We start from the raw sequence: 53959 nt of genomic DNA, 5'->3' as shown, positions 1-53959 counted from the left end.
CGGTTACTTCGACTGCAAAGACTGCTGCTGCAGCACGATGAGTTCGCCGATGCCCTTTTCGGCGAGGCCGAGCAGGATGTTCATCTCATCGCGCGAGAACGCCGCGCCTTCGGCGGTGCCCTGCACTTCGACGAAGTGGCCGGCGCCGGTCATGACGACGTTCATGTCGGTGTCGCAGGCGGAGTCTTCGGTGTATTCCAGGTCGAGCAGCGGGGTGCCGGCCACGATGCCGACAGAGATGGCAGCCACGTGGCCACGGATGGGCGATGCCGGGATGGTGCCGGCGGCCAGCAGCTTGTTGACGGCGTCTTGCGCGGCAACGAAGGCGCCGGTAATGGCGGCGGTGCGGGTGCCGCCATCGGCCTGCAGCACGTCGCAGTCGAGGTGAATGGTGCGTTCGCCCAGCGCGGCCAGGTCGAACACGGCGCGCATCGAGCGGCCGATAAGGCGCTGGATTTCCTGCGTGCGGCCGGTCTGCTTGCCCTTGGCCGCCTCACGGCTGCTGCGGGTGTGGGTGGCGCGCGGCAGCATGCCGTATTCGGCCGTGACCCAGCCTTCGCCGCTGCCCTTCTTGTGGGGCGGCACCCGCTCTTCGACGGAGGCGGTGCACAGCACGCGCGTCTGGCCGAACTCGATGAGTACCGAGCCCTCTGCGTGAATGGTGAAGCCGCGGGTCATACGAACCGGGCGCAGCTGGTCGGCGGCACGGCCGCCGCTTCGTGTGAAAGCAGTCATTTTTGTAGAGGTATGTGGAACAAAAGCGGAGGCAGCCCCGCAGGCCGAAGCAGCCGGATATCAGACTTTTTTGGCAGCAGAGCGGCGAATGGCTTCGTTGATTTCGGCAATCGAGCGCTCGATGGCGTCTTCGTCCATGTCGTCGATTTCGCCGTCCGAAGGCATGCCGGCCTGGATGGTGGAGGCAAACACGCCGTCGTCGATGGTCTCGGTGGAAACGCCGCGGTCGTCGCGCGTTGAATCGGCCATTTCCCATTCGAGCGCGATGAGCGTCACGTTGTCGCTGTGGGCGCCGCCCTTGCGAAGCGCCATTTCGGCGAGGTCGGGCGCGGCGTCGGACACGGGCTTGTCGGAAGACAGGGTGTGCACGATGACGGCGTCGTCGAGCACGCCCCACACGCCGTCGGAGCACAGCATGATGCGGTCGCCGCGCTGCAGCTGCAGCGGGGCAGAAATATCGAACAGCGGCGTGCTCGGCGAACCCAGGCAGGTGAGCAGCAGGTTGCGGTTGACCGGCATGTCGGCGCCGTGCGGGCGCGGGCGCTCGGCATGCGAATGGTCGCGCGTGCGGGTGAGCAGGCGGCCGTCGCGCACCACGTAAAGGCGCGAGTCGCCGCAATGCATCCAGGTGGCCGTGGTGCCCTGGAGCAGGGCCGCGACGACGGTGGTGCGCGGCGTGTCGAGCATGGCCTTGTTGCTGGCGTACCGCATGATCTGCTGGTGCGCCGCCATGGCCGATTCGGCCAGGAAGGCCTTGGCGTCCTTGACGGTTGGGCGGGCCTCGCGCTGGTACAGGGCCGCAATGGTCTGCAAGGCCAGCTGGGCCGCCACCTCGCCTTCGGGGTGGCCGCCCATGCCGTCGGCCAGCACGAAAAGGCCGGACTCCCGCGTGTAGCAATAGCCCATGCGGTCTTCGTTTTTGAGACGGCCGCCTTTGCGGCTGACCTGGAATACCGAGAATTTCATGCCGGACGGGTGGTAGGTGCCGCCGCCCTGGGCAGGGCCTTCTTGTCGAAGGAGCGGATGTTGTCGAAGGAAAGCCGCACCTTTTCGCCGACGGTGAGCTTGGTGTAGCGCCGCTCGCCTTCGCGGCTGAGTTCTTTTTGCAGCGCGAAGACCGACTGGGGACGGGAAAGGGGGTCGAGCGACATGCACCATTCGACCACTTCGATGAGGTTGTCGGAGTACACGCCGCGCAGGCGCGACAGCGACAGGCTGAGCCGGTCTTTCTCGATGCGGCGCGGGGCGTCGTTGGGCGGATAGCCCTGCATGCAGGCGTAAATGCAGGCGCCAATGGCGTAGATGTCGGTCCAGGGGCCCATCGACGAGTCGCGCCGGTACATCTCGGGGGCGGCAAAGCCGGGGGTGTACATCGGGCGGATGAAGATGCCTTCCTTGCTGAGCACTTCGCGCGCGGCGCCGAAGTCGATCAGCACCGCACGGTCTTCGTCGGTCACGAAGATGTTGGCGGGCTTGATGTCCAGGTGCAGCATCTTGTACTGGTGCACGATGCGCAGGCCGCGCAGAATTTCATCGAAAAGCGAGCGGATGGTCGATTCCCGGAACACCTTGGGCCGTTTCAGGTCGCGCGCGGTCACCACGAAGTCCTGCAAGGTGGCGCCTTCCAGGTAGTTCATGACCATGTAGACGGTTTCGTTCTCCCTGAAGAAGTTGAGAACGCTGACCACCGAGGCGTGCGAAATCTGGGCCAGCGAGCGCCCTTCCTCGAAGAAGCTCTTCAAGCCGAGCCGATAGAGGGAGAGCTTTTCGGGCGCCACCTCGGGCGTGAGCTCGCCCGGGCCGCGGGTCGCCAGGGAAGAAGGCAGGTATTCCTTGACGGCAACCTGCTGCCCGCTGGGGTCTATGGCGAGGTAGACAACGCCAAAACCGCCTGCGGAAAGCCGGCGAACGATGCGGTATCCGCCGATGACCGTATCGGGCAACAGGGGCGAAGGCTTGACCTTTGACATAATCCGGGAGTTTCGCCCGAAGGCGATGGTGCGGCAAGCGAACGCCATGCCGACGCCTCGGTGCTTACAGCAAAAACCACAGTGAGGCGCAATGCCAGTTTACAGCATGACCGGCTATGCCAGTGGCCAGAACGGCCCCGTTGGCAGCCAATCCGAAGCCGAGGCACGGCCTGCCGCCGCAGGACGACTCGGGGTCGAAATACGCTCGGTCAACAGCCGCTTCCTCGACCTCACCTTCAAACTGCCCGAGGAACTGCGCCAGCATGAAACCGCGCTGCGCGAACTGCTCACGGGCAAGCTCAAGCGCGGCAAGGTCGAAGTGCGGGCCGCCATCGAAAACACCGCCCAGGGCGGCATCGTCGAGCCCTCGGTCAAGCTGCTGCAGCGCCTGAACGGCGTACAAGACGGCATCAAGGCCTGGCTGCCGAGCGCCCGCGACCTGAGCGTGGCCGACGTGCTGCGGCTGGCCGGCGGCGATGGCGCCACCCGCGGCGACTGGGGCAGCGACTTGCTCAATGTGGCCGGCAAGGCCCTGGACGCGCTGATGTCCGCGCGGCAGCGCGAAGGCGCACGGCTCGCCAAGATGCTGGAGGCCCATCTGGGCCAGCTGCGCACCTTGGTCGAACAGGCCGGCCCGCTGATTCCGCAACTTGTCGAACAGCAGCGCGCGCGTTTCCTGGAGCGCTGGCAAGAGGCCATGGGCCTGACCGGCGGCACCCTGCCCGAGGCGGCGCAAGACCGGGCGCTGACCGAAGCGACCGCTTTCGCGATCCGTATCGACGTGGCGGAAGAGCTCACGCGCCTCAATTCGCACCTCGACGAAATCGAGCGGCTGCTCAAGAAGGGCGGCGAAATCGGCAAGCGGCTGGATTTCCTGATTCAGGAGCTGCACCGCGAGGCCAATACACTGGGCTCCAAGTCGGCAGCCCTGGAGCTCACCCGCATCGGCGTGGACATGAAAGTCCTGATCGAGCAGATGCGCGAACAGGTTCAGAACATCGAATGAGCGAGCGAATGGACTATCCGGGCAACATCTTTGTCGTGGCGGCACCGAGCGGTGCCGGCAAATCGAGCCTGGTCAAGGCGCTCATGGAGCTGGATTCGGCCGTCCAGCCCTCGGTTTCCCACACCACCCGGTCACCGCGCGGACAGGAAAAGCACGGCCGGGAGTACTTTTTTGCCTCGCCGTCCGAGTTCGACGCCATGATTGCCGCGGACGGCTTCGTGGAGTGGGCCCATGTGCACGGGCACAAGTACGGCACCTCCAAAAAGGCGATCGAGGAGCGGATTGCCCAGGGGGCGGACGTCATTCTGGAAATCGACTTCCAGGGCGCGATCCAGATCCGCAAGACCTTCGCGAACGCGGTCATGATCTTTATCCTGCCGCCCAGCTGGGAAGAACTGCGCTCCCGGCTCGAACGGCGTGGCGAGGACAGCGCGGCCGTCATCGAGCTGCGCCTGAAGAATGCCGCCGAAGAGATGGCTCGAGCGGGAGAATTCGACTTCGTTATAATCAACGAGTTATTTGAGCGCGCGCTTTTCGATCTCAAGGCGATCGTCCACGCTCAGCGGCTTCGGTACTCTGCACAGCGCCGCGCACGTGCCGACACATTCGCCGCACTGAACATCCCCTGATTTCCTGCTCACTGACCGAAAGATTCTCATCATGGCCCGCATCACCGTCGAAGATTGTCTGCTTCAGATCCCCAACCGCTTCCAGCTGGTTCTGGCCGCCACCTACCGTGCGCGCATGCTGAGCCAAGGCCACGCGCCCAAGATCGAAAGCAAGAACAAGCCGGCGGTCACCGCCCTGCGCGAGATCGCCGAAGGCAAAATCGGCATTGAAATGCTCAAAAAAGTGCCGGGCTGATCTGACGCAGCCCTGCAACGAAAAGGCACCGCAAAACGGTGCTTTTTTTACGTCTGGACGCGTGCATACAGCGGTCACGCTAAAGTGGTAGCCATGAGCGCGGTTGCCAAACATCAGTCCCATGCCCCTTCGGGCACGCCGAAGCAAAGCCCGGCGGCGCTGAACGCGGCTGCCGCAAGCTTCGCCGCGCTGACGGCCAGGCTCGATTACCTGAGCCCCGAAGACACGGAACTGGTGCGCCGCGCCTACCGCTTCGCCGACGAGGCCCACCTGGGCCAACTGCGCAACAGCGGCGAGCCGTACATCACCCACCCGATTGCCGTGGCGGCCCAATGCGCCGAATGGAAGCTCGACGCCCAGGCGCTGATGGCCGCCCTGCTCCACGACGCCATCGAAGACTGCGGCGTGACCAAGCCGGAACTGATCGAGCGCTTCGGCGCGCCAGTGGCCGAGCTGGTCGACGGGCTCACCAAGCTCGACAAGCTGCAGTTCAATACCCGCGAAGAAAACCAGGCCGAATCGTTCCGCAAGATGCTGCTGGCCATGGCGCGCGATGTGCGCGTCATTCTGGTGAAGCTGGCCGACCGCACCCACAACATGCGCACGCTCGACGATGCGCCGCGTGAAAAATGGGCGCGGATTTCGCGCGAAACGCTCGAAATCTATGCGCCCATCGCGCACCGGCTCGGGCTGAACCAAACCTACCGCGAATTGCAGGAGCTGTCGTTCCGCCACTTGAAGCCTTGGCGCTATGCCACCCTGTCCAAGGCCGTGTCCAGGGCGCGAGGACGCCGCCGCGACCTGATCCAGAAGGTGCAGCGCGAGGTCGAGACCGCTTTTGCAAGCGCGAACATGACGCTGCGCATCGCGGGACGCGAAAAAACGCTCTATTCGATCTACCGCAAGATGGAAGAGAAGCACCTGAGCTTTGCCCAGGTGACCGACATCTACGGTTTTCGGCTGATCGTGCCGAACGTGATTGCCTGCTACACCGGCCTGGGCATCCTGCACCAGATGTACAAGCCGCTGCCGGGCAAGTTCAAGGACCACATCGCGATTGCCAAGCTCAACGGCTACCAGTCGCTGCACACCACCTTGGTGGGCCCGGCGGGCGTGAACGTGGAGTTCCAGCTGCGCACCGAGGCCATGCACGTGGTGGCCGAATCCGGCGTGGCGGCGCACTGGCTCTACAAGGCCGCCGAACCGAATGCGGCCAGCAACGACCGGCTCGGCACCAAGTGGCTGCAGTCGCTGCTCGACATCCAGGACGAAACCCGCGACGCCGCCGAGTTCTGGGACCACGTCAAGGTCGACCTGTTTCCCGATGCGGTGTACGTGTTCACGCCGAAGAGCCAGATCCTCGCGCTGCCGCGCGGGGCCACGGTGGTCGACTTTGCCTATGCGATTCACAGCAACATCGGCGATCACACGTCTGCCGCGCGCATCAACGGCGACCAGGTGCCGTTGCGTACCGAACTCAAGAACGGCGACGTGGTCGAGGTGATTACCGCGCCCGTGTCGACGCCCAACCCGGCTTGGCTCGGCTTTGTGCGAACCGGACGGGCCCGCTCCAAGATTCGCCACTACCTGAAGACGCTGGCCCACGCCGAGTCCGAAGGTCTGGGCGAAAAGCTGCTCGCGCAGGCGCTGCGTGCCGAAGGCCTGAGCAAGCTGCCGGCCGACGATGCCGAGCACCAGGCACTGTGGGAAAAGCTGCTGCGCTTCACAGGCAACCGCACCCGCGCCGAATTGCTGACCGACATCGGCCTGGGCAAGCGAATTGCCAGCATCGTCGCCAAACGGCTCGTGGCCATGCTGTCCGAACTTGGCGAGCGGCCGGATGCGCTGCTGCTGAGCCGCGAGCGCTTCATCTCGCACGAAACCATTTCGCAGGGCGCCGTCACGCTGGACGGCAGCGAGAACTCGTCAGTCCGCTTTGCACTGTGCTGCCGGCCTATTCCGGGCGACGAAATCGTCGGGTACCTCGGGCACGGCGAAGGCCTGGTGGTGCACACCGAAAGCTGCGGCGTCGGCCAGCGCCTGCGGCACAAGGACAGCGAACGCTTCTTTGCCGTCGAATGGGCGGACGAGCCGACCCGCGCTTTCGAAACCGGCGTGGTGATTACAGTGCGCAACGACAAAGGCGTGCTGGCCCGGGTGGCCGCCACGCTGGCGGACGCCGAAGCCGACATCACGCATGTCGAAATGGCCGATGAAACGCCGCAGGATTCGACCGACCTGCGCTTCGTGATTGCCGTGCGCGACCGGAGCCACCTCGACGCGGTGCTGCGTGCGGCGCGACGGACCGCCTCGGTGCTGACGGCGGCGCGGACGGTTCCCGCGCCCTGAAGCGCCGCCCGTCTGGCAGCAGCGGCTACGCCGCGGCGTCCGGCCGAGGAGTGGGGTAGTTCACGGACAGCAGCTCGATCTCATGCGCGCCGCCTGGCGTCACGAGCTTCACCACATCGCCTTCGCGTGACTTGAGCAGCGCCCGCGCGATCGGGGAAATCCAGCTGACCTGCGACTGGGCGCTGTCCGCCTCATCGATTCCGAGGATCGTGACGCTGCGTTCGTCGCCCGTCTCGTCGACATAGCGCACCGTGGCACCAAAGAAGACCTGGTCTTTGCCGTGATGCACCGAGGGGTCGGTCACCTCGGCGATCTCGAGCCGCTTGGTCAAAAACCGGATGCGCCGATCGATCTCGCGCAGGCGCTTCTTGCCGTAGAGATAGTCGCCGTTCTCCGAGCGGTCGCCATTCTTGGCCGCCCAGTGCACGGCCTCGACCACCTTCGGGCGCTCTTCGTCCATCAACTGCAGCAATTCGTCGCGCAGCCGGGCGTAGCCGGCGGGAGTGATGTAGTTCTTGCTGCCGCTCGGCAACGCAGGGGCGGTGCTGTCGCCGCCGCCGTCGTCGTCGCCTTCGGCGTCGGTTTCCTTGGTGAATGCTTTGCTCAAGGCAAAACCTCCGAATCTAAAAAAGTCCGCAACTCTCGTTGCATGTGCTCTGGTGAATGGCACGATCTACCGGCCCTCGGGCCCGGTTTTCTCAGCCCATGTCCGAACGCTTGCAGTCGAAGGCCGCGCTTTGTTCGACGGTCTGCAGCACAGGCACCTTGTTCACGAAGATCACGTTGGCACTCATCAGCCGCCATTCCGCCGCCTTGAACAATTTGAAGAGGCTGGTGGCTTCGACGCCGGCTTTCGGAATGGAGTTGAAGATGTAGACGGGCTCTCCGGACTGGTTTTCTTCCATGCCCACCAGGTCCGCCCTCAGCTTGCCCATCGTTTCGGTGTCCTTCGTTCTGGAGCGAACGATGTCCATGTTGACGGTGCGAGAGTGCTCATCGATGGAAATCCGGCGAACCCAGTTGAAAGGCGACGCGGCGCCAGTGCCCGCGCCCGGAACGCATGTGATCTTTCCCGCCGATGCCGAAGAACATGCCGCCAGAGACAGCAAGAGGAGTGGGAATGCAAGCCGCTTTGCCCGTGTGCTCATGGTCGCCTATGTCTTTTGCACTAATTGTTACTGGAACAATAAACATTAACATTCTTCACTTCGCGTGAAAAAAGTCACGTTTTTACTTCCCCCACGTGGTTACTGATGAGTCAGGCGAGAGGGAAGCTCTGAGCCTTACTGACTCTGGCAGGGAAGCAATGGTCAATCAGATCATCCATAACGCAACCATCACGTTGCAGTTGCCTTTCGATATCAGCGCCAGCGCGGAAGTTGCAGCCCTTCGAGCCGCAGGCATTCCGGTTGATGCGCTGGGCAACGCAACCTCAGGTTACCTGTTCGTGCGGACCACGGGCCGCAACGGCAATCGGACAAACACTTTTCGATGGTTTGCCACGAGCATCGGCAGGGCACCGCTCGATGTCACTACCTTGCAGGAGCTCAGAGCCCACGAGCAGCCGTCGCTTTTCTGAAGCGTTTGCGGCACGCAAAAAGAAAAAGGGTCAGGACACATGATGTCCTGACCCTTTAAGAGAGTGGTGCGGCTGGCAGGAATTGAACCCACGACCCCTTGGTTCGTAGCCAAGTACTCTATCCAACTGAGCTACAGCCGCACAGCTATCGATTATAGCATCCATTTTTGGCCCTGGCCGGACCAAGTGGAGAAATGAATGCAAGTGGTAGGCCGTGATGGGCTTGAACCATCGACCAACGGATTATGAGTCCGCTGCTCTAACCAACTGAGCTAACGGCCCACGAGAGGGCTCGATTCTATTCGCGGCACAGCCCACTTACTTGCGGTGGCTCAGCGCATTGCTGACCAAGCGCGAGGTGATGTCGACGATCTGGATCATGCGCTCGTAGGGCATGCGAGTGGGGCCGATGACGCCCAGGGTACCCACGACCTGCCCATCGACTTCGTAGTTGGCGCTGACGATGGACAGCTCTTCGAACGGCACCACCTGGCTTTCACCGCCGATGAAGATGCGCACGCCCTCGGCCTTGCTCGACACATCGAGCAGCCGCATGAGCTGCGCCTTTTGCTCGAACAGCTCGAACGCACGGCGCAGCTGCCCCATGTCGCTCGAAAAATCGGTTACGGAGAGCAGGTTGCGCTCGCCGGAAATCACGACATCGTCTTCCTGTGCTTCGGTCAGCACCTCGGAGCTCACGTTGACCGCTGCCTGCATCAACGCGGCGATTTCACCGCGCAATTTTTCGACTTCGGACTGGAGACGGTCGCGCACCTGCTCGATGGTCAAGCCCGCATAGTGGGCATTGATGTAGTTCGATGCTTCCACCAGTTGCGACTGCGAGTAGTCGGCCTCCGGAAAGATCACGCGGTTTTGCACGTCGCCGTCGGGCGAGACGATGATCACCAGCAGCCGGCGGTCCGAAAGCTTCAGGAACTCGATCTGCTTGAACACCGACGCACGCCGCGGCGCCATGACCACGCCGACGAACTGCGACAGGTTCGACAACAGGCTGGCCGCGTTGGCAATGACCTTCTGCGGCTGGTCGGGCGCAAGGCTCGGCGGATTCATCTGCTCGCGCTGCGCGGTGAGCATGGTATCGACGAAAAGCCGGTAGCCGCGGGCGGTAGGAATACGGCCGGCGGAGGTATGCGGGCTGGCAATCAGGCCCAGCGTCTCGAGGTCCGACATGACGTTGCGGATGGTCGCGGGAGACAGATCGAGCCCGGGCGCGCGTGACAAAGTCCGCGACCCGACCGGTTGGCCTTCGGCGATGTAACGCTCCACCAATGTCTTGAGGAGCAACTTGGCACGGTCGTCCAGCATTGCAAGATTTTAGTGTTGTAATTTGTACATGACTTCCCGCTTCCGCAACGTCGCCCTGATCGGCAAATACCAGGCTTCAGGCGCCCGGGCGCAAGCGGACGCGCGCGATGGCGTGATGGAAGATATCGGCGCCTTCCTCGAATCGCAAGGGTGCACGGTGTTCGTCGAGAAATCCGCCGCGGCGCAAGCCGACGCGGACGCCAGCGTCGGCGGCCGCTACGAGCCGCTGAGCGTCGAGGAAATCGGCCAGCGCTGCGACCTCGGGCTCGTGGTGGGGGGCGACGGCACCATGCTGGGCATCGGCCGGCAGCTGGCCTGCTACGGCATTCCGCTGATCGGCATCAACCGTGGCCGGCTCGGCTTCATCACCGATATTCCGCTCGACAACTACCAGGCCACGCTGATCCCGATGCTGGCCGGCGAGTACGAGGAAGACCATCGCAGCCTCATGCACGCGCAGGTCATGCGCGACGGCGCATCGGTTTTCGACGCGTTGGCCATGAACGATGTGGTGGTCAACCGCGGCGCCACGTCGGGCATGGTCGAGTTGCGCGTGTCTGTCGGCCGGCATTTCGTGGCCAACCAGCGCGCCGACGGGTTGATCATCGCTTCGCCGACGGGTTCGACGGCCTATGCGCTGTCGGCCGGCGGGCCGTTGCTGCACCCCGCGGTGCCGGGCTGGGTGCTGGTGCCCATTGCACCGCACACGCTGTCGAACCGGCCCGTGCTCTTGCCGGACGCCGACGAAATCGTGATCGAACTGGTATCGGGCCGCGACGCCAGCGCCAATTTCGACATGCAGTCGCTGGCATCGCTCGCCATCGGCGACCAAGTGGTGGTGCGCCGCTCGGAATTCCGGGTGCGCTTTCTGCACCCGCGCGGATGGAGCTACTTCGACACACTGCGCAAGAAACTTCATTGGAACGAAGGGGGCTCCTGAGATGGCGCTGCGACGCATCGCACTGCGCGACTTCGTGATCGTGCGATCACTCGAACTCGATCTTTCGGCAGGCTTCACGGTCTTGACCGGCGAAACCGGTGCGGGCAAATCGATCTTGATCGATGCACTTCAGCTTGCGCTCGGCAACCGTGCCGACGCGGGCGCGGTGCGCGAAGGCGCCGAGCGGCTCGACGTCAGCGCCGAATTCGACGCCGACCCGGCCTTCGCAGCCTGGCTCGACGAAGGCGGGTTCGAATCCGGCGACGCGCTGTTGCTGCGCCGCACGGTCGACCTGCAAGGCCGCAGCCGCGGCTGGATCAACGGCAGCCCGGCCACGGCCACCCAGTTGCGGGAGCTCGGTGATCGGCTGCTCGACATCCACGGCCAGCATGCGTGGCAAAGCCTCACGCGTCCCGAGGCCGTGCGCGGCCTGCTCGACGCCTACGCCGGCGTTCGCACCGACGCGCTGGACACGGCCTGGCAAGGCTGGCGGCAATCGCTCTCCGCGCTCGACCATGCGCGCTCGGCGCAAGATTCGCTGCAACGCGAACGCGAACGGCTGCAATGGCAGATCGCCGAGGTGGCGAAGCTGGCTCCCGCCGAAGGCGAGTGGGAGGAACTTTCGACCCACCACACGCGCATCTCCAATGCCCAGGCGCTGATCGATGCAGCGCAAGGCGCAAGCCAGGCGCTGGAAGACGACGACAGCGGCGCGCTCGCGGCGCTCTCGCGCGCCGTGGCCCTGCTGCAGAACTGCGAACACATCGAGCCCGAATTCCGCGCGCTCGGCGAAGTGCTGGCCTCCAGCGTGGCGCAGGCTTCCGACGCCGCCCATTCGCTGCACGGCTACCTGCGTGACGCCGAAGCCGATCCGCAGCGGCTTGCAGAACTCGACGAGCGCATGGGCCTGTGGATGTCGCTCGCCCGCCGCTACAAGCGCACGCCGAACGATCTGCCCGCGCTGCTGGCCGGCTGGCAGGCCGAACTGAAGGCGCTCGATGCGCAAAGCGATCTCGAAGGCCTGGAGCGCGCCGAGCAAGGTGCGCAACAGGCCTACATGAAGGAAGCCAAGGCGCTCGCCAAAGCACGCAAACAGGCCGCGCCGCGCCTGGGCGAGGCGGTCACGCAGGCGATGCAAGGGCTCGGCATGCAAGGCGGCCGTTTCGAAGTCGAGCTGCAGCCGCTGGCACAGCCGGGCCGCGCGGGCCTCGAAGACGTCGCCTTTCTCGTGAGCGGCCATCCCGGCAGCACGCCGCGCGCCATTGGCAAGGTGGCCTCCGGCGGCGAGCTTTCCCGCATCGCCCTGGCCATCGCGGTCACGACCAGCCAGCTCGGTGCGGCGCAAACGCTGATCTTCGACGAGGTCGATGCCGGCGTGGGCGGGGCCGTGGCCGAGACCGTGGGACGCCTCATGAAGCAGCTCGGGCGCGACCGCCAAGTGCTGGCGGTGACCCATCTGCCGCAAGTGGCCGCCTGCGCCGATCACCACCTGGTGGTGGCCAAGCGCCAGACCACCGCGGCCGGCCAGGACGGCCCGCGCACCGAGAGCGGCGTTTCGCGGCTCGATGACGACAACCGCGCCCGCGAAATCGCGCGCATGCTGGGCGGCGAGAAGGTTTCGCAGACTTCGCTCGCGCATGCCCGCGAAATGCTGGGCCACAAGACTTCGGCGGCGATGTGATGAACCTCGATCTGGTGCTCATCACCGGCATGTCGGGTTCGGGCAAATCGGTGGCGCTGCATGCGTTGGAAGATGCCGGCTACTACTGCGTCGACAACCTGCCTCCCGAGTTGCTGTCGGCTTTCATCGCGCTGCAGCACGAGCAGCAGGCCACGCGCGTCGCCATTGCCATGGACGTGCGCAGCGGCGTGTCGCTGCCGATTGTTCCGCAGCAGCTCGAGGCGCTGCGGAACGACGGTGTTTCGCTGCGGTCGTTGTTCCTCGACGCCACCACCGATGCCTTGCTGCGGCGCTATTCGGAAACCCGCCGGCGCCACCCGCTGTCGCGCCAGGAGGGCCGCACCGATGCGCCGGAGCAGGAGCGCGCGCTGGTGCAGGCCATCGAATTGGAACGCGAGCTGCTGGCCGACCTGCGCGACGGCGCCGACGTGATCGACACCAGCCTGATACGCCCAGCCCAGCTGCAGAGCTACATCAAGGCCCTGATCTCGGCACCGCAGAGCGCGTTGACGCTGGTGTTCGAGTCGTTCGCCTTCAAGCGCGGCGTGCCGCTGGACGCCGACTTTGTCTTCGATGTGCGCATGCTGCCCAATCCGCACTACGTTCCCACGCTGCGCCCGCTCACGGGCCGTGACGCCCCGGTGATCGAATGGCTGCGCGGGCACGACGACGTCGCACGCATGTACGACGACATCGAGCAGTTTCTTTCCCGCTGGCTCGATGCGCTGGCGCGCGACCATCGCAGCTACGTGACGGTGGCCATCGGCTGCACGGGCGGCCAGCACCGCTCGGTGTTCCTGGTCGAACAGTTGGCGCGCGCATTCGGAACCCGCTGGGGATCCCTCAAGCGGCACCGCGAACTCGACGCGGGGTGAGAAGCCGGCCGGCTACCCTGCGCTGCTTTCGAGGAGCTTGCGCATCGGCGCCGGCAATCCCAGCCGGCCCCATTCTTCGGTATCCATCCAGCGAGCGGCATCGCCTTGCGGCTGGCCGCCCTGAAGCATCACGGGGTGAAGGTGCAGGTCCTTGTGGGTCAGCACATGCACGAACGGCGGCAGGTCTTGCGTGTTGCGCTGCGCGGCCGGCGGCAGCGCAGCCAGCAGGTCTTCGCGGCTGTCGAACACGGGCAGGCAATAGAGTCCGGCCCAGATGCCCTTGGGGGGCCGCTTCTCGAGCCAGACCCGGCCTTGCGCATCGCGCGCCAGCAGCGCCCAAAGCGATTGCGCGCTGCGCTTCAGCTTGCGGGTCTTGACGGGATAGCGCTCCGGCAGCCCTTCTCGCAGCCCGATGCAGGTTGCGCTCACCGGACAGATCATGCAGCTCGGCTTGCGCGGCAGGCAGACGGTTGCGCCCAGGTCCATCACCCCCTGCGTGTAGCTCGCGATCGCCTCTTTCTGCCCGTCCGGCGGAAGCAGTTGCGTGGCCTGGTCCCACAACGCGCGCTCCTGCGCCGACGAAGACATGTCGCCGCCGAAGCCGAGCACGCGCGTCAGCACCCGCTTCACGTTGCCATCGAGAATGGCCACGCGCTCTCCGAAGCAGAAGGCCGCGATCGCCGCGGAAGTGGAACGCCCGATGCCGGGCAAGGTCGCCAGCTCGGCGGCCGTTCGCGGAAACTCGCCGCCGAAGCGCTCGACAACTTCCTGCGAGCAACGGTGCATGTTGCGTGCGCGGCTGTAGTAGCCCAGCCCGCTCCAAAGTCCGAACACCTCGTCCTCGGTGCCGGCGGCCAGCGCCCGCACGGTCGGAAAACGTTCCAGAAAGCGCGCGAAGTACCCGAGCACCGTCGAGACCTGCGTCTGCTGGAGCATGACCTCCGACAGCCACACGCGGTAGGGATCCCGCGTGTTCTGCCACGGCAGCTCGCTGCGCCCGTGGCTGCGCTGCCAGGCCACGATGCGCTGTGCGAATTCGGGCGGTGCCTGCAATGGCGTCGCGCCGCCGGCCACCGAAGAATCAGGCCGCACGCAGTTCGCCGATGGCGGCCGCCGCGGGCGCCGGCCTTCCCTGTTGCGTGATCATCGAAGTGAATTCGTGCAGCCGAAGATGCAGTTCGGCCAGGCTGCTCTCTTGCGTGGCGAGTTCGAGCAGGCGCTCGTCGAGGCTGCCGGCCGCATTCTGGATGCGCTCCACCGCCTCGATGCGCTTGCTGAACGTGCGGCGGCGCTCCTTCAGTTGCGCGTCGATCTGTGCGCTTGCACCCTTGCTCCAGCGCTCGACCTCGGTCATTGCCGCTTCGTTGACCAGCCGCAGCCGGCTCGCGAGTGCACGTACCAGCTTGTCGCAGAAATCCGCTTGCGCCAGCCTCAGCAGATTGCCGACGCTCAGGTAATGGACATGGCTGTGTTCGATCTGGCTCAGCTCCTGCTCGAAGCTCGTCAGGTCGGGCTCGGCGGGCGCCTGCAAGGTGAAGCCCTGCTCCGCATTGAGCTGGCGGAAGGTGGCGTGCAGCATCGACTGGATTTCAGCCGTGGTCGCCTGCACTTCGCGCAGGTTGTTGCGCAGCGAGTCGAAGGTTTCGCCGTACACCTTGCGCACGTTGAGCTTGATGCCGGGGCGCTTGAGTGCGGCCGAGAGCCGAACCATGTCTTCCTTGAGCGCGGTGCGGCCGAGCACGGCGTACACCTCGCGCAGCAGTTTGCCCTGCACCGAGCGCAAGGCGAGGATGCGCGTGTTGCTGCCCTCGAACTCGGCCTGCTCCTGGTCGATGCGCCCGCGCATGTGGCGGATCACGGAAACATTCTTGCCGCGCAGCCCCTGCAGTTCGAGCGCCTGCTCCGACAGATCGCGCTGGCGAACTTTCAGGATGCGCTCGGCCTCGGCGCGCAGTGCCACCATGCCGGCATCGACAGCCAGCCGCAACATGGTTTCGCGCTTGCCGAGCACGCCTTCGGCGAGCAGGGTTTCGAGCGCCGGCAGACGGCTGGCGTCGAGCAGCCGCGCATCGCGCTGGATTTTTGCCTGCAAGCCCTTTTGCGCCGAGACCGGCAGCACCTGCACGAGCGGAACCTCGAGAAACTTGGCGGCCACTTCACGCTGGCGCTCGATCTGCAGTTCGATCTGCGCGGGCGTGCTGAGCGTGTCCCACATGGTGTCGATCTTGTTGAGCACCACGAAGCGCGTGTCGCTGCCTTCGCTTTCGGTGACCAGGTGCTCGCGCCAGATGGACAGGTCGGAACGCGTCACGCCGGTTTCGGCACCGAGGATGAAGACGACCGCATGCGCCTGCGGAATCAGGCTCACCGTGAGTTCGGGCTCGGCGCCAATCGCGTTCAGGCCCGGGGTGTCCAGAATCACCAGCCCCTGCTCCAGCAGGGGATGCGGCATGTTCAGGATCGCATGGCGCCAGCGCGGAATTTCGACACGGCCTTCGGCGTCCTGCACCGGGTTGTCGTCGGGCGTTTCGTCGTTCCAGAAGCCCAGCGCATTCGCCTCGTCCTTACTGACCCAGCGCACTTCGGCGACCTTGCCCATGGCTTGGGCCAGCTGCTCGGCGTTCTCCACGTCGATCGCGATTTCGGTCCAGCGCGTCGGCTTCTCGCGCCAATGCGTGAGCGAATGGGGTTCCAGGCGGGTTTCGATCGGCAGCAGCCGAAGCTTGGGCAATTCCGCGGCGTCGTAACCCAGCTCGGTCGGGCACATCGTCGTGCGCCCGGCGCTCGCCGGCATGATGCGCCGCCCATAGCCGGAGAAGAAGATCGCGTTGATCAGCTCGGACTTGCCGCGCGAGAACTCGGCCACGAACGCGACCATGACCTTGCTGTTGCGGATCTGCAGCTCCAGGCCGCGCAGGCGCTCGGCCACGGCCTGGTCGAGCAGCTCGTTCTCGGTCAGCCAGCGGGACAGCCACTGCAGGCGGTGAGCAAAGTTGCTTCGCCAGGCGCCATGCTGATCGAGTTGTTGGTTGAAAGAGCGGCTCAAGGGGAATATGTAAGAAACAACTTACAAATATAGCATCGCAAGTTGGGGCGCAACCGATTGCAGGATATTTTCAACGCAGGGCTGAAACACTATTTTTGACAATTTGGACAATAGTAAGTGGAACGCTGGCCTTGGCGAAGCTGCCGTATCGGCGTTGCGCAGACCCGACAAGGCTCGCCGGCCCGGCCGTAGACCGTGGCCTCAAGCTGGAAATAACCGTTCTGGCCGTCCACATTGGAGAAATCGCGCAGCGTGCTGCCGCCCTTCTCGACCGCCCGGGCCAGGATCTCCCGCACCGCCGCGTGGAGCTTCAACGCCCGTGGCCGGCTGATGCGCGCGGCCGACAGGGTGGGACGGATGCCGGCCTGGAACAGCGCCTCCGACGCATAGATGTTGCCGACGCCCACCACCACGTCGCCCGCGAGCAGCACCTGCTTCACCGCGGTCCGGCGCTTTCGAAGGCCGGCGTGGAAGGCGTCGAAGTCGAAGGCGTCGCCGAGCGGCTCCATGCCCAGCCCGCCGAGCAGCTTGATGGCCCACGGCGCCGCTTCGTCTTCCACATAAACCACGGCGCCGAAGCGGCGCGGGTCGTTGAGCCGCAGCGTGCCGCGGCCGGTCACGAGATCGAAGTGATCGTGAACACCGGGCGGAGGCAGTGCCGCGTCGAAGCGCAGGCTGCCTGACATGCCCAGGTGCAGCAGCAGCAAACCGCGGTCGAGATCGATCAGCAGGTATTTGCCGCGCCGGCGCACTTGCAGCACCCGGCGCCCGGCCAGTGCCTCGGGCGCGACCATCAGGGCCCAGCGCAAGGGCTTGCCGATGCGCACCGCATCGATGCGTGCACCGGCAATGCGTTCGGCAAAACCGCGCCGCGTCACTTCGACTTCGGGAAGCTCAGGCATGAAAATAAAACTCCGGGCTGCAATGAACCCCACGCGGTGCTCGCTCAAAAGCTTGGATTATTATGGTTCGATGATTCCATCGCCCCGCCGACACCGCCTTGCGGCGGCCGCGTCTCTCGTGCTGCTTGCTTGCGCGGTTCACGCGCAAACCTCCGACCCCGCCGCGCCCAACAGCCCCGCGCCCATCATCGAGCGGCCGGCACCGTCCCGTCCGGGAACAAGGCCTGCCCCGGCATCCGCGGCCGCCAAGCCGGCGAGCGAAGACCCGGTGGCGCAGTCCTCGGCGTTGACGGCCGAACTGTTCTACGAAATCCTGATGGGCGAGATGACCACGCGCTCCGGCGATCCCGGCTCGGGCTACGCGCTGGTGCTCGACGCGGCCCGGCGGCTGCGCGACGGCAAGCTGTTCCAGCGCGCAGTCGAGATTGCGCTGCAATCGCGCTCGGGCGACGCCGCGCTGGCGGCCGCCCGCGCCTGGCAAGAAACGCTGCCCAACTCGCGCGATGCACGCCGCATCGAACTCCAGATCCTGATTGCGCTCAACCGCATCGGCGAAACGGCAGAACTGCTGCGCGCCGAAGTCGCGGCCACTTCGCAAGTCGAACGGCCCTTGCTGATGGCGGTGATCGTGCGCAACTACTCGCGCGCTACCGACAAGAAGCTGGCCGCCTCGGTGGTCGAGCAGGCCTTGGTCGACGAACTCAAGAAACCAGCCACCGGCGGACTGGCCTGGGCCACGGTGGGCCGCATGCGCCTGAATGCCGGCGATACCTCCGGCGCCCTGGACGCCGCTTTCAAGGGCCAGCAGATCGACCCCGCGTCCGATGCGCCGGCTGCACTGGCGCTCGAAATGATCGATCCGGGCCAGCCGCTGGCCGAACCGATCGTGACGCGCTACCTCGCCAGCAACCCCAAGGCCTCGCCCGACCTGCGCATCGCCTACGCGCGCGCGCTGGTCGAGAACCGCCGCTACACGGATTCCGCGGCGCAGCTGCAGGCACTGACCGCGGCACGCCCCGAGCTGGCCGAGCCCTGGCTGCTGCTCGGCAGCCTGCAGGCGCAGGCCCGCCAGGACGGGGCGGCCGAAACATCGCTCAAGCGCTATGTCGAGCTTGCCGCGGCGCAAAAGGACCCGAAAGACGCGGACGATCGCCAGCGCGGCACCACGCAGGCCTACCTGGTTCTCTCGCAACTGGCAGAGCGCCGCAAGGACTTCACGGGCGCGGAACGCTGGCTCGCGCGCGTCGACAGCACCGACGATCTCGTCGTCGCGCAGACACGGCGCGCAGGCCTGCTCGCGCGCCAAGGCAAACTGCCCCAGGCACGCGAAGTGCTGCGCGGACTGCCCGAGCGCACGCCCGAGGACAAGAAGCAGAAATTCCTCGCCGAAGTGCAGTTGCTGCGCGACGCCAAGCAATACCAGGCCGCCTACGACATGCTGGCCCAGGCCTCCGTGGCCGCGCCGAACGACAGCGACCTGGTCTACGACCAGGCCATGGTGGCCGAGAAGCTCAACCGTCTCGACGAAATGGAGCGGCTGCTGCGCAGGCTGATCGAGTTGAAGCCCGAAAACCAGAACGCCTACAACGCGCTCGGCTACTCCTTCGCCGATCGCAAGATCCGGCTCGACGAGGCCCGCACGCTGATCCAGAAAGCAGTGCAGCTGGCCCCCGAAGACCCGTTCATTGCGGACAGCATGGGCTGGGTCGAATTCAGGCTGGGCAACACGACCGAGGCCATCCGCATCCTCGAGGCGGCCTACAAGACCCGCCCCGATCCGGAAATCGGTGCGCACTTCGGTGAAGTGCTCTGGTCGGTGGGCCAGAAGGACCGTGCCGTCACGATCTGGAAGGAAGCCCTGCTGAGTGACGCCGAAAACGAGACCCTGCAGGAGACGCTCAAGCGCCTGCGGGTCAAGCCTTGAGCATGGTGCTCGCGCCCAGGCTTGGCGGCGGCCATGGCAGCCGCCGCGCCCTTCTGGTTGCCGGCGGGGTTGCCCTGCTCTCGCTGGCAGGCTGTGCCCAATTGACGGGTGGCTCCTCCGCGCCGGGACGCCCCGACAGCTGGAGCGGCCGCATGTCGCTTCGCATCGACAGCCAGCCCGTGCAAACCTTCTCCGCACTGTTCGAATTGCGCGGCTCCCCCGAAGCGGGCGAGCTGTCGCTCACGAGCCCGATCGGCAGCACCCTGGCTCAACTGCACTGGTCGCCCGGTGAAGCCCTGCTCAAGAATGGCAGCGAAACCCGCCGGTTCGATTCGGTCGATGCGCTGATCGAGGCCGCCACCGGCGCAGCGATCCCCGTGGTGGCGCTGTTCGCCTGGCTTGCGGGCCGCGACGAACGCGTTCCCGGCTGGCGCCCCGATCTGGCGCAGATCGCCAATGGCCGGCTCCAGGCCACGCGCGAAAACCCCGGCCCCACGGCAGACCTGCGCATCGTGTTCGAGCGGTCATGAAGGCGATCTACGACCTTCCCGCACCGGCCAAGCTCAACCTCTTCCTGCACATCACCGGCCGGCGCGACGACGGCTATCACCTGCTGCAGTCGGTCTTCATGCTGATCGACTGGTGCGACACGCTCCATGTCGAGCTGCGGCGCGACGGCCAACTGAGCCGGGAAGACCTGACGACCGCGCTGCCGCCCGACGACCTGGTTCTGCGCGCAGCACGGGCGCTGCAGACGTACGCCAGCCCCAGCCAGGGCGCCCATATCGGCATCGCCAAGCAGGTGCCGGCACAGGCCGGCATGGGCGGGGGGTCTTCCGATGCCGCCACCTGCCTGCTGGCGCTGAACCGCCTGTGGAAACTGAACCTGCCCCTGTCGCGCCTGGTTGAAATCGGATTGAAACTGGGCGCCGATGTGCCGTTTTTCCTCGGCGGCCGCAACGCCTGGGTCGAGGGAATCGGTGAGAAAATGCGGCCTGTGACAGTGCCGGCGGCAAGGTTCGCCGTGGTCAAGCCGCCCGAAGGATTGGAAACACATCTAATTTTTTCAGCGCCCGATCTTCAACGCGCCACTCCTGTTGCTATAATCTCGGGCTTTGCTGCAGATAGCGAACAGCTTGAAGCCCAAGACCTCGAAAGCAGTGCTTTTCAGGTTTTCGACTTCGGCCACAACGACCTGCAGCCGGTTGCCCAACGGCTTTGCCCCGCGGTCTCCGACGCCATCGAATGGCTCGGCGACCAAGGACTGAAAGCCCGGATGACCGGCTCCGGAAGTTCGGTATTCGCGAAAATGCCGCAAGGGCCGCAAGAAGCGGAACTGGCCGAAGCCCCCTCGGGCTGGCAGGTTCGTCAATGCAGCAATTTGGCCGTTCATCCACTTTGGGGATGGGCGACCTGAAGATAATCGGATCGTGATGGGTCCGATGCGACATATATCGGTTTGTGGTGAAAACCATCGACCCGTGTAGGGGAGTCGCCAAGCTGGTTAAGGCACTGGATTTTGATTCCAGCATGCAAAGGTTCGAATCCTTTCTCCCCTGCCAAATTCTTCAGGCTGCGGTCTAACCACCGCAGCGCTTTCAGACTGCGGCCCACCGGCCGCAGTGTTTCTTTTGCAGCCCACCCGCTGCAATTACCGGCGGCCCCTGGGTCGCCACGCTCAAACTCTTTGGCGGCTTCCTAAAAGCCATTCGCACTGCCGGGACGCGCTCATGCAGGCTAATCACCCTGATTTCATGGTTTTCACCGGCAATGCCAATCCTGGCCTCGCCGCAGAAATTGCGCACAACCTCGGTACCTCGCTGGGTGCCGCGCGCGTTGGACGTTTTTCCGACGGCGAAGTCACCGTCGAAATCAACCAGAACGTCCGGGCGCGCGATGTGTTCGTGGTGCAGTCGACCTGCGCACCGACCAACGAAAACCTGATGGAACTGCTGATCATGGTCGACGCGCTCAAGCGCGCCTCGGCCGGACGAATCAGCGCGGTGATTCCTTACTACGGCTATGCCCGCCAGGACCGCCGCCCGCGCTCGAGCCGCGTGCCGATCTCGGCCAAGGTGGTGGCCAACCTGCTGGAAACCGTGGGCGTCGAGCGCGTGCTCACCATGGACCTTCACGCCGACCAGATCCAGGGTTTCTTCGACATTCCGGTCGACAACATCTATGCATCGCCGGTTCTGCTGGGCGACCTGCGGGCCAAGAACTACGAAGACCTGATCGTGGTCTCGCCCGACGTCGGCGGCGTGGTGCGCGCACGCGCCCTCGCCAAGCAACTGAACTGCGACCTCGCCATCATCGACAAGCGCCGCCCGAAGGCCAATGTCAGCGAGGTCATGAACGTCATCGGCGAAATCGACGGCCGCAATTGCGTGATCATGGACGACATGATCGACACCGCGGGCACGCTGGTCAAAGCGGCCGAAGTGCTCAAGGAGCGGGGCGCCAAGAGCGTCTACGCCTATTGCACGCACCCGATCTTCTCGGGCCCGGCCATCGAACGCATCACCCACTCCGCACTCGACGAAGTGGTCGTGACCAACACCATTCCCCTTTCCGACGCCGCACTGGCCTGCGGAAAGATCCGCCAACTCTCCGTGGCACCGCTGATCGCCGAAACGATCCAGCGCATTGCCAAGGGCGAGTCGGTCATGAGTTTGTTCTCGGACCAGGACAACCTGTTCTGATTCGAGCAAAAAGCGGGCTCCACCTCCTTTTTGGAGAATGGCGCCCTTGTTGAACCGGAGTCGCACTGGTCGCGGTGGACTCTCACAGGAGCTAATATGAAATTCGTCGCTTTTGAGCGCGCCAAGCAGGGCACGGGTGCGAGCCGCCGTCTCCGCGTTTCGGGCAAGACGCCCGGTATCGTCTATGGTGGTGAAGGCCAGCCCCAGCTGATCGAAATCGATCACAACGCGCTGTGGCATGCCCTCAAGAAGGAAGCCTTCCACGCCTCGATCCTCGAAATGGAACTCGGCGGCGCCACCAGCAAAGTGCTGCTGCGCGACGTGCAGTACCACCCGTTCCGTCAACTGGTGCAACACATCGACTTCCAACGTGTCGATGCCAAGACCCGCCTGCACATGAAGGTGCCGCTTCACTTCAAGGGTGAAGAAGAGTCCGACGCCGTCAAGCTCGACCACAACCTCGTGACCCACGTCGTGACCGAACTCGAGATCAGCTGCCTGCCGGCCGACCTCCCGGAGTTCATCGAAGTGGACCTCTCGAGTCTCAAGAAGAATGCCACGCTGCACGTCAACGACATCAAGCTGCCCAAGGGCGTGAAGTTCGTGAGCCACGGCAAGTCGAACCCGGTCATCGTGTCGGCCGTGCCGCCGCTGGTCGCCGAAGAGCCGGCACCTGCCGCCGAAGGCGCAGCACCTGCCGAAGGCGCTGCACCCGCTGCTGGCGGCAAGCCTGCCGCCAAGACGGCAAAGCCCGCCGCGAAGAAGTAATTCTTCTCGCACCCTGCAAAAGGCCCGCTTCGTGCGGGCCTTTTGCTTTGGGGGCGGCGAGATAATTCCCTTCATGATCAAGCTGTTTGTCGGCCTCGGTAACCCCGGGCCTGAATATGAAGCCACGCGGCACAACGCCGGCTTCTGGTGGATCGACGCCCTGGCGCGCGACTGGAAGCTCAACCTCGTGCCCGAGCGCAGTTATCACGGCCTTGCCGCGCGCGCGAACATCGGCGGGCAGAGCGTGTGGCTGCTCGAGCCTCAAACCTTCATGAACCTGTCGGGCAAATCGGTGGGCGCACTCGCGCGCTTCTTCAAGATCGCGCCCGAAGAAATTCTCGTGGTGCACGACGAACTCGATGTGGTGCCCGGCCAGGCCAAGCTCAAGTTCGGCGGCAGCCACGCGGGCCACAACGGACTGCGCGACATCCATGCACAGCTGGGCACCGGCGATTACTGGCGCCTGCGCCTGGGCATCGGGCATCCCGGCGTGAAGTCGGAGGTCATCAACTGGGTGCTCAAGAAGCCGCTGAAGGAACAGCGCGAAGCCATCGAAGACGCCATCGTGCGCACGCTGCATGCGGCTCCCGCACTGGTGGCGGGCGAGATGGAAAAGGCCACCTTGATCATTCACACGAGCAAACCGCCCCGGCCCAAACCGCCGCGGCGAGAGCCCGGCGATGGAGGCACGCCCGCCGCCCCCTAGTCAGCCGGCCACGAGAGCGCGGGAGAGGAAAAGGGAGAGAAATAAAAATGAGAAAGAGAAGAGCAACCAGAGCCGGAACAATCGGCATCGCTATATTTTTGATAGCTTCCGGCCCGTTCTGGATATCTGCCTCGGCACAGGGAAGGCCTGAGACCTACCGCTGCGGCAACACCTACACCGACCGCCCCTGCGACGGCGGAAAGCAGCTGAAGGTCGACGACCTTCGCACGGAGGCGGACCGCCGCACAGCGGATGCCGCCACGCACAAGGCCGAAGTACGCGGCGATCAGCTCGAACGCATTCGCCTCGCCCAGGAGAAGGATGCGCGCGAACGCGATCGCCGTTCGGCCCACGAGGCGCGGCAAGCCGCGATGGCCGAACGCCGGCTCGCGTCGTCCGAGCAGCAGGCGCGCGCACGCGCCCAGAAACTCGCCTCCGAGCCGCACAAGTCGAGCACGCGCTTCAGCGGTGCATCCGAGGGAAATCCGGCCTCCGCGCCGGGCGGTGGCGGCAAGAAGAAAAAGCGAAAGCCGTCTTCCGGCTCAAGCGCCGGCTGAAGGCACTGGCGGCCGCGGCGCCACAGCCGCGGCTGCTGCCTTGGCGGCGGCAAGCCGCTCGAACTTCTGCCACAGCGTCTCGCGGCTTTCCACGTGTTCCGGATGAATCGGAATGCACGCAACCGGGCACACCTGCACGCACTGGGGCTCGTCGAAGTGGCCCACGCATTCGGTGCACTTGTGCGGGTCGATCTCGTAGAACTCCGCGCCCATGTAGATCGCATCGTTCGGGCACTCGGGCTCGCAGACATCGCAGTTGATGCATTCGTCGGTGATCATGAGGGCCATACCCCGATTATCGCGAACAAGGCACGCTTGTTGCAGGAGTCGGGTTATGCTGCGCCCCGCCCCATGAGCCTGTTCATTCTCAAGCGCCTCGCCACGCTGATCGCCACGCTGATCGGCGCCTCGGTCATCGTGTTCCTCGTCCTGGAGATCCTGCCCGGCAATGCCGCGCAGTTGCTCATGGGCCCCGATGCCGCACCCGAGGCCGTGGCCGCCCTGGCCGCCAAGCTCGGCCTCGACCAGCCCGCCTGGACGCGCTACTGGCACTGGATTGCGGGCCTCTTGACCGGCAACCTGGGCGACAGCTACGCCTACAGCTCGCCGGTGCTCGACCTCATCCTGGAACGGCTTGCGCTCACAGTGCCGCTCGCGCTGCTGGCGATGGCGCTGACCACCGTGCTCGCGCTGCTGGTCGGCGTCACCGCCGCAGCGCGCCACAACAAGCTCGGCGACGTCGGCCTGATGGGCCTCACGCAGGTGGGCATCGCCATTCCCAATTTCTGGTTCGCGATCCTGCTGATCCTCGTGTTCTCGGTCCAACTGCAGTGGTTCTCGGCCGGCGGCTTCGAGGGCTGGGGCGAGGGTGTCTTCGCGGGCATCAAGTCGCTGCTGCTGCCGGCCTTGGCGCTGGCGGTGGTGCAGGCGGCAATCCTTGCGCGCATCACGCGCTCCGCGGTGCTCGAAGTGATGCGCGAAGACTTCGTGCGCACTGCACGGGCCAAGGGCGTTTCGCAGCGCGCCGTGCTCTGGACCCATGTGCTGCGCAACGCGATGATCCCGGTGGTCACCGTCATGGGCATGCAGTTTTCCGAACTGCTGGCCGGCACCATCGTGATCGAGAAGGTGTTCTACCTTCCCGGCCTCGGCCGGCTGATCTTCGAGGCCATCGGGAACCGCGACCTGATCGTGGTGCGCAACTGCGTGATGCTGCTCGCAGCCCTGGTGGTCATCGTGAACTTCGTGGTCGACGTGCTCTACGCCGTCATCGACCCGCGCATCAAGGCGAGCGACATATGAGTGCCGTGCCCATTCCGAGCGCGGCCGCGCTCAAGGTGCCCGGTTTCTGGCGCCGCGCGCTCCGGCACCGCAGCTTCGTGCTCGGCGGCGTGCTGACCTTGCTCCTGCTGCTTGCCGCCATCGTCTCGCTGGCCTGGACGCCGTGGTCGCCCTACGAGATGGACATGCCCAACAAGCTCAAGCCGCCGTCGGGCGCGCACTGGCTGGGCACCGACACCTATGGGCGCGACGTGGCCTCGCTGCTGCTGGTGGGCGCGCGAGCGTCCATCCTGGTGGGCATGATTGCCGTGGGCATCGGCCTTGTGGTCGGCACGGCGCTCGGCTTGCTGGCCGCGGCGCGCCGCGGCTGGGTCGAGGAAGCCATCATGCGGCTTACCGATTTCTCGCTCGCGTTCCCGGCCATCCTGTCGGCCATCATGATGACGGCCGTGTTCGGCGCCGGCATCGTCAACGCGATCATCGCGATCGGCATCTACAACATTCCAACCTTCGCACGCATCACGCGCGCATCGGCCAATGCCATCTGGTCGCGTGAATATGTGGCGGCGGCGCGCGCCTGCGGCAAAGGATCGTTCGCCATCACCATGCAGCATGTGCTGCCCAACATCTCGGCCGTGCTGATCGTGCAGATCACCATCCGCTTCGCGATTGCCATCCTCGCCGAAGCCGCCCTCTCCTACCTCGGCCTGGGCACACAGCCGCCGCAGGCTTCCTGGGGCCGCATGCTCAACGAGGCGCAGACCATGATGTTCCAGTCACCCCTGCTCGCGGTGTTTCCGGGCATGGCCATTGCGCTGGCGGTGCTGGGGCTCAACCTGCTGGGCGACGGTCTGCGCGACCTGCTCGACCCGCGCCTGGCGAGGGCGCGTTAAGCCATGGCTCTTCTCGAAGTCAAAGACCTGCACGTCGAACTGCAAACGCAGCGCGGCCCCGCCGAGGCCGTGCGCGGCATCGGCTTTACGCTCGAGCGCGGCGAAACGCTGGGCATCGTGGGCGAATCGGGCTGCGGCAAATCGATCACGGTTCAATCGCTCATGGGTCTGCTGCCTTCCACCGCCAAGGTCACGGGAAGCATCCGCTTCGATGGCACCGAGCTCGTGGGCCTGGGCGAAAAGGCCATGTGCCAGATTCGCGGCAACCGCATCGGCATGATCTTCCAGGAGCCGATGACGGCGCTGAACCCGGTCCACACCATTGCGCGCCAGGTCGGCGAACCGCTGCGCCTGCACCGCGGACTCACGGGCGCCGCCGCGCGCAAGGAGGTGCTGGCACTGCTCGAGCGCGTGGGCATTCCCGACGCGGCCTCGCGGCTCGATGCCTATCCGCACCAGTTTTCGGGCGGGCAGCGCCAGCGCATCGGCATTGCCATGGCACTGGCCTGCGGCCCCGACCTGCTGATTGCCGACGAACCCACCACGGCGCTCGACGTCACCATCCAGAAGCAGATCCTCGAGCTCATCCAGGGCCTGGTCGCGGAGCGCGGCATGGCGCTGATCCTGATTTCGCACGACCTCGGCGTCATCGCCCAGAGCGTCTCCAAGATGCTGGTGATGTACGGCGGCAGCGTGGTCGAGAGCGGCCCGACCGAAGCCGTGTTCGCGGAGCGCGCGCACCCCTACACGCAGGGGCTGTTCGCGGCCCGGCCGGCGCTCGGCGCGCCGCGCGGCATTCGCCTGGCGACCATCCGCGGCAGCGTGCCCGAATTGATCGACCTGCCGCAAGGCTGCCCTTTTGCAGGCCGCTGCAAGTACACCGTCGACGCCTGCCACGCAACCCGGCCGCCGCCCACGATGCTGCCGCACGACCATGCGGTGCGCTGCATCCGGCTCGAAGAAATTGCCGCAGAAGGCGCTCTCGCACCATGAGCCAATCGATCCGCACTGCGCCCCTGCTCGAGGTCACCGACCTCGTGCGCCACTACGCCCTACCGCGCGAAAAGCTCTTCGGCCCGCCGCCGCTCGTCAAGGCGTTGAACGGCGTCAGCTTCAACGTCGAGGCCGGCCGCAGCCTGGGCATCGTCGGCGAATCGGGCTCCGGCAAGTCGACCATCGCACGCCTGGTGATGGCCCTCGACACGCCGACGTCAGGCAGCGTGCGCATGCTCGGCCGCGACCTGCACCGGTTGCCCCGAAGCGAACTGCGCGTGGCGCGGCGCGACTTCCAGATGGTGTTCCAGGACCCCTACGGCTCGCTCGATCCGCGCCAGACCGTGGCGCGCATCGTGGCCGAGCCGCTCGAGGCACTGGCGGAAACCAGCCGCGCCGTGCAGCGCGAGCGCGCCTCGGAAGCGCTGGCCGCCGTGGGCCTGCGCACCACCGACATGGACAAGTACCCGCACGAATTCTCGGGCGGCCAGCGGCAGCGCATCGCGATTGCGCGTGCGCTCATCACGCGTCCCAAGCTCATCGTGGCCGACGAACCCGTGAGCGCGCTCGACGTGTCGGTGCAGGCCCAGGTGCTCAACCTCATGCAGGATCTGCAGCAGCAGTTCGGCATCAGCTACCTGCTCATCAGCCACGACCTCGCGGTGGTGAACCACCTGTGCGACGACGTTTGCGTGGTGTGGAAGGGCAAGATCGTCGAGCAGGGCCCGCCCGGCGAGCTCTTTCGCAATGCGCAGCATCCGTACACGCGCACGCTGCTCGACGCGGTGCCGCGCACGCCCGCCGGCGGCACGCTGCTGGCAGCCTGAGCGCTCTCCCGGGGCTGAAGCGGCATCCGGGAACGTCCCAACGAAAAAGCGCTTCCACAGCCCGGCGGCAAGTCGCCCGCTGCGAGAGAATGACTTTGCTGCGCGCGTGGCATCTTTCGTGCTGCGTGTCCTTCCTTCGTGCTGCGGCGCCTCCGTTCGGGGCGCTGCGCACATCGAAGCAGTCATCTCGCATCCACCGTTTTTTCGGAGATCACAACGTATGTTGAACCGTCGCACCCTCCTTGCCTCCGCTGGCGCCTCCGTCGCGCTGGCCTCCCCCATCGCCGGCATGGCACAGGGACGGAAGGACGCCATCGTGATCGGCATGGCGCTCGAGCCGCCGGGGCTCGATCCGACCGCCGGCGCGGCCGCCGCGATCGCGGAGGTGGTGCACTACAACATCCTGGAGACGCTCACCAAGATCAACGCCGACGGCAACGTCACACCCCTCCTGGCCGACAGCTGGGAAGTGTCGCCCGACCTGAAGACCTACACCTTCAAGCTCAAGCGCGGCGTCAAGTTCCAGAACGGCGAGCCCTTCAACGCCAGCACCGTGAAGTTCGCCTTCGACCGTGCCGGCAGCGAGAAGAGCACCAACAAGGACAAGCGCACGTTCGCGAACCTCAGCACGCAGGTGGTCGACGACTACACCGTGGTGGTCATCAACAAGGAAATCGACCCCGACCTGCCCTTCGTGCTGGGCCAGGCCACGGCCGTGATCGTCGAGCCCAAGAGCGCCGACGGCAACGCCACCAAGCCGGTCGGCACCGGCCCCTACAAGCTCGACAGCTGGGCCAAGGGCTCGTCGATCACGCTGAGCAAATGGGACGGCTTTCGCAGCCCCGCCACCGCGAAGATCAACAAGGTCACGTTCCGCTTCATTGCCGATGCCGCCGCGCAGGCCGCATCGCTGCTGGCCGGCGACGTCGACGTGTTCACGCGCATCGGCACGCGCGTGGTGCCGCAGTTCAAGAGCAACCCGCAGTTCCAGACCATCCTGGCCGGCTCGCGCGCCAAGACCATCCTGTCGATCAACAACAAGAAGAAGCCGCTGGACGACGTGCGCGTGCGCCGCGCCATCCTCGCGGCCATCGACCGCAAGGCCGTGATCGAAGGCGCGGCCGACGGTTTCGGCGTGCCGATCGGCAGCCATTACGTGCCGGGCGCCGCGGGCTATGTCGACACCACGGGCGTCAATCCCTTCGACATCGAGAAGGCCAAGAAGCTGCTGGCCGAAGCCGGCGTGAAGACGCCGCTCGAACTCACCATGACGCTGCCGCCGCCGCCCTACGCACGCCAGGGCGGCGAAGTGATCGTGGCGCAGCTCGCCAAGATCGGCATCACCGTGAAGGTGCAGAACGTGGAGTGGGCGCAGTGGCTCAGCGGCACCTACGGCAACAAGGACTACGACCTGTCGATCGTTTCGCACGTCGAGCCCTTCGACCTCGGCAACTACGCCAAGTCCGACTACTACTGGGGCTACCAATCGAAGGCCTTCAACACGCTGTTCGACAAGATCAAGTCCACGGGCAATGCGGCCGAGCGCAACAAGCTGCTCGGCGAGGCGCAGAAGATGCTGGCCGCCGACGCGGCCAACGGCTTCCTCTACCAGCCGCAGTTCCCGACCATCGCGAAGAAGAACGTGAAGGGCCTCTGGAAGGAAAATCCGATCTTCGTGAACGACCTGTCGGCTCTTTCGTGGGGATGAGCCCGACGTGTCCTCTTCTTCTTCACTGAACGACCTGTCCGCCCAGGAGCTTTCCGCCGCTTATCGCGACCGGCGCCTGTCTCCGGTCGAGGTCACGCAAGCCGTCATCGCGCAGATCGAGCGCTGGGAGCCGAAGCTGCAGGCCACCTGGCTCTTCAGGCCCGAAGCCGCGCTCGAACAGGCGCGGGCTTCGGAAGCGCGCTGGCAACGCGGCGAAGCGCTGGGCCCGATCGATGGCGTGCCGACCACCATCAAGGAAAACATCGCCACGCGCGGCGACCCGATGCCGGCCGGCACGGCTGCTGTCGACCTCAAGCCCGCGGCCGCCGATGCACCGCCGGCCGCGCGCCTGAAGGAAGCCGGCGCGGTGATCGTGAGCAAGACCACCATGCCGGACTACGGCATGCTGTCTTCGGGGCTCTCGAGCTTTCACACGCTGGCGCGCAATCCATGGGACCTCCGCAAGACCCCGGGCGGTTCGAGCGCAGGCGCGGGCGCGGCGGCCGCCGCGGGCTACGGCCCGCTGCACATCGGCACGGACATCGGCGGCTCGCTGCGGCTGCCCGCAAGCTGGTGCGGCATCTTCACGCTCAAGCCGAGCCTGGGCCGCATTCCGATCGACCCACCGTACATGGGCCGGGCCGCCGGGCCTATGACCCGCAGCGTGGGCGATGCGGCCTTGATGATGCAGGTGCTCTCCAAGCCCGACGCGCGCGACAGCATGAGCCTGCCGCCGCAGGACATCGACTGGTCGGGCTTCGACGTATCGCCCGAGCACTTGCGCGGACTGCGCATCGGGCTGCTGCTCGACGCGGGCTGCGGCCTGGCGGTCGAGCCCGAGATCGAGGCGGCAGTCGAGCATGCGGCCCGCCTGTTCGAGAAGGCCGGAGCCATCGTCGAAACCATGCAACCCTTCATGTCGCAAGCCATGCTCGACGGCATGGATCACTTGTGGCGCATGCGCTCGCTGGTGGACATGAAGGCCTTGCGCGCCGACCAGCGCGCCAAGGTACTGCCTTACATCCGCGAGTGGGCCGAGAGCGCGGCCGAGTTCAGCGGCGAGCATGTCTTCCGCGGGTTCAGCCAGTTCCACGCAACGCGCGTGGCAACGGTGCAGGCCTGCGCGCGGTTCGACTACGTGATCTCGCCGGTGTCGCCCAACATGCCCGCGGCCGCGGAAGCGCCTTCGCCGACCAACGACCCGCTGCGGCCTCTGGAGCACATCGGGTTCACGGTCCCGTTCAATATGTCGGAGCAGCCGGCGTCTTCGGTGAACTGCGGGTACTCGGCGAGCGGATTGCCCATCGGGCTGCAGATTGCCGGGAAGCGCTTCGACGACCTCGGCGTGTTGCGTGTGTCGCGTGCGTTCGAGCAGATTCGGGAGCCGCAGCGGCCCTGGCCTGTAACGCCTTAGCAGCAGGCCTTTTTAGCGCCGCTGTTCGGGGTGCGCTCGCGCCGACGGGGTACCTTCGCGGAGCGGAGTACCCGGTGGCCTGTGCACACGCCCTGAACAACAGCCCCTCGGGCGTCACACCAGATGGTTCGCCAACAGCTCCCGGGCTCGCGCCACGAACTCGGTCTCTCCCCGGCGAGCAGGCAAGAACTGAAACGCGACCCGGGGCAGTGCCGGCAGCCCATGCGGCGCCGCCAGCCGCGCCACGCCGTCGCACGCCGCGGACTCATTCAGGCACGCCACCCCCAACCCCGCGGCCAGCGCCGACTGCAACCCCGCCACGCCCGACGCCACGTGTGCCAGCACATACGGCACCCTGCGCCGCCGCAGCAGCGCCACGGTGTACTGATGCAACGAGCAGGTGTCCGGCAAGGCCAGCAGCCGAACCGGCTCGCCGCGCGCGAGCCGCATGCCGGCCGCGCCGAGCCACGCCAGCGATTCGCGCCGGATCACCGAGGCCTTCGCCCCTTGCTCCGGCGAAGAAGAGGATGCGCCGGCGATATTCATGGCCAGTCCCACGTCGAAATCTCCATGGGCATAGGCGGCGCGCAGTGCATCGCTCTTCAGGATGCTCACGTTCAGCCGCACCTGCGGATAGCTTTCGCCGAGCCGTCCCAACAGCCGCGTGAGATCGCCGGGACGAAAGTAGTCGGTCACGGCAAGCCGCAACTCGCCCTGCAGGGTTTCGCCGTGCAGATCGCGAAATGCCTCGTCGCTCAATGCGAGGATGCGCCGCGCATAGGCCAGGAGCCGCGTGCCCGCCTCGGTCGGTGCCACGCCGGCCTTGCTGCGCGTAAGCAAGGACTGCCCCGCCCGCTCCTCGAGCTTGCGGATCTGCTCGCTGACCGATGACTGCGAAAGAAAAACGCGCGGCGCGGCGGCCGTGAGGCTGCCGGCGTCGATCACCGCCGCAAGGGTACGAAGCTGCTCCAGGTCGAAGGTCTGCATGCTTATCCATCCGGTTTTCCGATGGCTTCCATCATATCTTCCGGATTTTCCGATGGTTATGAAACTCCCACAATAACCCCATCGTTCATTCATTCACGGAGTTCCAGATGCCGCATATCGTTGTTCACCTTTCGGGCGAAGCCGATGCCCAACTCACCCGCAAGACCGTCGACACGGTCGCCGAACTGACCCAGAGCGTGCTTGGCAAGCAACTGCCGGTGATCGCCATCACGGTGCAGTACATCGCCGCCGACGCGTGGTTCATCGGCGGGCAGTCGCTGGCTTCGCTCGGCAAGTCGGCCTTCCACCTCGACATCAGCGTCACGGACGAGACCAACACCAAGGCGGAAAAGGCGCGCTACCTGCGCGAAGTGCATGCCGCCATGGCAAAGCTGCGGCCCAACCTGCACGAGGTGTCGTACATCCATGTGATCGACGCCCGCGGCGCGGCCTACGGGTATGGCGGAAAGACGCAGGAGTACCGCCACCAGCAAGCCGGCGTTTGAAGCCTGCGGCGGGGCGTGGCACCATGCCGCCATGCCCCCCGGAAAACTGCATGCCGACAGCTTCGGCAATCCGCTCACGCTCTACGACGCCGCCAGCCTGCCGCTCGTCGAAGACTTTGTCATGGGCTTTGTGTCGACCGAGGCGCGCGCGGTCAATCTGCTGGCCTTGGCCGAGCGCGACGCGAGCCCCCTGGTGCAGGCCTATTGCGCCACGCTGCATCTCTTTGCCGAATCGCGCGACGCGGCGGCCAACGCCCGCCCCTTTCTCGAGAAGGCACGCGCTGCGTTCGCGCGCGCCACGCCGCGCGAGCGGCGCTACATCGCAGCCATCGAGGCCTGGGCCGGGGGCGACATCACCAAGGCCATCGACCTGCATGCGGAGCAAGCACGCGAATACCCGCGCGATCTCGTGTCGGTGAAGCTGGGGCAATACCACTGCTTCAACACCGGTGACTGCCCCGGCATGCTGCGGCTCGCGCTTGCGGCGCTGCCGGCCGCGTCCGACGTGCCCTATGTGCACGGCATGGCGGCCTTCGGCTACGAGCAATGCCACCTGATGCGCGATGCCGAGGCCAGTGCCCGCCGCGCCATCGGCATGTGCCGCAAGGAACCGTGGGCGCACCATGCACTCGCGCATGTGATGCTCACCGAAGGCCGCCTCGCCGAGGGGCTGGCGTTCATGCAAGGCGTGAGCGACACCTGGAGCGGACTCAATTCGTTCATGGTCACGCACAACTGGTGGCACGTGGCCCTGTTCCTGATCGAACTCGGCCGCGACGCCGAAGCGCTCGCGCTCTACGACCGCGAGGTGTGGGGCGTGGCGAAGGACTACTCGCAGGACCAGATCGGCGCGGTCTCGCTGCTGGCGCGCTTCGAACTTGCAGGTATCGACGTCGGCGCACGATGGAACGAAGTCGGCAGCTACCTGGTGCAGCGGCAGGCCGACCATGTGCTGCCTTTTCTCGACCTGCAGTACCTCTATGGCCTGGCACGCGCGGGGCGGCCTGAAGCGGATGCGCTGCTGCACAACATCGAGGCCTATGCGCCGCATGCGCCGCTCTCGACCCGCGCGGCCTGGCAGCACGTGTGCGTGCCGGCCGCGCGCGGGCTGGCCGCCCATGCGCGCAACGATTTCCCCGGCGCCATCGAAGGCCTTGGCACGGCATTGCCGCGCCTGCTCGAAATCGGCGGCAGCCATGCGCAGCGCGACCTGTTCGAGCAGGTGTATCTCGACGCCCTCGTGCGTACCGGCAGCGAAGCCACGCTCACCGGCGCGCAAAGCGTCCTGCAGCAGCAACTCAACGGCCAGCCCGAGTCGCTGCGCCTGCGACGCCAGACCGGTGAGGTCTATCTGCGGCTCGGTCTCGGGGAGTTGGTTTCCCGTACCTGAAAGGAGAGCGGCGGCCAGACCTGACGAGGCGCGCGCCTGCGCCGGTCAGTTCTTTTCGAGATGCCGCCGCTGGTCGTAGGTTGGCTGGGGCGGCAGATCGGCAAGATGCCGCGTGTCGGCCCAATCGACGATCTCGATCGCATCGGGCATTGCGGGATCGGCAATGCGGATGCGGTTGAAGCCCGCATTGGGAATATCGCTCTGCCGCGGCCCGCTGAGGCTGAGTCCACGCGCGGTGCGCCACACCATGTCGAGCACGCCGCCATGGGTGACCACCACCAGGCGCTGCCCGCGATGGACGGTGGCCAGCGTTCCAAGGGCCGCGACGATGCGGGTATGGAATTCGCGCGCCGACTCGCCCTCGGGCATCGCGTGGTCTTCGCGGAACTCCAGCCATTCCTCCCATGCCCTCGGATGCAGGGCCTGGATTTCGTCGGCCCGCATGCCTTCGACGACGCCGAAATGCTGCTCGCGCAACCCCGCCGACGTGACCACCGGCAGCGACAGCTGCAGCGACGCGGGCGCCGCCGTTTGCTGCGCCCGCATGAGATCGCTGCTGATGATGTGCTGCGCCGTATCCCCCGCCAGCCGCAAACCCAAGCGGCGTGCCTGCTCATGGCCCATGTCGTTGAGCGGCACATCGGCATGCCCCTGGAAGCGCAGTTCGCGGTTCCAGGCCGTCTCGCCGTGGCGGATCAAGATGAGTTCGGTCGCGGGGTCGGGTGTGGACGTGGGCATGGAACACCCATTCTCCACCGCGTGCGCGGCGCTCAGAACCCAGATGGCGCCATCTGTTGCATGGCCGCCACCGGCATCGCGAAGGGTGTCGCGCTCGTGCGTACAGCCTATGCCGCTACGTCGGGCCGTCCGATGACGCAGAATCCGTCCATGCCACACCTTGTCCTGCTGCCCGGCCTCGCCTGCGACGAACGGCTCTGGGAGGCCCAACTCCCCGTTCTTCCATCCCTCCTGGAAGCGCGCGTGAGCGATGCTCACATGCGGCACGACACCATCGAAGCCATGGCCGCGGCCGTGCTGCGCGAGAACCCCGGCCCGCTCGTGCTTTGCGGCGCATCGATGGGCGGCATGGTCGCGATGGAAGCCGCCCGGCAGGCGCCCGAGCGCATTGCCGGCCTCGCGCTGCTGGGCACCAACGCGCGGCCCGAGGCACCCGACATGTACGAGCTGCGCGAAAGCGCGATCGAATTGTTCGAGCGGGGCGAACTGCGCGACGTGATCGAACCGAACGTCGTGTTCGCTTTTCACCCCGCACAGGCCGCCGACCAGGCGCTGGTCGAGCGCTATGTCGAGATCGTGCTGGATGCCGGCACGCAGCAGCTCATCAGCCAGAACCGGGCAGTGATGCGACGCCCCGACGCGCGCGCTCACCTGCCCTCGCTGCGTGCGCCGGTGCTCCTGGTCTGCGGCGACACGGACCGGCTGACACCGCCCGACTGCACGCGCGAGATTGCAGCGCTGGTGCCGCATGCGGACGTGGTCTGGCTGCCGCAATGCGGGCACATGCTGACGATGGAAAAGCCCGCGCTCGTCAATGCCGCGCTGCTCGCCTGGCTCGCTCAGTGGAGCTGACCGCCGCTTTCGTCAATGTCCTTTTCGACGGCCAATGCGGTGGCCACCGCAATGCGCAGCGCATCGACCATGGTGGCCAGCGACATGCTCGGTGATCCCGGAAAGCGCGCCGCCTGTTCGGGCAGATAGGGAATGTGGATGAAGCCTCCGCGCAGCCCTGCCGCCGGATGCGCGGCGATGTGGTGCATCAGCCCATAGAAGATGTGGTTGCAGACAAAAGTGCCCGCCGTGTTCGACACGGACGCAGGCACGCCGGCCGCGCGCAGGTCGCGCACGATGGCCTTGATCGGCAGCGTCGAGAAATACGCCGCGGGCGCGCCGGGCACCACGGGCGTGTCGATGGGTTGGCGGCCCGCGTTGTCGGCAATGCGGCCGTCGTCGATGTTGATGGCCACGCGCTCGGGCGTGATCTCGGCGCGGCCGCCGGCCTGGCCGATGCACAGCACCAGGTGCGGCTGCAGCTCCTCGATGGCACCTGCAAGCGCATCGATGGCATCGCCGAAAACGCAGGGCATCTGGCGCGCATGCACGGTGGCGCGGCCGCATTTCCAGCCGTCGAGCGCCCGCACAGCTTCCCATGAAGGATTGAGGGCTTCGCGGTCGAACGGATCGAAACCGGTCAGCAGGACATTCGTTCGCCGCGCCACTGCGTGCTCGGCGTTCAGGCCATCGCGCGAACCGCGATGCCCTCTTGCTGCAGCCGGTCGCGAATGCGGCGCGCAAATGCCAATGCGTGGGCACCGTCGCCGTGCAGGCACACGGTCTGGGCATTGACCGGCACGGTGCTGCCGTCGATGGCCGTGACCTTGCGGTCGCGCACCAGCGAGAGCGTCTGGGCCAACGACTGGTCTTCGTCTTCGATGAGCGCGCCGGGCTGGCTGCGCGGCACCAGGCTGCCGTCGGGCATGTAGCCGCGGTCGGCGAACACTTCTTCGACGGGTGTGAGGCCGGCACGGCGCGCGGCGTCGATCATGCCGCTGCCCGCAAGACCGAAGAACCTGAGAGAGGGATCGAAGCGCCGCACGGCTTCGCACAGCGCGTCGGCGAGTTCGGGCTCCTTCACCGCCTGGTTGTAGAGCTGCCCGTGCGCCTTCACGTGCGAGAGCTTGCCGCCTTCGGCCTTGACGATCGCGGCCAGCGCGCCGACCTGGTAGAGCACGTTGGCCACGATCTCGTCGGGCGGCAGATGCATGGTGCTGCGGCCGAAGTTCTCGCGATCGGGAAAGCTGGGGTGAGCGCCGATGGCCACACCGTGCGCCATGGCCCAGCGCACGCATTGCCGCATGGTCTTGGCGTCGCCCGCGTGCCAGCCGCAGGCGATGTTGGCCGAGCTCACGAGGCCGAGCAGCGCTTCGTCACTGCCGGCGCCTTCGCCGAGGTCGGCATTCAGGTCGATTTGCATTGAGTTCATTCCTTCTTCAAGGCAGGGCTGGTGCATCGGAGCCAGCCCCGCGCGCCTGCTGCTTGCACAGTCTATGCCGGTCCCGGCCAGCCTGCCGCCGCGAGCCCTTGCGCCACTTGGGCAAGATAGCGCTGCTGCCCGGCCCATGCCTCGAGCGCCGCCGCCATGTCGACCTGCACCAGCCGCAACCGGCCGTCGAGCGGCGCCTGCGCGAGCTTCCACAGGTCGGCGCGAATCACCACGCCGATGCGCGGATAGCCGCCGGTGGTCTGCGCATCGCCCATCAGGATGATCGGCTGGCCCGAGGGCGGCACCTGGATCGTGCCGGGAATGACGCCCGAAGAGAGCATGTCGGCACTGCGTTTGCGCTTGAGTTCGGCGCCCGCGAGCCGGCTCCCCATGCGGTTGCTCTGCGCGGTGATTCGCCAGCGCTCGCTCCAGAGCAACGCATGCGAGGCGGTCGTGAACTGTTCGAATTCGGGACCGGGCAGGACACGCAGTGCGATGGCCGATTCGCCTTCCCCGGCTTCCCATTCGGGACCGCGCAGGCCGAACGGGCGTCGGGCGAGCTGCGCGGCGCCGAGCGCTGCGCGGCCCAGTGCCAGCCGGTCGCCCTTGCGCAGTGCGCGACCTTGATGGCCGCCGAAGCCCGCCTTCAGGTCGGTGCTGCGCGAACCGAGCACCGGCGGCACGTCGATACCGCCCGCCACCGCGAGCCAGCTGCGCAGGCCGGCCTTCTTCGCGCCGGGTGCGTTGGCGCCCGCCAGCTTGAGTGTTTGCCCCGCCGCGACCGGGATGCTCCAGCAAGGCCAGATGGGCGTGCCGTCGAGCCGGGCGGCGAAATCGTCTCCGGCCAATGCGATGCGCGTGTCGGTGTCGAAGCGGATCTCGCAGCCGCCCATGGTGATTTCGAGGCCGGCCGCGCCGTCGGCATTGCCGACCAGCCGGTTCGCCAGCGTGAGCGCCAGCACGTCGAGCGCGCCGCCGGGGCAGATGCCGACTTGGCGATGCCCGTGCCGCCCCAGGTCTTGCACCGAAGCCAGCATGCCGGGTTTCTGGACCAGCATCATGTCTCTACGCTTTCGACGACAAAACGCACCCGGTCGCCCGGACGCAGCAAGGTCGGCGGTTCGGCCGTCGGGTCGAAAAGCTCCAGCGACGTGCGGCCGATCAGCTGCCAACCGCCCGGCGACACCAGCGGATAGATGCCGGTCTGCTCGCCGCCGATGCCGACCGACCGCGCGGGCACCGCGGTGCGCGGTTCGGCCCGGCGCGGCGTGGCGAGCTCGGGCGGCAGCCCGCCCATGAAGGCGAAGCCCGGCAGAAAGCCGAGCAGGTAGACCACGTACTCGCCGGCACTGTGGCGCCGCACCACTTCGGCGGGCGTGAGCCCGGTGTGGGCCGCAACATCGGCAAGGTCCGGGCCGTGCTCGCCGCCATAGGCCACCGGAATTTCCACCATGCGGCCTTCGATCGCGGTAGCCGACAGCCGGGGCCAAGCCTCGTTGACGCGCGCCATCAGCGCATCGACATCGATCGCGACGGGGTCGAAAGTCAGCGTGAGATTGTTCATGCCGGGCAGCACCTCGCCCACGCCGGGCCACTGCCGAACCGCGGCAGCCAGCGCCCAGACCTGCTGCTGTTGCGCCAAGGTGGCCGGCGGCGCCAGTTCGCAAAGCAAGGCCGCATCGCCCAGCGGATGCAGGCGCGGCAGCGGAAATCGACCGCTCATCTCACGGCCCATGGCGAGCATGCAGCCGACAAGCCGCGAGCCTATTCACGAAGGCTGCGCACTTTGGCCGTCAAATGCGTTTCCACATCGGGCGAAACGAACTTGTGGACTTCGCCGCCGAGCATGGCGATTTCGCGCACGAAGGTGCTCGAGATGAACTGGTACTTGTCGCTGGGCGTCAGGAACACGGTCTCCACATCGGGCATCAGCGAGCGGTTCATGCCCGCCAGCTGAAACTCGTAGTCGAAGTCGGTCACGGCGCGCAGGCCGCGCACCATGGCCTTGCCGCCGCGCGCCACCACGAAGTCGCGCAGCAAGCCCGAAAAGCTCTCGACCGTGACCTGGTCGCTGTAGGGCTTCACGGCCTCGCGCGCCATCTCCATGCGCTCGGGCAAGGTGAACAGCGCCTTCTTGTGGTGGCCCGCCGCAACCGCGACGATGACCTTGGAAAAAAGCTGGGTTGCACGCCGCACCACATCCTCGTGGCCGAGGGTGATGGGATCGAAAGTGCCGGGATAAACCGCGATCACGTTGCTGGCCATGGTGCTTCTTCCTCATGCAGCCGGTGCGGCTTGTCCGGCGAATTATGCAGTCCCGTTTGCAGCCTGCCGCAGCAGATGCGCATGCACGGCGCCTGCCTTTAGGTAACGAAAACCAACAAGACCGACGGCAGCAAGCTCCTCGTCGGTCCAATGCCTCGGCGCTTCCAGGTAGATGGTGCCTCCGGCTTTCACGGCCCGGGCGGCAGCGCGCAGCGACGGCTCATAGAGGGCGGTACTGTCGAATGGCGGGTCGAGAAAGACGGCATCCAGGGTGCCTGCAGCAACGCGTTCGAGCGCGGTAAGTCCGTTGCCGCGCTCGACGCGCACGGCCTCGGCCGAGAGCTTGCTTTTTGCGGCCTGCAACTGCGCCACCAGCGCGGCGTCTTGTTCGCACAGCAGCACGCTCGCGGCGCCGCGCGAAGCGGCCTCCAGCCCCAGGGCGCCGGTGCCCGCGAATGCGTCGACGCAATGCCAGCCCGGCAATTCGCCGCCACCCGCCCCAGCGATGCTTGCAAGCCAGTTGAACAGCGTCTCGCGCACGCGGTCGGGTGTGGGCCGCAGGCCTGGCTTGTCGGCCACGGAAAGGCGCGTGCGCTTCCATCGCCCTCCGATGATGCGCACCTCACTCGGCCGCGATTTCGCTCGGGGCGACGAGGGTGGTGGCGGTGAGGCGGGACGCTTGGCGGCTGCGGCTTTCTTCTGGGGCATACGGCGAGCTTAACGCCGCCGCACCTGCCCCTACGCCCCCAGAAGAGCGCGCCGTGCCAGCAGCGCGGCAAGCACGAGCATCGTGCCGCCGATCAGCGCGTCGAGCACCTGCCAGGCACGCGGACGCGCGAACATCGGGGCCAGCCAGCGCGCACCAAAGCCCAGCGCCGAGAACCACAGCGCGCTGGCAAGCGCCGAACCCGCGACGAACCAGGCCTTGAGCGAACCGCCGTACTGGGCGCCGGTGCTGCCCACCAGCAGCACGGTGTCGAGGTACACATGCGGATTCAGCAGCGTGAAGCCCGCCGCCTGCGCCAGCACGGCGGCACGCGAGAGCGACGCGCCCTGTGGCGCGGCATGGAGCGCGCCCGCCTGCCGCGAACGCCACAGTGCGCGCCCACCATACGCACCCAGGAACAGCGCACCAAGCGCCGCGAGCGCAGTGGCCACGGCGGGCCGCCCTTGGAGCGCCTGCGCCATCCCGGCGACGCCGGCCGTGATCAGGACCGCATCGCTCACCGCGCAGAACAGCACCACGGCGCTCACATGCTCGCGCCGCAATCCTTGACGCAGCACGTACGCGTTCTGCGCGCCGATCGCGACGATGAGCACCAGGCTCATGAAGAGCCCGTTGGCGAATGCGGTGGTGATTTGTGCGGTGACCATGGCGCCAGCTTGCCGCTGCGCGCGAATTAACTCAAACTAAACTTCCTAAGCCATATTCAGTTTTACTAATTTCAAGGAACCATGCTCGACTACGCCGCCCTGAACGCATTGGCCGCCGTGGTGCGCGAAGGCAGTTTCGAGCGCGCGGCCCGCGCTCTGAATGTCACGCCGTCGGCGGTCTCCCAGCGCGTGAAGCTGCTCGAGGAGCGCACGGGCGGCGCGCTGCTGGTGCGCGGCCAGCCGTGCGTGGCCACGGAGGCCGGCCAACAGCTCTGCCGCCACTTCGAGCGCGTCGGCATGCTGGAGCACGAGCTGCGCGACGCGCTGCCCGCCCTCGGCATGGGAGGCAACGAGCGCGAGCGCGTCACGGTGCGGGTGGCGGTGAACGCCGACAGCCTGGCCACCTGGTTCATGGCGGCCGCCTCGGCCTTTGCGAAGCAGGAAGAATCCGCCCTGCTCGACCTGACCGTGGACGACCAGGACCACACCGCCGAACGCCTGCGAAGCGGCACCGTGCTGGCCGCGGTCACGGCGTTGGCGCAGCCGGTGGCCGGCTGCAACAGCGAGGCGCTGGGCACCATGCACTACGTGGCGGCCGCAAGCCCGGAGTTCGTGCGCCGGTATTTCGCCAAGGGCGTGGGTGCGCGCACATTGGCCCATGGGCCAAGCCTGGTGTTCGACCGCAAGGACCGGTTGCAGGCACGCTGGGTGCGGCGCATCTGCCACCGCAGCATCGAGACACCGCGGCACTGGCTGCCCTCGGCACATGGTTTCCTTGAAGCGGCGCGCGCCGGCATGGGCTGGGGCATGCTTCCCGCCAGCATGGCGGCCGATGCGATGCGCGCGGGCGAACTGGTGGAGCTGGTGCCCGGCTCGGCGTTGCAGGTGCCGCTCTACTGGCAGCAGGCGCGCGCGGCGCCGCAGCTCCTGGAACGCCTCAGGGCCGCGGTGCGTGCGGCCGCTGCAAGCGGCGCGCACGCCCTGCGCTGAAACGCTTCTGCCTACTTGCCGCCCACCACCACCGTCACCATGCGCTCGGGCTGCAGCTTGCGCGCAAAGGCGGCCCGGACCTCGGCCGCGGTGACCGCGTTCATGCGCGCGGTCCAGGTGTCGAGGTAGTCGAGCGGCAGGTCGTGCCAGGCAATGTTGGCCACGTTGCCGATGAGCTTGCGGTTGCTGTCCAGCAAGAGGGGGAAGCCGCCGATCAGGTTGTCCTTCGCAGCCTTGAGCTCGGCGGCGGTCGGGCCTTCGGCCACGAACTTCGCGAGCACATTGCGCGAGACTTTCACGGCCTCTTCGGCCTGGTCGGGGCGCGTCTGGAAGCCGACGCGGAACGCACCCGCATCCAGCCCCGGCGCGAAGCCGCTGTAGACGCTGTAGGCCAGGCCGCGCTTCTCGCGCACTTCGTTGGTCAGCCGCGAGACGAAGCCGCCGCCGCCCAGCACGTAGTTGCCGAGCGTGAGCGCGAAGTGGTCGGGGTCCTTGCGCGGATAGCCGGGTTGCCCGATCCAGACATGGGCCTGGGCCGAAGCGAACGGAATGCGCTCGTCCTTCGGCGCCGTCAGCGCGGCCACCGGCGCGATGGCGGGCAGCGGCGTGCAGGCCTCGGGGCCGGGCAGCCGCGAGAGCAGCGCGGTGGCCATGGCTTCGGCCTCGGCGCGGGTCACGGCACCGACGATGCTGAGCTTGGCCCGGCACGGCATGACGAGCTGCTGGTAGCGCTGCCGCATGGCCGCGGTGTCGATCCGCGCCAGCGTGGCTTCGGTGACTTCCTGCCCGTAGGGGTGGCTGCCGTAGACGCCCTGCGCGAAGGCACGGCCCGCAATGGTTGCCGGCTTGGTGTTGGCCTCCTTCAGCGACGCGTTGATGCGCTCGCGCTCGCGCTGCCAGATGTCGTCGGGAAAGGCCGGTTCGCCGATCTCGCGTGACGCGAGCGTGACGACCTTGGCCAGCAGCGCCGGGTCGGACAGGGTGCGCAGCGAGTAGCTGGCGCGATCGGTGCCGGCGCTGGCGTTGAACTCGGCGCCCAGGTCGGCCCAGGCTTCACCCAGTGCGTTCTCGTCGAGCGCGGGCTCGCCGTTCTTGCCGGCGCGCACGCCCTTCTCGACCATGGTCGCGCTCACGCCGGCGAGGCCGGCCTGGGCCGCCGGGTCGCGCCGGCTGCCGGCGTCGAAATCGATCTGCACATCGACGATGGGTAGCGCCTGGGTCGACACAAGGTAGATCCTGGCGCCGCTCGCGAGGGTCCAGTGCTCGATGGGGAGCGCGGCTTGCGCGGCGCCCGCCACGGCGGCAACGACGGCGAACAGCGCGGGACGAAGCATTTTTTTCATTGTGGTCATGGAAATCCGGGCCTTTCAGCGCAGCTCGCCTTCGGGGGCTGCAAAACCGCGGCCGCGGGGCTTGGCTTCCGGTGGCAGGGGGCGCAAGGTGGCCACCGTGAGCTGGTCGTCGCCGAAGTACCTGGCGGCCACCGCCTGCACCTGGGCCGGCGTCACGGCCTGCAGCTTGGCGATGATCCGCGCGCTGGTGTCCAGCGGCAGGCCCTGCACCCAGTTGCTGCCGAGCTCGCGGGCCTGCGCCATCACTGAATCGCGCTTGTAGGTTTCGCTGGCCACCCATTGCGTCTTGACGCGCGCGAGTTCGGCCTCGCCCACGCCTTCCTTCGCGATGCGCGTCACCTCGGCCCGCAGCGCCGCCTCGACCGCCTCGGCCGTTTTTCCGTTCGCGGGAACCCCCACGAGCGTGAACAGCTGCGGCCCGCGGCCGGCCAGCCCCGAATAGGCACCCGCCGAATCGGCCACGCGGCCGGGGCCTTGGGTCAAGGCCCGGTCGAGCCGCGCGCCCGTGTAGCCGTCGAGCACGGCAGACAGCACCTCGAGCGCCCACACGTCGCTGTCGGCGGCATCGAGGGCCTCCAGCTGCGGAATGCGGAACGCGAGCGAGACGTAGGCCTGCTCGGCCGGCGCCTTGAACTCGATGCGGCGGATGCCGCGCTGCGCAGGCTCGCTGCGCGGCTTGCGCGCGGGCACGGCGCGGGAGGGAATGCTGCCGTAATACTTCTCGGCCAGCGCACGCACCTTGGCCACGTCGACGTCGCCAACCACCACCACCGCGGCGTTGGCGGGTACGTACCAGCGCCGGAAGAAGTCGCGCGCGTCGTCGGGCGTCATCGCGTCGAGATCGCTCATCCAGCCGACCACGGGGCGGTGGTAGGGCGAGGCCGTGAAGATCGCGGCGTTCTGCTGCTCGCCAAGCAATGCGCGCGGCTGGTCGTCGGTGCGCATGCGGCGCTCTTCCTTGACCACTTCGATCTCGCGCTTGAACTCGTCGTCGGACCACTGGTTGTTGGCGAAGCGGTCCGACTCGAGTTTCATGACCTGCTCGAGGCTGGCCACGGGAATCTGCTGGTAGTAGCCGGTGTAGTCGCGCGTGGTGAACGCGTTTTCCTGCCCGCCCAGCGCCGCCACGCGGCGCGAGAACTCGCCCGGCTTGATGGTCTTGGTGCCCTTGAACATCATGTGCTCGAGCACGTGGGCCACGCCCGACGTGCCGTCGACCTCGTCGACGGAGCCCACGCGAACCCAGACCATCTGCACCGCGGTCGGCGCGCGCCTGTCGGGCAGCACCAGCAGCGTCATGCCGTTGGCAAGGGTGAACTGCTGCGGAGCGGTTGCCGCTGCGGCAGCTGAACCGGAGGTGGATGGAACGGCGGGAGCCGGAGTGGACTGGGCCTGAGCAGGCATGGCCCACAGCGCCGAAAGCGCCATTGCCAGCACCGCACCAGACGCAGCACGGCGTGGCGAGGGGTGTTTCATAGAATGGGTCGGATTGTAAAAAGCTCCCGATGTTCAGTTTCTTCAAGAAAAAACCGCCCGCAGAATCTCCCGCCGCACCGGAGCCCTCCCCGGTAGCCGAGCCGGCACCGGCCCCGGCCCCCGAGGCTGCGCCCGCGCGTTCGGTGTTCTCGCCGTCGAGCTGGTTCGGCTCGAAGCCGGCCGCGGAAGAACCCGCGCCGCCACCCCCGGTCGCACCTGCACCTTCAATGCCGCCCGTCGTGGCGCCACCACCTCCGCTGCCTGCCGCTGTTCCAGCTGCGGCGCCCCTCGCACCAGCCGCCATGCCAGTGCCGGTGCCGACGCCTGCTCCCACCCAGCCGCCGGCCCCACTGCCGCCGCCCCCGCCCGCCGCAGCGCCCGTGGCCGAGGCCGCCATGCCTGCCGAGCGCAAGGGTTGGTTCGACAAGCTCAAGACCGGCCTGCGCAAGACCGGCACCGGCATCCAGGCGGTGTTCGTCAACGCGCAGATCGACGAAGCGCTGTACGAAGAGCTCGAATCGGCCCTGCTGATGGCCGACACCGGCGTCAAGGCTACCGAGTTCCTGCTCGACGACCTGCGGGGCCGCGTCAAGCGCCAGATGGCGACCGACGCCGCGCAGGTCAAGCGGCTGCTGGCCGACGCCATCACCGATCTGCTCCAGCCGCTCGAAAAACCGCTCGTCATCGGCCAGTTCTCGCCGACGGTGATCATGGTGGCCGGCGTCAACGGCGCGGGCAAGACCACCTCGATCGGCAAGCTCACCAAGCACCTGGCCAGCGAGGGCGCCTCGGTGCTGCTCGCCGCGGCCGACACCTTCCGGGCGGCGGCGCGCGAGCAGCTGCTGGTCTGGGCCGACCGCAACACGGTCGAGATCGTGAGCCAGGAAGGCGGCGACCCCTCCGCCGTGAGCTTCGACGCGGTCACCGCCGGCAAGGCGCGCGGCAAGGACGTGGTGCTGGTCGACACCGCGGGCCGCCTGCCGACGCAGCTGCACCTGATGGACGAGCTCAAGAAGATCAAGCGCGTGGTCACCAAGGCCGACGCCTCGGCGCCGCACGAGGTGCTGCTGGTGATCGACGGCAACACCGGCCAGAACGCCCTGGCACAGGTCAAGGCCTTCGACGAAACGCTGGGCCTCACCGGCCTGGTCGTGACCAAGCTCGACGGCACGGCCAAGGGCGGCGTGCTCTGCGCCATTGCGCGCGAGCGGCCGATCCCGGTTTACTTCATCGGCGTGGGCGAGAAGCTCGAAGACCTCGAAACCTTCAACGCGCGTGAATTCGCGCTGGCGCTGCTGGGCTGAGGTGCCGCCAGCAGGGCCAGCCGCCGCTCAGAAGCCGAAGAGCGAGCGGGTATCGCAGAGAAGGCCGGTGCAGTTGGCCGGCCGGATGTAGAGCGTCCTGATCTGGCCGCTTGGCAGCGCGTAGTCGCCCACCAGGGCGTTGCCCTTGGCACCTTCGGCATTCGCCTGCGCGACGTAGTCTGAGCTGTTGCCCGCGGGCTGCAGGTTCTGGTAGCTGAACGTGGCCGATTGCGACAGGTCCTTCTCGTAGAGCAGCCGCGTGCCGTCCGAGAAAACGTAACCCGTCTTGAACCGGAAGCCCCGAGCGCCTTGGGCCTCGAACTGCGCCAGGAAGTCGGCATCGGTGCCGGGCTGGCCCAGCGCTTCATAGCCGTAGGTGGCGCTGCCTTGCGCGTCCTTTTGATAGACCAGCACCGTGGTCCCGCCAACCATGTAGCCGCCGCCTACGCTGTAGTAGCCGTTGCCGCCCTGGACGTTGACTTGCGCCAGATAGCCGGCGCTGTCGGCGGGCGACGCCAGCACGGCATAGGTGTAGGTCGACGCGGAGTTGTTGTCCTTGCGATGGAGCGCGCGGACCTGGCCGCCGACCGAGTACGGACCGCCCCACTGGAAGCCCCTGGCGCCCTGGGCATTCAACTGGTCCTGAAGCTCGGCCACGGAGCTTGCGACCGGCAGCAGCTCGAAGGCATAGGCGGTCTCGGCATCCTTCGCGTAGGCCTCGACGACCTCCACGCTGGTGGGGCTGGTGGTGAAAGCAAAACCGCCGAAGAAGCGGAAAGACCTTGTGCCCTGCGCATTGAGTCGATCGAAAAACGCCGGAACGTCGGTGGTGGGCGGCAAAGCCTCGTACATGAAAGTACGCGTGGCCGGGGCCGGGGCCGGGGTCGGGGTCGGAGCCGGAGCCGGAGCCGGAGCGGGCGATGGTGCGGGAGCGGGCGCCGGTGCAGGCGCCGGTACCATCGGCAAGCCGGTGAACCCACCGCCGCCATCGCCTCCTCCCCCGCAAGCCGCCAAAGTCGCGGCAAGCGCCGATATCCAAAGTTTTGCTTGCATGAAATCTCTCCCTGGGAACATTGATGTGTGTGACCGCGCAAAGGTAAAGTCCGACGGACCGGCACACCAGTGCCAAAAGTCATGAGGCGCCGACGGGCGCGAGTTCGCTCAGGATCCGAAATAGCTTGCCGGTGAACGGCGCTTTGGAGACAAACATGATGCACACCGCCGACGCGCCCTTGGCAGCGGGCGACCGCAAAGTCGACCGGCTGCTGGCCCACTATGGCGAAAGCCATCGCCATCCGACCAACGAGCTGATTCACTTCGCCGCGATCCCGGCGATCATGCTGAGCATCGTCGGCCTGCTGTTTGCGCTGCATCCCTGGGTGGCCTACGGCTTCGTGGCGGCGAGCCTGGTTTACTACGCCACCCTTCGCTCCCCGGCGTTTCTGGTCACCATGCTGATTGGCACGGCCCTGGTGCTGGCCGTGGTTCATGCCATGGGAAGCCTTGTACTGCCGGTTTCCGCCGCCATCTTCGTGGTGGCATGGGTTTTCCAGTTCATCGGCCACAAGGTCGAGGGCAGGAAACCTTCGTTCTTCGAAGACATCCAATACCTCTGGGTGGGGCCCCTGTTCGTACTCTCGCGGCTGTTTGTGCGGCTGGGTATCCGCTGGTAAGCCCCGGGTCGGACGGCGCCGCAGGCCGGACCGCTGGCCCGCTGACAAGGTTGGCTATCGGCGCGATAGAAACTAAGGGGGAACCCTTGCCTTAGCACTCCCTCTAATCGAGTGCTAATATGCCTGACACAAAGGAGTTTCCCCTGATGACCACGCTGTCTGGAGCCTCTGCCAACCAGCTCGCCGTCGCCAATCCATGGTCGATGGTGCCCCCGCTGGGCAACTTGGATGCTTATATTTCGGCCGCCAACCGCCTGCCGATGCTCACGCTCGAAGAAGAGCAGGGCTTCGCACGCCGTTTGCGCGACAACAACGACCTGGAAGCGGCGGGTGCGCTGATCCTCTCGCACCTGCGCCTCGTGGTGTCCATTTCCCGCCAGTACCTGGGTTACGGCCTGCCTCACGGCGACCTGATCCAGGAGGGCAATGTCGGTCTCATGAAGGCCGTGAAGCGTTTCGACCCCGACCAGGGCGTGCGGCTCGTGAGCTACGCCATGCACTGGATCAAGGCCGAGATTCACGAGTACATCCTGAAGAACTGGCGCATGGTCAAGGTCGCGACGACCAAGGCCCAGCGCAAGCTGTTCTTCAACCTGCGCTCGATGAAGCAGGGCTTCAAGGCCGAATCGGCCGCGGCCGACAACGGCACGCACCGCGACACGCTGAGCCCCGACGAAGTGTCGCAAATGGCGACCCGGCTCAACGTCAAACCCGAAGAAGTGCTCGAAATGGAAACCCGCCTGTCGGGCGGCGACGTGCTGCTCGATCCGGGTCCGTCGGACGACGGCGACGAAGCCTTCGGCCCGATCGCCTACCTGGCCGACGCCACGCAGGAGCCGACCGCCCTGCTCGAATCGCAGCAGCGCGACCGACTCTCGAGCGACGGCATCGCCACCGCGCTCGAAGCGCTGGACGACCGCAGCCGCCGCATCGTGGAAGAACGCTGGCTCAAGGTCAACGACGACGGTTCGGGCGGCATGACGCTGCACGACCTGGCGGCGGTGTACGGCGTGAGCGCCGAGCGCATTCGCCAGATCGAAGTCGCCGCCATGAAGAAGATGAAGAAGGCGCTGGCCGACTACGCCTGAGCCGCGTCGCCGCGTTTCACCCGAACAAGCCCGGCCGAGTGCCGGGCTTTTTCATTCATGCCTGCTTGGCCAGCGTTCGCAGCGCCCGCTTGGCGATGTAGCGGGTTGCTGGGCTGTCCGATTCGGCCGTCCAGCGCGCGCAGAGCCGGTCGACCCACTCGGGCTGGGTCTTGCTCGCGTCGTTGAGCCAGTTGGCCACCGAGTTCTGCACGTAGCGGCTGGCATCGGCCCGCAGCGGCTCGAGGAGCGGCAACGCGCGCCAGGGTTCGGCCTTGAGCGCCTCGATCTGCGCGCACCACACGCCCCGCGGACGCGTGAGTTCGCTGGCAAAGCGGCGGATGTTCGGATCGGCGTCGGCCGCCCACGGCTGCAACAGCGCGATCGACTCGTCGAGCGAGCCGATGACCGCGTCGCGCACGGCCATCCAGGCGATTTCGCGCACGCCGAAGTGCGGGTCGGCGGCAAAGCGGCGCACGGCTTCGAGCTGCGCTGCCAGTGGCAGGCCCGACAGCGTGACCCACTGCGCGGCCCAGCAGCGCGCCACGTCGCTCGCGTGCGTGGCGAGCCGGTGCGCGACGGCATCGCGCTCGGCATGCAGCGCCGCCATGTCGTAGAGCGCCCGCGCAATGTGGCCGTGCCGCTGCATCGGCTTGAAGACGCCGAGCATGGCCAGCGTGTCCAGCAGCCGCTCGCTCGCCGGATCGAGGCCGATATGGCCTGCGACCCTGCGCGCGAGTTGCGGCAGTTCGAGCGCCAGGAATTCGTTGAGGTTGACGGTTTCGAGCAACCCGTCATTCAGCGCGCGCAGCACCTCGGGCGGAATGAGCGCGATGCGGAACGCACCCTTGCGCGTCTTCAGGCGATCGACCGGGGCAAGGGCTGCGACAGCGTCCATCGGTTGAAGAAAAAACCGCTCAGGCCTTGAGCAGCGCCTTCACGTCGGACACCATGGGGGCCACGCCGGCACCGTAGCGCGCGTAGAGCCGCAGCCGGCCCTGGGTGTCGTAGACGAAACTGGCGGCGGAATGGTCCATCGAGTAGCTCGTGGGCGTCTTGCCCTCGACCTTCTTGTAATAAGCCTTGAACTCCTTGGCGGTCGCGGCGAGCTGTTCGGTCGTAGGAATCAGCGCAACAAAAGTCGGGTCGAACGCGCCCATGTAGGCCTTGAGCACCTCGGGCGTGTCGCGTGCCGGATCGACCGTGACGAACAGCACCTGGAGCTTGTCGCCGTCGCTGCCGAGCTGCTGCTTGACCTGGGCCATTTCGGTCATGGTGGTCGGGCAGACGTCAGGGCACTGTGCGTAGCCGAAGAACAGCACCACCACCTTGCCCCTGAAATCGGCCATGGTGCGAACCTTGCCGTCGGCGTCCTTCAGCGAGAAGTCCTTGGCGTAGTCCGCGCCCGTGATGTCGACCGCATTGAAGCTCGGCTTGGGTTCGCTGCAGGCGGAAAGTCCGAGGCCAAGAACCGCGGCGGTGCCCGCCCATCCCGCACCGCCGGCAATCAATCTGAGAGCATTTCGCTTGTTCATGGACAGGGACATTTCAATCAGCGGAGATAGTGGTCGACGAGCAATGCCGCGAACAGCACGCTCAGGTGAATCAGCGAAAACCGGAAGGTCTTGCGCGCCAGCGTGTCGGAGTAGTTGCGCCAGAGCGCGAAGGCATAGCCCGTGAAACCGATGCTGACCCCCACCGCCACCGCCAGGTAGAGCCAGCCGCTCATGCCGTAGATGAAAGGCATCAGGCAGGCCGCGAACAGGATGAAGGTGTACAGCAGCACCTGCAGCCGCGTGAACTCGTTGCCGTGCGTGACAGGCAGCATCGGCAGCCCGGCCTTGCGGTAGTCCTCGACACGGTAGAGCGCGAGCGCCCAGAAATGCGGCGGCGTCCAAAGGAAGATGATCAAAAACAGGATCAGCGCTTCGGGACCCACGTCGCCGGTCATCGCGGCCCAGCCGAGCACCGGCGGCATCGCACCCGAGGCGCCGCCGATCACGATGTTCTGCGGCGTCAGCGGCTTGAGGATGACGGTGTAGATCACCGCATAGCCGACGAAGGTGGCAAAGGTCAGCCACATGGTGAGGGGGTTGACCTTGAACCACAGCAGCGCCGAGCCGGCCACGCACAGCAGCGCGGAAAACGCCAAGGCCTGCAGATCGCTGAGCTGCCCGCGCGCCGTGGGACGCCAGGCGGTGCGCTTCATCTTGGCATCGATGCCCTTCTCGACCAGGCAGTTGAACGCCGCCGCCGCGCCCGCCACCAGCCAGATGCCGATGCAGGCCAGCACGGCGCGCTGCACATCGGCCCACGCCGGCAAGCCCGGCACGGCCAGCACCATGCCGATGAGCGCGCAGAAAACGATCAGCTGCACCACGCGCGGCTTGGTCAGCGCATAGAACTGGCGCAGAACATTGGCGGTGCTTGTCTGCTGCACGGAAATCGGCGTGCTCACGCGGTGGCCTCCCTCTGGTTGTCATGTGGGGCGCCGAGCGCCTTGTCTTTGTTGTGTACGGTTGCAGCGGCGGTCTCGCGGCGGCTTTCGCAGATGGCCCAGGTCAGCACCACGGCCAGCGCCGCGGCGCCGCCGGTGTGCAGCACGGCGGCGGCAAGCGGCCAGCCGAGCAGCACGTTGCCAAGACCGGTGGCGAGCTGGAGCAAGGCGAGCCCCGCGAGCCATCCGGCTTGGGGCCGCAGCGGCTCGATGCGGCGCAAGCGCCACGCGAGCACGCCCAGGGCGGCGAACACAGCGTATGCCATCAGCCGGTGCGCGTAATGAATGGCGGTGAGTGCGGAAAAATCGAGTGGTGCGCCGCTGCCGGTCACGCCCAGATGGCGCCAGATCTCGAAGCCCTGTGCAAAATTCATCGGCGGCCACCAGCTGCCTTGGCAGGTCGGAAACTGGGTACAGGCCAGCACGGCGTAATTGGTGCTGACCCAGCCGCCGAGCGCAATCTGCAGCAGGAGCAGTGCCGACGTGGCGATCAGCCCATTGCGCAGCGCAGGCGATACAACCGTGGGCAAGCGGTCCGCGGCAGCCTGCCGGTAGCGCACGGCCTGGATGCACAGCAGCACCAGCAGCACCACGGCGCCCAGCAGGTGCAGCGTGACGATGGCGGGAAACAGTTTCCAGGTGACCGTCAGCGCACCGAATGCACCCTGCAGGCAGACCCAGACCAGCGTCAGCGCCGGCCACCATGCGCTGAGCGTGGCGTGCTCGCCCTCCACCGGCACAGGCAGGCGAAGCTGGCGACGCCGCACGATCCAGGTGGCGCCCGCGAGCGCCAGGATGAGCACGCCGACGCCGGTGGCCAGGTAGCGGTGAACCATCTCGACCCAGGCCTTGCCGTGCGTGACCGGACCGCTCGGCTGGGCCGCCTCGGCCATTGCAATTTCGTGGCTTGCGCCGGCCGGGCTCGCGTTGCCGTAGCAACCGGGCCAATCCGGGCAGCCCAGGCCCGAATCGGTGAGCCGGGTGAAGGCGCCGAACAGCGTGAGGTCGAACGTGAGGAACAGCGTGAGCACCGTGAGCGCGTGCAGCCGGCGCGCCGGCCCGGCGCCCGCGTTGCGGCGCCACACCCACACCAGCGGCCCGAGCGCGATCAGCACACCGGCCGCCATGAGCCAGGCGATGGGCGTGAGATCGTAGAGCGAGCCGGTGTCCATCATGCGAGCTTAGCGGCCGGGCTCGTCCCAGGATGCGGAGGCGCGCAGCAGGCGGTCGAGGTCGCGCTTGGCGCGGCTGGCGCCCTTGGCGTCCATGCGGGCCGGGAAACGCATCATCCAGTTGCCCATGGGATCGACCACATACAGGTGCTCGGCCAGCGCATGGCCCGAAACAGGCGCGAACCACTTGGCAAGCTGCTCGGCCGGCACGCGCAGCACGGTGGCGCCGCGCAGGCCGTGGTCCAGGCGCGCCGGCACGGGCGCCGCGTCGCTCACGAGCCAGACGCGGTCGAGCCGGTCTTTCTCGCGGCCGAGGCTCTCGCGCAGTTGCCGCTGCAGGTACAGCTGCTGCTCGCAGAGCGCATCGCAGCTCGCATCGGCCACCGCGACCAGCAGCCACTGCCCCTTGAGAGTGGCGAGATCGACCGGCGCGCCGCTGCGGTCGGTGGCGGTGAGCACGGGCAGCACGCGCTGCGGATCGATGAGCTCGCCGTAGACGCTGCGCCCCTCGGGCCGGACCACGTAGTAGGTGAAGTACGACGCGATGACGGGGGCCGCGCACATCAGCATCACGGCGATCATCTTCCAGCGCCCGACGATCGTGCGGCGGCCCTCGGCACCGTCGAGTGCCTGGTTGGGAGACGGCATCGAATGCACCGTCAGGCCGAGCGGTTCGTCAGAGGCTGCTTGCATCACGTGCACGGCGCCTGGAGCGGCGGAAGGGGGCAATGAATTGGAACCAGACATAGAGGATGACCACGAGGGCTGAGAGCCCGAACCACTGGAATGCATAGCCGTAGTGCTTCTCCAGACCCAGGGCAGGAGCCGGCCAGTCGCGCTGCAACCCCTCGGAAGCAGGGCCGATCTGCTGCAGCGACACATCGGTTCGCAGCGGCAGCTTGGTTTCGGCGCGGAACGCTTCCAGGTCGAGATTCTGCCGGATGGGCGAAGACCCCTCGGCTTCCGGTGCCGAGGCGGCCGAGGCCGGTTTGCCGAGCTCGAACAAATGGCCGGGCGGCGGCTCGATCAGGCCGGTGACTTCGACGATGCCGGCCGGCGTCTCGACCGCACCCAACTGCGTGCGGTCGTTGAAATTGCGCTGTACCCAGCCGCGCTGCACCATCACGGTCTGGTTGCTGCCTTCCAGCGCGAAAGGGGTCAGCACGTAGAAACCGGGTACGCCGTGCATCTGCCGGTTGTCCAGGTAGACCGTCTGCGGCGTCAGCCAGAGGCCGCGCAGCCGCACGGGCCGATGCAGCGCGCCGGCCGGCTCTTCGAGCGCGAGAAACTCGGTTTGATCGAGCGGCGGCTTCTGCTTCTGGGTTTCGATCTCGGCCTGCAGCGCTTCCTTCTGTGCCGCGCGCGAAAGCTGCCAGCGGCCGAGCGACACGGTGGCGGCCAAGGTCAGCACCGCGGCCAGTGTGACCAGCAGGAAACGGCCTCGCCTCGGCACCCTGGCGGATGGAATGGGTTCCGGCATCACTGGAAGGGACGAGGCGTGCGGCCGATAATCGGGGTCATGAAATACTTCATCGCCCTGGCTTTCCTGGGCATCTTCGCGAGCCTTGCCTTCGCGCTCTTCTACATGCTGAAAGACGGGCGCAACGGACGCGCCAAAAGCGGCGGCATGGCGCGCGCGCTTACCTTTCGGATCGGCATCTCCGTGGTTTTGTTCCTCTGCATGCTGCTGGCCTGGAAACTCGGGTACATCCAGCCCACCGGGCTCCCGCTCGGCAAGTAGATGGTGCTCGTTCCACGAGAACCATGAAAAAGGCGCCTTCCGGCGCCTTTTTGTTTGTATGCCGCGCGGTTCGCTCAAAGCCAATAAACCAGCATGTAAA

The 53959-nt window shown here is 66.5% G+C and carries 58 protein-coding genes and 3 tRNA genes (1 of these 61 running past the window's edge); 30 read left to right on the top strand and 31 right to left on the bottom strand.

Annotated features, from left to right (window positions below; translation table 11 throughout):
• Window positions 1-3 precede the first annotated feature (3 nt).
• From rph to QFZ42_RS01835, 3 genes are read right to left on the bottom strand one after another with little or no spacing between them, the layout of a single operon-like run.
• Window positions 4-735, bottom strand: coding sequence for a ribonuclease PH (rph, locus tag QFZ42_RS01845; RefSeq protein WP_307699313.1), 732 nt, complete (start codon window positions 733-735; stop codon window positions 4-6).
• A gap of 60 nt (window positions 736-795) precedes the next feature.
• Window positions 796-1701 carry a PP2C family protein-serine/threonine phosphatase gene (locus QFZ42_RS01840; protein ID WP_307699312.1) on the bottom strand — a complete coding sequence of 302 codons (906 nt, stop codon included), beginning with the start codon at window positions 1699-1701 and terminating at the stop codon, window positions 796-798.
• Window positions 1698-2705, bottom strand: coding sequence for a serine/threonine protein kinase (locus QFZ42_RS01835; RefSeq protein ID WP_307699311.1), 1008 nt, complete (start codon window positions 2703-2705; stop codon window positions 1698-1700). The genes QFZ42_RS01840 and QFZ42_RS01835 overlap by 4 nt, the downstream gene beginning before the upstream one ends.
• Before the next feature lie 91 nt (window positions 2706-2796).
• Between QFZ42_RS01835 and QFZ42_RS01830 the strand changes: the two genes are divergently transcribed.
• The 4 genes from QFZ42_RS01830 to QFZ42_RS01815 all read left to right on the top strand — a co-directional run bounded on the left by QFZ42_RS01830 (window position 2797) and on the right by QFZ42_RS01815 (window position 6924).
• Window positions 2797-3711, top strand: a complete 915-nt coding sequence (locus tag QFZ42_RS01830) for a YicC/YloC family endoribonuclease (RefSeq protein WP_307699310.1) — start codon at window positions 2797-2799, stop codon at window positions 3709-3711.
• Between the two features lie 8 nt (window positions 3712-3719).
• Window positions 3720-4340 carry a guanylate kinase gene (gene gmk / locus QFZ42_RS01825; protein ID WP_307699309.1) on the top strand — a complete coding sequence of 207 codons (621 nt, stop codon included), beginning with the start codon at window positions 3720-3722 and terminating at the stop codon, window positions 4338-4340.
• A 31-nt stretch (window positions 4341-4371) separates the two neighbouring features.
• The gene (gene rpoZ, locus QFZ42_RS01820; protein WP_021009011.1) at window positions 4372-4575 is read left to right on the top strand and encodes a DNA-directed RNA polymerase subunit omega; all 204 of its coding nucleotides are present in this window, start codon (window positions 4372-4374) and stop codon (window positions 4573-4575) included.
• Between the two features lie 93 nt (window positions 4576-4668).
• Complete coding sequence (locus QFZ42_RS01815) at window positions 4669-6924, top strand: RelA/SpoT family protein (protein WP_307699308.1); 2256 nt, start codon at window positions 4669-4671, stop codon at window positions 6922-6924.
• Window positions 6925-6949: 25 nt separating this feature from the next.
• Here QFZ42_RS01815 and greB read toward each other — a convergent pair whose 3' ends face one another.
• Window positions 6950-7531, bottom strand: a complete 582-nt coding sequence (gene greB, locus QFZ42_RS01810; protein ID WP_307699307.1) for a transcription elongation factor GreB — start codon at window positions 7529-7531, stop codon at window positions 6950-6952.
• A gap of 91 nt (window positions 7532-7622) precedes the next feature.
• On the bottom strand, window positions 7623-7898 hold the full coding sequence (locus QFZ42_RS01805; protein ID WP_307699306.1) for a hypothetical protein: 276 nt from the start codon (window positions 7896-7898) through the stop codon (window positions 7623-7625).
• A gap of 332 nt (window positions 7899-8230) precedes the next feature.
• Here QFZ42_RS01805 and QFZ42_RS01800 point away from each other — a divergent pair, with 332 nt between their 5' ends.
• Window positions 8231-8503 (top strand): hypothetical protein, encoded by a 273-nt coding sequence (locus QFZ42_RS01800; RefSeq protein ID WP_307699305.1) that lies wholly within the window; start codon window positions 8231-8233, stop codon window positions 8501-8503.
• Between the two features lie 64 nt (window positions 8504-8567).
• Here the strand turns inward: QFZ42_RS01800 and QFZ42_RS01795 are convergent.
• The 3 genes from QFZ42_RS01795 to hrcA form a co-directional block, all read right to left on the bottom strand.
• Window positions 8568-8644 (bottom strand) — tRNA-Arg (locus tag QFZ42_RS01795).
• A gap of 64 nt (window positions 8645-8708) precedes the next feature.
• Window positions 8709-8785: transfer RNA gene (locus tag QFZ42_RS01790), tRNA-Ile, on the bottom strand.
• Between the two features lie 36 nt (window positions 8786-8821).
• Window positions 8822-9829 (bottom strand): heat-inducible transcriptional repressor HrcA, encoded by a 1008-nt coding sequence (hrcA, locus tag QFZ42_RS01785; RefSeq protein ID WP_307699304.1) that lies wholly within the window; start codon window positions 9827-9829, stop codon window positions 8822-8824.
• A 28-nt stretch (window positions 9830-9857) separates the two neighbouring features.
• On the opposite strand from hrcA, the gene QFZ42_RS01780 reads away from it, so the two are divergent.
• Genes QFZ42_RS01780 through rapZ form a run of 3 tightly spaced genes read left to right on the top strand, consistent with a single transcriptional unit; the run spans window position 9858 to window position 13325 of the window.
• Window positions 9858-10769, top strand: a complete 912-nt coding sequence (locus tag QFZ42_RS01780; protein ID WP_307699303.1) for an NAD kinase — start codon at window positions 9858-9860, stop codon at window positions 10767-10769.
• 1 nt (window position 10770) lies between these two features.
• Window positions 10771-12450 carry a DNA repair protein RecN gene (gene recN, locus QFZ42_RS01775; protein WP_307699302.1) on the top strand — a complete coding sequence of 560 codons (1680 nt, stop codon included), beginning with the start codon at window positions 10771-10773 and terminating at the stop codon, window positions 12448-12450.
• The gene (rapZ, locus tag QFZ42_RS01770; RefSeq protein ID WP_307699301.1) at window positions 12450-13325 is read left to right on the top strand and encodes an RNase adapter RapZ; all 876 of its coding nucleotides are present in this window, start codon (window positions 12450-12452) and stop codon (window positions 13323-13325) included. The genes recN and rapZ overlap by 1 nt, the downstream gene beginning before the upstream one ends.
• A gap of 12 nt (window positions 13326-13337) precedes the next feature.
• Here rapZ and mutY read toward each other — a convergent pair whose 3' ends face one another.
• The 3 genes from mutY to mutM all read right to left on the bottom strand — a co-directional run bounded on the left by mutY (window position 13338) and on the right by mutM (window position 17273).
• Window positions 13338-14417 carry an A/G-specific adenine glycosylase gene (mutY, locus tag QFZ42_RS01765; RefSeq protein WP_307699300.1) on the bottom strand — a complete coding sequence of 360 codons (1080 nt, stop codon included), beginning with the start codon at window positions 14415-14417 and terminating at the stop codon, window positions 13338-13340.
• Window positions 14407-16371, bottom strand: a complete 1965-nt coding sequence (locus QFZ42_RS01760; RefSeq protein WP_307699299.1) for a dynamin family protein — start codon at window positions 16369-16371, stop codon at window positions 14407-14409. Before QFZ42_RS01760 ends, mutY begins: the two co-directional genes overlap by 11 nt.
• An 89-nt stretch (window positions 16372-16460) precedes the next feature.
• On the bottom strand, window positions 16461-17273 hold the full coding sequence (gene mutM / locus QFZ42_RS01755; protein ID WP_307699298.1) for a bifunctional DNA-formamidopyrimidine glycosylase/DNA-(apurinic or apyrimidinic site) lyase: 813 nt from the start codon (window positions 17271-17273) through the stop codon (window positions 16461-16463).
• A 70-nt stretch (window positions 17274-17343) separates the two neighbouring features.
• Between mutM and QFZ42_RS01750 the strand changes: the two genes are divergently transcribed.
• From QFZ42_RS01750 to QFZ42_RS01715, 8 genes are all read left to right on the top strand, one after another.
• Window positions 17344-19197 (top strand): tetratricopeptide repeat protein, encoded by a 1854-nt coding sequence (locus QFZ42_RS01750; RefSeq protein ID WP_307699297.1) that lies wholly within the window; start codon window positions 17344-17346, stop codon window positions 19195-19197.
• Window positions 19198-19199: 2 nt separating this feature from the next.
• Complete coding sequence (locus QFZ42_RS01745; RefSeq protein ID WP_307704146.1) at window positions 19200-19727, top strand: lipoprotein insertase outer membrane protein LolB; 528 nt, start codon at window positions 19200-19202, stop codon at window positions 19725-19727.
• On the top strand, window positions 19724-20614 hold the full coding sequence (gene ispE / locus QFZ42_RS01740; protein ID WP_307699296.1) for a 4-(cytidine 5'-diphospho)-2-C-methyl-D-erythritol kinase: 891 nt from the start codon (window positions 19724-19726) through the stop codon (window positions 20612-20614). Before QFZ42_RS01745 ends, ispE begins: the two co-directional genes overlap by 4 nt.
• A gap of 68 nt (window positions 20615-20682) precedes the next feature.
• A tRNA-Gln gene (locus QFZ42_RS01735) sits at window positions 20683-20759 on the top strand.
• A gap of 168 nt (window positions 20760-20927) precedes the next feature.
• On the top strand, window positions 20928-21899 hold the full coding sequence (locus QFZ42_RS01730; RefSeq protein ID WP_307699295.1) for a ribose-phosphate pyrophosphokinase: 972 nt from the start codon (window positions 20928-20930) through the stop codon (window positions 21897-21899).
• A 96-nt stretch (window positions 21900-21995) separates the two neighbouring features.
• On the top strand, window positions 21996-22667 hold the full coding sequence (locus tag QFZ42_RS01725; protein ID WP_307699294.1) for a 50S ribosomal protein L25/general stress protein Ctc: 672 nt from the start codon (window positions 21996-21998) through the stop codon (window positions 22665-22667).
• Window positions 22668-22740: 73 nt separating this feature from the next.
• Entirely contained in the window at window positions 22741-23373 is a 633-nt protein-coding gene (gene pth / locus QFZ42_RS01720) for an aminoacyl-tRNA hydrolase (protein ID WP_307699293.1), read from the top strand.
• A gap of 98 nt (window positions 23374-23471) precedes the next feature.
• The gene (locus QFZ42_RS01715; protein WP_307699292.1) at window positions 23472-23930 is read left to right on the top strand and encodes a hypothetical protein; all 459 of its coding nucleotides are present in this window, start codon (window positions 23472-23474) and stop codon (window positions 23928-23930) included.
• Here the strand turns inward: QFZ42_RS01715 and QFZ42_RS01710 are convergent.
• Window positions 23916-24218 (bottom strand): YfhL family 4Fe-4S dicluster ferredoxin, encoded by a 303-nt coding sequence (locus QFZ42_RS01710; RefSeq protein WP_307699291.1) that lies wholly within the window; start codon window positions 24216-24218, stop codon window positions 23916-23918. The two genes, QFZ42_RS01715 and QFZ42_RS01710, sit on opposite strands and share 15 nt — an antisense overlap.
• A gap of 63 nt (window positions 24219-24281) precedes the next feature.
• Between QFZ42_RS01710 and QFZ42_RS01705 the strand changes: the two genes are divergently transcribed.
• From QFZ42_RS01705 to QFZ42_RS01680, 6 genes are all read left to right on the top strand, one after another.
• Window positions 24282-25232, top strand: a complete 951-nt coding sequence (locus tag QFZ42_RS01705; protein ID WP_307699290.1) for an ABC transporter permease — start codon at window positions 24282-24284, stop codon at window positions 25230-25232.
• Window positions 25229-26104, top strand: coding sequence for an ABC transporter permease (locus QFZ42_RS01700; protein WP_307699289.1), 876 nt, complete (start codon window positions 25229-25231; stop codon window positions 26102-26104). The genes QFZ42_RS01705 and QFZ42_RS01700 overlap by 4 nt, the downstream gene beginning before the upstream one ends.
• Before the next feature lie 3 nt (window positions 26105-26107).
• Entirely contained in the window at window positions 26108-27097 is a 990-nt protein-coding gene (locus tag QFZ42_RS01695; RefSeq protein WP_307699288.1) for an ABC transporter ATP-binding protein, read from the top strand.
• The gene (locus tag QFZ42_RS01690) at window positions 27094-27924 is read left to right on the top strand and encodes an ATP-binding cassette domain-containing protein (protein WP_307699287.1); all 831 of its coding nucleotides are present in this window, start codon (window positions 27094-27096) and stop codon (window positions 27922-27924) included. The genes QFZ42_RS01695 and QFZ42_RS01690 overlap by 4 nt, the downstream gene beginning before the upstream one ends.
• Window positions 27925-28144: 220 nt before the next feature.
• Window positions 28145-29632 carry an ABC transporter substrate-binding protein gene (locus QFZ42_RS01685; protein WP_307699286.1) on the top strand — a complete coding sequence of 496 codons (1488 nt, stop codon included), beginning with the start codon at window positions 28145-28147 and terminating at the stop codon, window positions 29630-29632.
• A 7-nt stretch (window positions 29633-29639) separates the two neighbouring features.
• Window positions 29640-31046 carry an amidase gene (locus tag QFZ42_RS01680; RefSeq protein ID WP_307699285.1) on the top strand — a complete coding sequence of 469 codons (1407 nt, stop codon included), beginning with the start codon at window positions 29640-29642 and terminating at the stop codon, window positions 31044-31046.
• Window positions 31047-31160: 114 nt separating this feature from the next.
• On the opposite strand, the gene QFZ42_RS01675 is transcribed toward QFZ42_RS01680, so the two are convergent.
• The gene (locus tag QFZ42_RS01675) at window positions 31161-32033 is read right to left on the bottom strand and encodes a LysR family transcriptional regulator (protein ID WP_307699284.1); all 873 of its coding nucleotides are present in this window, start codon (window positions 32031-32033) and stop codon (window positions 31161-31163) included.
• 107 nt (window positions 32034-32140) lie between these two features.
• Here QFZ42_RS01675 and QFZ42_RS01670 point away from each other — a divergent pair, with 107 nt between their 5' ends.
• Both QFZ42_RS01670 and QFZ42_RS01665 read left to right on the top strand, forming a co-directional pair.
• On the top strand, window positions 32141-32539 hold the full coding sequence (locus tag QFZ42_RS01670; RefSeq protein WP_307699283.1) for a tautomerase family protein: 399 nt from the start codon (window positions 32141-32143) through the stop codon (window positions 32537-32539).
• A 31-nt stretch (window positions 32540-32570) separates the two neighbouring features.
• Window positions 32571-33929, top strand: a complete 1359-nt coding sequence (locus QFZ42_RS01665) for a tetratricopeptide repeat protein (RefSeq protein WP_307699282.1) — start codon at window positions 32571-32573, stop codon at window positions 33927-33929.
• 45 nt (window positions 33930-33974) lie between these two features.
• Here the strand turns inward: QFZ42_RS01665 and QFZ42_RS01660 are convergent, their stop codons facing one another.
• A complete protein-coding gene (locus QFZ42_RS01660) occupies window positions 33975-34667 on the bottom strand; it encodes a histidine phosphatase family protein (RefSeq protein ID WP_307699281.1) in 693 nt (230 codons plus the stop codon).
• Between the two features lie 150 nt (window positions 34668-34817).
• On the opposite strand from QFZ42_RS01660, the gene QFZ42_RS01655 reads away from it, so the two are divergent.
• The gene (locus QFZ42_RS01655; protein WP_307699280.1) at window positions 34818-35519 is read left to right on the top strand and encodes an alpha/beta fold hydrolase; all 702 of its coding nucleotides are present in this window, start codon (window positions 34818-34820) and stop codon (window positions 35517-35519) included.
• Here the strand turns inward: QFZ42_RS01655 and pcp are convergent.
• The 7 genes from pcp to QFZ42_RS01620 all read right to left on the bottom strand — a co-directional run bounded on the left by pcp (window position 35507) and on the right by QFZ42_RS01620 (window position 40569).
• Window positions 35507-36166, bottom strand: coding sequence for a pyroglutamyl-peptidase I (gene pcp / locus QFZ42_RS01650; RefSeq protein ID WP_307699279.1), 660 nt, complete (start codon window positions 36164-36166; stop codon window positions 35507-35509). The two genes, QFZ42_RS01655 and pcp, sit on opposite strands and share 13 nt — an antisense overlap.
• Before the next feature lie 14 nt (window positions 36167-36180).
• Complete coding sequence (gene pxpA / locus QFZ42_RS01645; RefSeq protein WP_307699278.1) at window positions 36181-36921, bottom strand: 5-oxoprolinase subunit PxpA; 741 nt, start codon at window positions 36919-36921, stop codon at window positions 36181-36183.
• Window positions 36922-36992: 71 nt separating this feature from the next.
• Window positions 36993-37991: a 5-oxoprolinase subunit C family protein gene (locus QFZ42_RS01640; protein WP_307699277.1), complete on the bottom strand. Its 999-nt coding sequence runs from the start codon at window positions 37989-37991 to the stop codon at window positions 36993-36995.
• Complete coding sequence (gene pxpB, locus QFZ42_RS01635; protein WP_307699276.1) at window positions 37988-38653, bottom strand: 5-oxoprolinase subunit PxpB; 666 nt, start codon at window positions 38651-38653, stop codon at window positions 37988-37990. The genes QFZ42_RS01640 and pxpB overlap by 4 nt, the downstream gene beginning before the upstream one ends.
• Window positions 38654-38694: 41 nt before the next feature.
• Entirely contained in the window at window positions 38695-39195 is a 501-nt protein-coding gene (gene coaD, locus QFZ42_RS01630) for a pantetheine-phosphate adenylyltransferase (RefSeq protein WP_307699275.1), read from the bottom strand.
• Window positions 39196-39237: 42 nt separating this feature from the next.
• Window positions 39238-39903: an RsmD family RNA methyltransferase gene (locus QFZ42_RS01625; protein WP_307699274.1), complete on the bottom strand. Its 666-nt coding sequence runs from the start codon at window positions 39901-39903 to the stop codon at window positions 39238-39240.
• A gap of 30 nt (window positions 39904-39933) precedes the next feature.
• Window positions 39934-40569, bottom strand: coding sequence for a LysE/ArgO family amino acid transporter (locus QFZ42_RS01620; protein WP_307699273.1), 636 nt, complete (start codon window positions 40567-40569; stop codon window positions 39934-39936).
• Window positions 40570-40650: 81 nt separating this feature from the next.
• On the opposite strand from QFZ42_RS01620, the gene QFZ42_RS01615 reads away from it, so the two are divergent.
• Entirely contained in the window at window positions 40651-41559 is a 909-nt protein-coding gene (locus QFZ42_RS01615) for a LysR family transcriptional regulator ArgP (protein ID WP_307699272.1), read from the top strand.
• A gap of 11 nt (window positions 41560-41570) precedes the next feature.
• Here QFZ42_RS01615 and QFZ42_RS01610 read toward each other — a convergent pair whose 3' ends face one another.
• Window positions 41571-42911, bottom strand: a complete 1341-nt coding sequence (locus QFZ42_RS01610; protein WP_307699271.1) for a M16 family metallopeptidase — start codon at window positions 42909-42911, stop codon at window positions 41571-41573.
• Between the two features lie 15 nt (window positions 42912-42926).
• Entirely contained in the window at window positions 42927-44387 is a 1461-nt protein-coding gene (locus QFZ42_RS01605) for a M16 family metallopeptidase (protein ID WP_307699270.1), read from the bottom strand.
• 29 nt (window positions 44388-44416) lie between these two features.
• Between QFZ42_RS01605 and ftsY the strand changes: the two genes are divergently transcribed.
• Window positions 44417-45691 (top strand): signal recognition particle-docking protein FtsY, encoded by a 1275-nt coding sequence (gene ftsY, locus QFZ42_RS01600; protein WP_307699269.1) that lies wholly within the window; start codon window positions 44417-44419, stop codon window positions 45689-45691.
• Window positions 45692-45718: 27 nt separating this feature from the next.
• On the opposite strand, the gene QFZ42_RS01595 is transcribed toward ftsY, so the two are convergent.
• Window positions 45719-46543 (bottom strand): hypothetical protein, encoded by an 825-nt coding sequence (locus QFZ42_RS01595; protein ID WP_307699268.1) that lies wholly within the window; start codon window positions 46541-46543, stop codon window positions 45719-45721.
• A gap of 356 nt (window positions 46544-46899) precedes the next feature.
• On the opposite strand from QFZ42_RS01595, the gene QFZ42_RS01590 reads away from it, so the two are divergent.
• Together QFZ42_RS01590 and rpoH are read left to right on the top strand one after the other, a co-directional pair.
• Complete coding sequence (locus QFZ42_RS01590) at window positions 46900-47364, top strand: Mpo1 family 2-hydroxy fatty acid dioxygenase (protein ID WP_307699267.1); 465 nt, start codon at window positions 46900-46902, stop codon at window positions 47362-47364.
• 146 nt (window positions 47365-47510) lie between these two features.
• Window positions 47511-48452: an RNA polymerase sigma factor RpoH gene (rpoH, locus tag QFZ42_RS01585; protein ID WP_307699266.1), complete on the top strand. Its 942-nt coding sequence runs from the start codon at window positions 47511-47513 to the stop codon at window positions 48450-48452.
• 55 nt (window positions 48453-48507) lie between these two features.
• Here rpoH and QFZ42_RS01580 read toward each other — a convergent pair whose 3' ends face one another.
• From QFZ42_RS01580 to QFZ42_RS01555, 6 genes are read right to left on the bottom strand one after another with little or no spacing between them, the layout of a single operon-like run.
• Entirely contained in the window at window positions 48508-49347 is an 840-nt protein-coding gene (locus tag QFZ42_RS01580; RefSeq protein ID WP_307699265.1) for a DNA alkylation repair protein, read from the bottom strand.
• Window positions 49348-49366: 19 nt separating this feature from the next.
• Window positions 49367-49984, bottom strand: coding sequence for an SCO family protein (locus QFZ42_RS01575; protein ID WP_307699264.1), 618 nt, complete (start codon window positions 49982-49984; stop codon window positions 49367-49369).
• 17 nt (window positions 49985-50001) lie between these two features.
• Entirely contained in the window at window positions 50002-50907 is a 906-nt protein-coding gene (gene cyoE, locus QFZ42_RS01570; protein WP_307699263.1) for a heme o synthase, read from the bottom strand.
• Window positions 50904-52121 carry a COX15/CtaA family protein gene (locus QFZ42_RS01565; RefSeq protein ID WP_307699262.1) on the bottom strand — a complete coding sequence of 406 codons (1218 nt, stop codon included), beginning with the start codon at window positions 52119-52121 and terminating at the stop codon, window positions 50904-50906. The genes cyoE and QFZ42_RS01565 overlap by 4 nt, the downstream gene beginning before the upstream one ends.
• 6 nt (window positions 52122-52127) lie before the next feature.
• Window positions 52128-52811, bottom strand: coding sequence for an SCO family protein (locus QFZ42_RS01560; protein WP_307699261.1), 684 nt, complete (start codon window positions 52809-52811; stop codon window positions 52128-52130).
• Complete coding sequence (locus QFZ42_RS01555) at window positions 52795-53601, bottom strand: SURF1 family protein (RefSeq protein ID WP_307699260.1); 807 nt, start codon at window positions 53599-53601, stop codon at window positions 52795-52797. The genes QFZ42_RS01560 and QFZ42_RS01555 overlap by 17 nt, the downstream gene beginning before the upstream one ends.
• Before the next feature lie 36 nt (window positions 53602-53637).
• Here QFZ42_RS01555 and QFZ42_RS01550 point away from each other — a divergent pair, with 36 nt between their 5' ends.
• Window positions 53638-53859 (top strand): twin transmembrane helix small protein, encoded by a 222-nt coding sequence (locus QFZ42_RS01550; protein WP_307699259.1) that lies wholly within the window; start codon window positions 53638-53640, stop codon window positions 53857-53859.
• A gap of 74 nt (window positions 53860-53933) precedes the next feature.
• Here the strand turns inward: QFZ42_RS01550 and QFZ42_RS01545 are convergent, their stop codons facing one another.
• A protein-coding gene (locus tag QFZ42_RS01545; protein ID WP_307699258.1) for a cytochrome c oxidase subunit 3 crosses the window boundary here: on the bottom strand, window positions 53934-53959 show its 3' end. Its footprint extends 856 nt past the window's final position; only the last 26 of its 882 coding nucleotides appear in the window; its start codon lies off the right edge, out of view; its stop codon occupies window positions 53934-53936.

This window comes from Variovorax paradoxus (assembly GCF_030815855.1).
Classification (GTDB): Bacteria; Pseudomonadota; Gammaproteobacteria; order Burkholderiales; family Burkholderiaceae_C; genus Variovorax; species Variovorax paradoxus_M.
Note: the sequence above shows the minus strand (reverse complement) of the source record. Positions and strands in the feature narration are given on the sequence as shown.

What these genes read in the sequence shown, in the direction of transcription:
- QFZ42_RS01610 (WP_307699271.1), bottom strand. Translation starts at nt 42,911, where the DNA reads ATGACCACAATGAAAAAAATGCTTCGTCCCGCGCTGTTCGCCGTCGTT.
- QFZ42_RS01700 (WP_307699289.1), top strand. Translation starts at nt 25,229, where the DNA reads ATGAGTGCCGTGCCCATTCCGAGCGCGGCCGCGCTCAAGGTGCCCGGT.
- QFZ42_RS01805 (WP_307699306.1), bottom strand. Translation starts at nt 7,898, where the DNA reads ATGGACATCGTTCGCTCCAGAACGAAGGACACCGAAACGATGGGCAAG.
- QFZ42_RS01605 (WP_307699270.1), bottom strand. Translation starts at nt 44,387, where the DNA reads ATGAAACACCCCTCGCCACGCCGTGCTGCGTCTGGTGCGGTGCTGGCA.
- pxpA (WP_307699278.1), bottom strand. Translation starts at nt 36,921, where the DNA reads ATGCAAATCGACCTGAATGCCGACCTCGGCGAAGGCGCCGGCAGTGAC.
- QFZ42_RS01580 (WP_307699265.1), bottom strand. Translation starts at nt 49,347, where the DNA reads ATGGACGCTGTCGCAGCCCTTGCCCCGGTCGATCGCCTGAAGACGCGC.
- QFZ42_RS01815 (WP_307699308.1), top strand. Translation starts at nt 4,669, where the DNA reads ATGAGCGCGGTTGCCAAACATCAGTCCCATGCCCCTTCGGGCACGCCG.
- QFZ42_RS01590 (WP_307699267.1), top strand. Translation starts at nt 46,900, where the DNA reads ATGATGCACACCGCCGACGCGCCCTTGGCAGCGGGCGACCGCAAAGTC.
- coaD (WP_307699275.1), bottom strand. Translation starts at nt 39,195, where the DNA reads ATGGCCAGCAACGTGATCGCGGTTTATCCCGGCACTTTCGATCCCATC.
- mutM (WP_307699298.1), bottom strand. Translation starts at nt 17,273, where the DNA reads ATGCCTGAGCTTCCCGAAGTCGAAGTGACGCGGCGCGGTTTTGCCGAA.
- QFZ42_RS01675 (WP_307699284.1), bottom strand. Translation starts at nt 32,033, where the DNA reads ATGCAGACCTTCGACCTGGAGCAGCTTCGTACCCTTGCGGCGGTGATC.
- QFZ42_RS01835 (WP_307699311.1), bottom strand. Translation starts at nt 2,705, where the DNA reads ATGTCAAAGGTCAAGCCTTCGCCCCTGTTGCCCGATACGGTCATCGGC.
- QFZ42_RS01595 (WP_307699268.1), bottom strand. Translation starts at nt 46,543, where the DNA reads ATGTACGAGGCTTTGCCGCCCACCACCGACGTTCCGGCGTTTTTCGAT.
- gmk (WP_307699309.1), top strand. Translation starts at nt 3,720, where the DNA reads ATGGACTATCCGGGCAACATCTTTGTCGTGGCGGCACCGAGCGGTGCC.
- QFZ42_RS01640 (WP_307699277.1), bottom strand. Translation starts at nt 37,991, where the DNA reads ATGATGCTGGTCCAGAAACCCGGCATGCTGGCTTCGGTGCAAGACCTG.
- QFZ42_RS01665 (WP_307699282.1), top strand. Translation starts at nt 32,571, where the DNA reads ATGCCCCCCGGAAAACTGCATGCCGACAGCTTCGGCAATCCGCTCACG.
- QFZ42_RS01695 (WP_307699288.1), top strand. Translation starts at nt 26,108, where the DNA reads ATGGCTCTTCTCGAAGTCAAAGACCTGCACGTCGAACTGCAAACGCAG.
- QFZ42_RS01725 (WP_307699294.1), top strand. Translation starts at nt 21,996, where the DNA reads ATGAAATTCGTCGCTTTTGAGCGCGCCAAGCAGGGCACGGGTGCGAGC.
- rpoZ (WP_021009011.1), top strand. Translation starts at nt 4,372, where the DNA reads ATGGCCCGCATCACCGTCGAAGATTGTCTGCTTCAGATCCCCAACCGC.
- QFZ42_RS01560 (WP_307699261.1), bottom strand. Translation starts at nt 52,811, where the DNA reads ATGCAAGCAGCCTCTGACGAACCGCTCGGCCTGACGGTGCATTCGATG.
- QFZ42_RS01710 (WP_307699291.1), bottom strand. Translation starts at nt 24,218, where the DNA reads ATGGCCCTCATGATCACCGACGAATGCATCAACTGCGATGTCTGCGAG.
- ftsY (WP_307699269.1), top strand. Translation starts at nt 44,417, where the DNA reads ATGTTCAGTTTCTTCAAGAAAAAACCGCCCGCAGAATCTCCCGCCGCA.
- rpoH (WP_307699266.1), top strand. Translation starts at nt 47,511, where the DNA reads ATGACCACGCTGTCTGGAGCCTCTGCCAACCAGCTCGCCGTCGCCAAT.
- rph (WP_307699313.1), bottom strand. Translation starts at nt 735, where the DNA reads ATGACTGCTTTCACACGAAGCGGCGGCCGTGCCGCCGACCAGCTGCGC.
- QFZ42_RS01690 (WP_307699287.1), top strand. Translation starts at nt 27,094, where the DNA reads ATGAGCCAATCGATCCGCACTGCGCCCCTGCTCGAGGTCACCGACCTC.
- QFZ42_RS01840 (WP_307699312.1), bottom strand. Translation starts at nt 1,701, where the DNA reads ATGAAATTCTCGGTATTCCAGGTCAGCCGCAAAGGCGGCCGTCTCAAA.
- QFZ42_RS01565 (WP_307699262.1), bottom strand. Translation starts at nt 52,121, where the DNA reads ATGATGGACACCGGCTCGCTCTACGATCTCACGCCCATCGCCTGGCTC.
- QFZ42_RS01620 (WP_307699273.1), bottom strand. Translation starts at nt 40,569, where the DNA reads ATGGTCACCGCACAAATCACCACCGCATTCGCCAACGGGCTCTTCATG.
- QFZ42_RS01750 (WP_307699297.1), top strand. Translation starts at nt 17,344, where the DNA reads ATGATTCCATCGCCCCGCCGACACCGCCTTGCGGCGGCCGCGTCTCTC.
- pxpB (WP_307699276.1), bottom strand. Translation starts at nt 38,653, where the DNA reads ATGAGCGGTCGATTTCCGCTGCCGCGCCTGCATCCGCTGGGCGATGCG.
- ispE (WP_307699296.1), top strand. Translation starts at nt 19,724, where the DNA reads ATGAAGGCGATCTACGACCTTCCCGCACCGGCCAAGCTCAACCTCTTC.
- QFZ42_RS01800 (WP_307699305.1), top strand. Translation starts at nt 8,231, where the DNA reads ATGGTCAATCAGATCATCCATAACGCAACCATCACGTTGCAGTTGCCT.
- QFZ42_RS01685 (WP_307699286.1), top strand. Translation starts at nt 28,145, where the DNA reads ATGTTGAACCGTCGCACCCTCCTTGCCTCCGCTGGCGCCTCCGTCGCG.
- QFZ42_RS01625 (WP_307699274.1), bottom strand. Translation starts at nt 39,903, where the DNA reads ATGCCCCAGAAGAAAGCCGCAGCCGCCAAGCGTCCCGCCTCACCGCCA.
- QFZ42_RS01670 (WP_307699283.1), top strand. Translation starts at nt 32,141, where the DNA reads ATGCCGCATATCGTTGTTCACCTTTCGGGCGAAGCCGATGCCCAACTC.
- recN (WP_307699302.1), top strand. Translation starts at nt 10,771, where the DNA reads ATGGCGCTGCGACGCATCGCACTGCGCGACTTCGTGATCGTGCGATCA.
- QFZ42_RS01705 (WP_307699290.1), top strand. Translation starts at nt 24,282, where the DNA reads ATGAGCCTGTTCATTCTCAAGCGCCTCGCCACGCTGATCGCCACGCTG.
- QFZ42_RS01660 (WP_307699281.1), bottom strand. Translation starts at nt 34,667, where the DNA reads ATGCCCACGTCCACACCCGACCCCGCGACCGAACTCATCTTGATCCGC.
- pth (WP_307699293.1), top strand. Translation starts at nt 22,741, where the DNA reads ATGATCAAGCTGTTTGTCGGCCTCGGTAACCCCGGGCCTGAATATGAA.
- QFZ42_RS01730 (WP_307699295.1), top strand. Translation starts at nt 20,928, where the DNA reads ATGCAGGCTAATCACCCTGATTTCATGGTTTTCACCGGCAATGCCAAT.
- QFZ42_RS01780 (WP_307699303.1), top strand. Translation starts at nt 9,858, where the DNA reads ATGACTTCCCGCTTCCGCAACGTCGCCCTGATCGGCAAATACCAGGCT.
- rapZ (WP_307699301.1), top strand. Translation starts at nt 12,450, where the DNA reads ATGAACCTCGATCTGGTGCTCATCACCGGCATGTCGGGTTCGGGCAAA.
- QFZ42_RS01550 (WP_307699259.1), top strand. Translation starts at nt 53,638, where the DNA reads ATGAAATACTTCATCGCCCTGGCTTTCCTGGGCATCTTCGCGAGCCTT.
- QFZ42_RS01615 (WP_307699272.1), top strand. Translation starts at nt 40,651, where the DNA reads ATGCTCGACTACGCCGCCCTGAACGCATTGGCCGCCGTGGTGCGCGAA.
- QFZ42_RS01575 (WP_307699264.1), bottom strand. Translation starts at nt 49,984, where the DNA reads ATGAACAAGCGAAATGCTCTCAGATTGATTGCCGGCGGTGCGGGATGG.
- QFZ42_RS01830 (WP_307699310.1), top strand. Translation starts at nt 2,797, where the DNA reads ATGCCAGTTTACAGCATGACCGGCTATGCCAGTGGCCAGAACGGCCCC.
- QFZ42_RS01745 (WP_307704146.1), top strand. Translation starts at nt 19,200, where the DNA reads ATGGTGCTCGCGCCCAGGCTTGGCGGCGGCCATGGCAGCCGCCGCGCC.
- QFZ42_RS01655 (WP_307699280.1), top strand. Translation starts at nt 34,818, where the DNA reads ATGCCACACCTTGTCCTGCTGCCCGGCCTCGCCTGCGACGAACGGCTC.
- hrcA (WP_307699304.1), bottom strand. Translation starts at nt 9,829, where the DNA reads ATGCTGGACGACCGTGCCAAGTTGCTCCTCAAGACATTGGTGGAGCGT.